The sequence below is a fragment of the Microtetraspora glauca genome (genome assembly GCF_040656155.1).
In the GTDB taxonomy this organism is placed as follows: domain Bacteria; phylum Actinomycetota; class Actinomycetes; order Streptosporangiales; family Streptosporangiaceae; genus Microtetraspora; species Microtetraspora glauca.
Genome location: NZ_JBFALK010000022.1, coordinates 1 through 56,237, shown reverse-complemented (window position 1 = coordinate 56,237; position 56,237 = coordinate 1). Strand labels below are relative to the sequence as shown.

Here is a 56,237-nt window from a genome sequence, read left to right as displayed (position 1 = left end):
TGGAGCAGCACCTGGAGAAGTATCCCGGGACCGTTCTCGCCGTCACCCACGACCGTTACTTCCTGGACAACGTGGCGGGCTGGATCCTGGAGCTGGACCGCGGTCGCTGCTACGCCTACGAGGGCAACTACTCCACCTACCTGGAGGCCAAGGCCGCCCGTCTCAAGGTCGAGGGCCAGAAGGACGTCAAGCGCAAGAAGCGCCTGGAGGAGGAGCTCCAGTGGGTCCGCTCCAACGCCAAGGCCCGCCAGACGAAGAGCCGCGCCCGTCTCCAGCGCTATGAGGAGATGGCGGCCGAGGCGGACAAGTACCGCAAGCTCGACTTCGAGGAGATCCAGATCCCGCCGGGCCCGCGCCTGGGCACGACGGTGATCCGGGCGGAGAAGCTCTCCAAGGGCTTCGACGACCGCATCCTCATCGACAACCTCTCGTTCGACCTGCCGCGCAACGGCATCGTCGGTGTCATCGGTCCGAACGGCGTCGGCAAGACGACCCTCTTCCGGATGATCACCAACGGCGAGACGCCGGACGACGGCTCGATCGTGGTCGGCGACACGGTCAAGATCTCGTACGCCGACCAGAGCCGGGCCGGCATCGACCCGAAGAAGAACGTCTGGGAGGTCGTCTCCGACGGGCTCGACCACATCAAGGTCGGCAACGTCGAGATGCCGTCCCGGGCGTACGTCGCGGCGTTCGGCTTCAAGGGCCCCGACCAGCAGAAGCCCTCGGGCATCCTGTCCGGCGGCGAGCGCAACCGCCTCAACCTCGCCCTGACCCTCAAGCAGGGCGGCAACGTGCTGCTGCTCGACGAGCCCACCAACGACCTCGACACCGAGACCCTGTCCAGCCTGGAGAACGCGCTGCTCGACTTCCCGGGCTGCGCGGTGATCACCTCGCACGACCGGTGGTTCCTCGACCGCATCGCCACGCACATCCTCGCGTGGGAGGGCGGCTCGAACTGGTTCTGGTTCGAGGGCAACTACGCCGACTACGAGAAGAACAAGGTCGAGCGGCTCGGCGCGGAGGCGGCCCGTCCGCACCGCGTCACCTACCGCAAGCTGACCCGGGACTAGAAGCGTCCGGCCGGCGCCGCCGCGACCCCCGCCCGCGGGCGGAGTTCGCGGGTGGAATACGGTTTCCGGTGTGTCCGGACAACCTCTCTCCGACGGCGCCGGTCGTGCTGTCCCTCCTGCCGATCGTCGACATGTCTTCCACCGCCAGGTCCGCTTCGCGGACATCGACAGCCTCGGCCATGTCAACAACGTGCGGTTCTTCGACTACCTCGAAGACGCCCGGCTGGGCATGCTGTTCGTGGACCCCGTCCGTGAGGGCGGCCGTTCCCATCAGGGTCTGGTGGTCGCCCGGCACGAGATCGACTACCGCCGTCCGCTGACGTTCCGGCCGGACCCGGTCCGGGTGGAGACCTGGGTGACCGAGATCAGGCCGTCGCGGTTCACCCTCGCCTACGAGATCAAGGACGACGAGGAGGTCTTCGTCCGGGCGCGGTCGGTGATGGTCGCCTACGACGTCGCGGGCGCCCGTCCCCGCAGGCTCACCGAGGACGAACTCGCCTACCTGAAGCGCTTCTCCGTCGAGGACTGACGTCAGTCCCGCAGCAGCCACGCCCCCGTATCCGGCGGCAGCAGGGCGCCGTCCAGCGGGCCGCTGGAGATCAGGACCCGGTCGTGGGGCGGGAGCCGTACCGGCTCGGTGCCGCAGTTGAGGGCGGAGATCAGCCGCCCTCGGGACAGGAACAGGGCGTCCGCGGGGGAGTCCGGCCAGGTGACCGTGTCCGGCAAGGTGCCGCGAAGGGTACGGCGGGCGGCCAGGGCCCTGCGATAGAACCACAGAGTGGAGTCGGGGTCGGCCGTCTGCCGCTCGGCGGTCAGCCCGGCCCAGTGCGCGGGTTGCGGCAGCCATGTCCCGCCCGGCCCGAACCCGTACGGCGGGGCGGTGCCCGACCAGGGAAGCGGGACGCGGCAGCCGTCCCTGCCGGGCATCGCCCCTTGTGTCCGGAAGAAGACGGGGTCCTGGCGAACTTCGGGGGGAAGGTCCTTTATCTCAGTTAGCCCTAATTCCTCCCCTTGGTAGAGATATGCCGACCCGGGGAGGAAAAGCATCGTCAGGAGGGCGGCGCGTGCTCGGGCCAGTCCGGCCGACGGGGCCGCCCCCTCGGCGTAGCGCGTCGTGTGCCGTACGACGTCGTGGTTGGACAACACCCACGTCGGAGCCGGCATCGCGGTGAGCGTGGCGTCGATGACGGCGCGGAACGCGGTGGCCGACCAGGGCGCCTCCAGCCAGGCGAAGTTGAAGCTCTGGTGTAGTTCGTCCGGGCGTACGTAGAGGGCGAGGTCCTCGGCCGAATCCGTCCAGACCTCGCCCACGGCGGCGCGCTCGCCGGGATAGGAATCGAGGAGTTCGCGCCACTCGCGGTAGACCTGGTGCACCTCGGGACGGCTCCAGATCGGCGACCGGGCACCGAATCCGATCGTGGTGTCGGGCAGTCCCTCGGCCTTGTGCAGGCCCATCGCGACGTCGATACGGAAGCCGTCCACGCCGCGGTCCAGCCAGAACCGCAGGGTGGTGAGGAAGTCCTCCCGTACCTCGGGGTTGTTCCAGTTGAAATCGGGCTGTTGCGGTGCGAAGAGGTGGAGATACCACTGGCCGTCCGGCAGGCGGGTCCACGCGGGTCCGCCGAACACCGAGAGCCAGTTGTTCGGCTCCGTGCCGGGGCGTCCGGCGGGGGAGGACCGGAAGATGTACCGATCCCGCTCGGGTGACCCCTCCGGCGCGTTGAGGGCCTTCTGAAACCATGGGTGGGCCGCCGAGCTGTGGTTGGGGACGATGTCCACCATCAGCCGCAGTCCGTGGTCGTGCGCGTCGGCCACCAGGTCGTCGAAATCGTCCAGCGAGCCGAAGAGCGGGTCGACGTCACGATAGTCGGCGACGTCATAGCCGCCGTCGGCCATGGGGGAGCGGTAGAACGGCGTCAGCCAGATCGCGTCGACGCCCAGGTCGGCGAGGTAGGGCAGGCGGGCCCGGATGCCGGCCAGGTCGCCGATCCCGTCACCCGTGGAGTCGGCGAAGCTGCGGACGTAGATCTCGTAGACGACGGCGTCATGCCACCAGGGGGTTTCACGCATGCCTCATCGCTGCCCCGCGGCCGCGCGGGTTATGCGTTCATCATGCTGTGCGCGGCGTAGACGAGGTAGCGCAGCAGTTGCTCCTCGTGCTCGGGGGCGAGCTCCAGCGAGCGCACCGCGTCGTCCATGTGCTTCAGCCAGGCGTCCCGTTCCGCCTCGCCGATCACGAACGGCACGTGCCGCATGCGCAGCCGCGGATGGCCGCGTTCCTGACTGTAGGTGTTGGGGCCGCCCCAGTACTGGATGAGGAACATGCGCAGCCGGTCCTCGGCCCCCGCGAGGTCGTCTTCGGGGTACATCGGGCGCAGCACCGGATCCTCGGCGACGCCTTCGTAGAACCGGTGGACGAGCCGCCGGAACGTGTCCTCGCCTCCGACGGCCTCGTAGAAGGTTGTCACCGCTTCAGCCTAGGCCAGTTACCCGCCAGTAGGTTCAGCCGGCGAAGACCATGCTCTTCTCGTCGAACGCCCGCTTGATCCGGATGCGCAGCTCGCGCGCCACGTCGGACTGCTGAGCGGGAGCGGTCTTGACGCTGATCCGGAAGATGACGGCCTTGTCGGAGATCTGCTCCAGGCCGTAGACCTGGGGCTCCTCCACCAGCAGGACGTCGCGGTACTCCGGGTCCTCCCACAGAGTGGCGGCCACGTCCTTGAGCAGTTCGCGCACCACCGAGATGTCCGCCTCGTACGGCACGGGCACGTCGAGGACGGCCCGCGACCAGCCCTGGGACTCGTTGCCGACCCGGCTGATGGTGCCGTTGCGTACGTACCACACCTTGCCGTCGGCGTCGCGGATCCTGGTGATCCGCAGGGTTACGGCCTCCACGGTGCCGGTCGCGACGCCGGTGTCGATCACGTCGCCGACGCCGTACTGGTCCTCCAGCAGCATGAACATGCCGGCGATGAAGTCCTTGACCAGCTCCTGCGCGCCGAAGCCGACCGCGACGCCGATGATGCCGACGCTGGTGAGCAGAGGGGCGAGCTCGATGCCCAGATTGGACAGGATCATCAGGGCGGCCGTGCCGAGGATCACGACCGAGGACAGGCTCCGCAGCACCGAGCCCATCGTCTCGGCGCGCTGTCTGCGGCGCTCGGTGAGGATCGCGGTGCTCGCCTCGCTCGAGTTGAGCGACCTGTTCCTGAGTCGCTCCGGCAGGACGCCCTCACTGGCCCGCAGGGTCACCCGGGTGATGAGCCGGTGCGCGACGCTTCGTACCACGAGAGCGACGGCGAGGATCAGGCACAGGGTGAGCAGGGCATCGATGATCCCGGCGACGAGCGGAACCCAGGGGTACACCCCGTCGGGGAAGGACGCGTTGAGGATCGAGCAGGTCAGGCCCTTGCCGCTCTTGCATGCCTCCTTCAACGCGGTCGCCGAGTCCTCCATCGTGTCGAGAAAGTCGCCCGTCGGGGACGGTGTCGGAGTGGGCGCGTACGGGAACACGAGGTGGATCCCCCCGGATCGGTTCGGTCGGCAACGGGCAGGTAAACCTAACTCATTCTGCAGACCGAACCGGCCGCCGTCACATCGCCGGGGAAGGCGGATCGCCCCGCCCGATCGCGAAGGAACGGGCGGGGCTTTCACTGCGACGTACGGCAGGGCCGGCGCGCGCACCCGGACGCGCGCGCCGTGCCGTTCTCCGGGAGGGGATCCCCCTCGATGGCCGCCCGGTCCGGCCTGTGCGGCCGGACCGGGCGGCGGCATGTCGTGTACGGCCGCGCCTGCCGTACACGAGGATGTGGGGGCCGGGGGTGCACAGCGTCCCGGGCGAGCCGTGTCTCCACGGCCGGCCTCACGGGCCGCTCCGCACCGTGCACTCCGCCGGCCCCGCGCAGCCGCGGTGCGCTATTCACTCACCGCGGCGAGCACTCGGGCGACCTTGCGCGCCGCACCGGCCGGGTCGTCCGCCCGGTGCATCCGCTCTCCCCAGGACCACCAGTAGTCCGCGGCCCTGCACACGACGTTCTCGGCGAGGCTCGTGGCGTTCGGATTGATCACCCGTACGAAGGGGCGGCCGGACTGGGTGCGCACGACCCGGGCGAGAAGGCCGCGAGAGTCGAGTTCGGATACCAGGAGTTCCAGGCGCTGGAAATCGTCCTCCTCCACTTCGGTGTCCTCCTTGGGGTTCGACTGAGCCGATGCGCCGGGTGAGTGTCCCCGCACATTCGGTCCCGGTGGGTCAAGATGACTCACCAAGCATGAACGGGTCAACGAGGCCGGCCGTCTCAGCGGATAGGCAAACCCCCAAGCAGGTTGAAGAAAACCACCTGCTGAGGGACGATCCTTAGTCAGCACGTTCAAGCGCTTGTCCTGGCCGCGCAAATTCTGGTCCATCATTCATGTGTAGTCGCAGCGCGACAGACACGTTACGCTGCGTCAGCAGATGAGGACCCTTCGGGACACGCGATCGGCAATGCGCGGCCGACCGCGAGAGAGGGGCCGGGATGTCCGGCAGGCAGCACAGGGAGACAGAGATCGCACGGCAGGTCCGGGCCCGAGGCCTGGCCGCCGGGCGAGGCTTGGCTCTGATCGCCGACGAGATCCACATCGCGTGTGGACCGAAGTTCGGCACGACCAAGATCAAAGCGCACCGCCTGTCGAACGGCATCGCACTCGCGGATGTGATCGAACAGGTACGGGCGCTCTTCGAGCGGGACGGCAAGTCCGTCCCCGGGATCGGCGAGACACTTCTGTCCGCCTACGAGTCGGGGCTGAAGAAGCCCGGCCCGGAGTACCTCCACTACCTGTGTTCCGTCTACCGGGTGGAACCGGCCGCTCTCGGCTACGAGGGCCCGTGCATCTGTGGCCACGGCCACGGCATGCCCGGCACGGTCCGCGGCTGCGACTTCGAAGAGGGAATACCTGACACTTCCCCCAATGTGCGTGAGCTGTGGATACAGCCGGACGGCGGCAGCCCTTCCGCGGACGGGGGCGAGGAGGACGAGAACGTGCTACGGAGGACGCTGCTGAAGCTCCTTGCCGGCACCGGCGGTGTGACGCTGAACGACCAGGTGCTCGGTGCGGTGGAGAACATTCGACGGCACATGGACGAGACGATGGCCTCGGCCTCCGTCTCGCCCGCCATGCTGGACCAGTGGGAGCAAACGACCACCGGCTTCGGCAGGCAGTACATGAACACGCCACCCTTACGCCTGCTCTGCGACGTGCTGCTGGAGTACTCCACAGTGCGCAAGGCGATGGAGCGGCGCCAGCCGGTGGACGTGCAGGAACGGCTGTGCCGCATGACGGCGCAGCTCTCCGGGCTCTGCGGCATGATCATGATCGACCTGGGCGACCACCGCATGGCCCGGTCCTTCTTCCGCACCGGCCGCACCGCCGCGGACGAGACGGGCGACCGCGCGCTGCGCGCCTGGGTGACCGCTCGCGAGGCGCTGGTCCCGCTCTACTACGGCGACCCGCGTGAGGCCCTCACGCTGGCCAAGAAGAGCCGGGACATGGCCGGGCAGACCCCCTGCGCGGCAAGGACGATGGCGCCGGTCGTCGAGGCCAGGGCACTGGCCATGATGGCCGGCAGCACCGGCGCGAAGAAGGACGTCGTCGACCAGGCCAAACGGGCGCTCACCCGGGCCAGGTCGGCGTTCGCGCAGATGAGCAGCAACGACCAGGAGGACCCGGCCTTCGGTTACACCGAGCGCCAGCTCTACTTCTACCAGGGCGACGTCCTGGTCAAGCTGGGGCAGACGCTGGAGGCCGACCTCATCCTGGAGCAGGCGCTCGGCAAATACTCCGGTGAGGACCTGCTCGACCAGACCCTGATCCGGTTCGACCGCGCCCAGTGCCGCCTGATCGAGGGCGAGGTCGAGGAGGCGCTCGACATGGGCCGCAGTGCCATCGAGGCGATCGAGCGGGACTATCGCACCGAGCTGGTGATGCGCCCGGCGTACGACCTGCTCAAGGCGGTCCAGGCGAAGTACGGCGAGAGCCCCGCACTGGCCTCGTACCGCGAATGCCTCATTCCCGCCCAGCTGGACATGAGCGAGGTCGCCACGATCGCCGAGCAGGACAGGCAGCAGACGTGACGGGGAAGCTCCGGATCCGGCGATATCGCTGGTCCGACCTGGACGAGGTCTGGGCGTTGCACCAGATCAGCCTCGCCCAGGTCGGCCTGGCGCCGGGTGACGGCGTCTACTACGACGACGACTTCCCACGGATCCACGCGGTGTACATCGTCGACCGGGGCGAGTTCCTGGTCGGCGAGGAGCCCGGCGGGCGGATCGTCGCGATGGGCGGCCTGCGCCGCATCGACGACGAGACCGTGGAGATGTGCCGGCTCCGGGTCCATCCGGAGTTCCAGCGCCGCGGATTCGGCGCGATGATCCTGGAACGGCTGGAGGAACGCGCCCGCGAGCTGGGCTACTCCCTTCTGCGCGGGGATACCACCCTGCAACAGGGCGCCGCCATCGAGCTCTACCGGAAGTACGGTTGGCGCGAGGTCCGGCGTGAGGATCGCGGCGGCAGCGTGGTGCTTTATGGAGAGAAATACCTTACTCCTGTTGTTTCGCCGCAACTAATCAGATAAACCACCCTGCCGGGCCTTGCGGATTACCGTTTTGTGCCAATACTTGTGCCTTGTCACGGAAAAGAGGCACGATGAAAAAGATCATTGTCCGCAAGCCCGGCACGGTGCGGCTCACCGGAACGTCGAGTGTGATTCACAAGGGGTGACGGGGAACTCCCGGCGGAATTCCCGCCATATCTGGGTTCGGGGGACACTTTCCCGCGATCGCCTGGCCGCCCTCCAGGCCCTGGAACTGCCTTCGCCCGTGGCGCCCGTGATCAACGGGCATCGACGGCTGCGCGGGCCGTACACCATCGGTGGCGTGGTGCTGCGCGCACTCGTCCCGGCCGCGCTGGAGCGTTCCCCGGACCTGGTGGCCGCGCACAGCGTCGAGATCCGGGCCGTCGCTCCCGATCTGCGGCGACTCGTGCGGGCCCGCGAGGAGTCCATCGGCGCGCGCCTGCACGAGGACGAGCGGATCCTGGTGCCCGCCCCCCGCCGGACCCTGCGCCTCGCCAACGGCATCGCCGAGTTCGTGAGGGACTGTCTGCAGGGGCCTGGCGCGCTGCGCGTCGACAACATGCATGAGGCCGACCCCACCGACCGTGAACTGCTGGCCGTCCTCATGCGCAGGGTCCCCGACCTCGTCGTGGCGCTCGGCGCTCCGGAGCCGCCCGTCAGGTGGAGCGAGGAACTCGTCCTGAGGGCCGCGCCTCCGGTGGACGGGCCGCCCGAGGACTACATCGCCTCGGACGGCACCACGGACGATCCGGAGGCGTACGCGGCCTATCTGGCGCTGCCACCCGGCGACCGGGCCAGGGCACACGATCGGAGGGCGGCCGAACTCTCCGACGACCACCTGCTGGGTGCGGTGCCGTACCACCGTGAACGGGGAAGCGATCAGGACGCCGCGGTGTCCGCGCTGTGGGCGGCGGTTGACCACTGCGTCGGCGAGGGGTTCCTGCATGCCGTGGCCGAGCTCGGCCCGCGCGGGCTCCGACTGGCCGCGCCGGGTTCCGACCTCTGGTGGCGTTTCACCCACCGTACGGCCACCGCGCTGGCCGGGCTCGGCCGCCGCGACGAGGCGTTCGAGCTCTACGAGTCCGCCCGGCGGACCAGCGTGGACCCCGCCGTCCACGCCGCGGCCGCGTACGGCACGGCCATGCTCGACGCGCGCGACCCCGACCCGGCACGGCGTGACCTCGGCAGGGCCACGGGGTGGATCAACGAGGCGATCGCGGTGTCGGCGCTGCTGCCCGATCGCCGGGAGAGGGCGTTCAAGCTCGGCTTCGACCGCAACGGCCGCGCGCTGATCGAGCTGCGGCAGGGCCGGATCGAGGAGGCCATGCGCCTGGTGGAGTCGGCGATCGAACTCGCCGAGCGGGATCTGCCGCCGGAGGCGCATCCCCTGCACCGGATGGTCCTCTTCGCCAACCGGGCCCAGCTCCTGGCGCGGTCCGGCCGGAACGCCGACGCTCTACGGGACTTCGATCGGGCCATCGCGATCGATCCCGGCTTCCCCGACCACTACCTGGACCGCGGCAACCTGCTGCTCGCCATGGGCCGGCCGGACGACGCGCTCGCCGACTACGAGACCGCGATCAGGGTGAGCCCGCCCCTTCCGGAGGCGTACTACAACCGGGCCGAGCTGCACCTGTCCTGCGGCGACCTGGATCGTGCCCGCGCCGATCTGGACCACGTGCTGGAGCTGGACCCCGTCTTCCTGGACGCCTACGTGAACCGCGCGGGTGTCCTGGCGATGCTCGACGAGCACGAGGCGGCTCGGCGGGACGTCGAAGCCGGCCTGGAGATCGATCCCGGCAACCCGCATCTGCACGGCGTGCTCGGCCAGATCGAGACCGCCGCCGGGAGGTACGCCGAGGCGCGCGCGGCGTTCGACGCGGCGGTGGCGCGGGATCCGGCGATCGGCGGCGCCTGGGCGAACCGGGGGATCCTGCGCTACCAGACCGGTGACCTCGAAGGCGCCGTGGCGGACCTGACGCGGGCCATCGAGCTGGAGGAGGACGCCGCGCTGTACGCCAACCGGGCCATCGCCCTGCGTGACCTGGGCCGGTTCGACGAGGCGAAGGCCGACCTGGCGCGGGCACATGAGCTCGACCCGACCACGGAACCCGCCGCCGAGGTGGAGAACTGAGCCGCCGCCCGACGAGCGGTATCATGCTCAGTTCGAGGCGAGAGCGCCAAAGAACCCAAGGATCAAGGCATGACTGCTGACTATGTGCTGACCCTCTCCTGCCCGGACCGCCCCGGAGTGGTCGCCGCCGTCTCCGGGTTGCTCGCCCGGCACGGCTGCAACATCACGGAGAGCCAGCAGTTCGGCGACCCTGTCGCCAACCGCTTCTTCATGCGCGTCCAGTTCACCGGTGGTCTTCCCCTCGACGACCTGCGTACGGCCTTCGCCGCGCTGACCCCGGAGTTCGGCATGGATCTCCAGCTGTTCGACCAGGCGGTCAAGCCGCGGGTGCTGGTGCTGGTCAGCAAGTTCGACCACTGCCTCAACGACCTGCTCTACCGGGCGCGCTCGGGGCTGCTGGACATCGAGATCGTCGCCGTCGCCTCCAACCATCCCGACCTGCGGCCGCTCACCCAGTCGTACGGGATCGACTATCACCACCTGCCGGTCACGCCGGAGACCAAGCCGCGGCAGGAGGCGGAGATCCTCGCCCTGGTCGATCACTATCAGGCCGACCTGGTGGTGCTCGCCCGCTACATGCAGGTGCTCTCGGAGGACCTGTGCGCCAAGCTGGCCGGACGAGTGATCAACATTCACCACTCGTTCCTGCCGTCCTTCAAGGGCGCGAAGCCGTACCACCAGGCCTACGCGCGCGGCGTCAAGCTGATCGGCGCGACCGCGCACTATGTGACGCACGACCTGGACGAGGGGCCGATCATCGAGCAGGAGGTCGCGCGGGTCAACCACACCCACTCACCCGACGACCTCGCCGCGATCGGCCGGGACCTCGAACGCCAGGCCCTGGCCCGGGCGGTCCGGTGGCACGCCGAGCATCGGGTGCTGCTCGACGGCCACAAGACCGTCATCTTCCCCAGGTAGCCCCGGCCCTCCCGGTCAGACCAGCCCGGTGTGCCGGGCCAGGAAGGCGAGCTGGTCCGCCACCAGCTCGACGGACCGGCTCACCGCACGCGCGCCGTGCCCGACCTCGGTCTCGTTGCGGAGCAGGACCGGCCGATCGGCGGCCTGGGCGTGCTGCATCGCCGCCGCCATCTTCCAGGCGTGCAGCGGGTGGACCCGGGTGTCGGAGCCGAAGACCGTGAACAGCGTCGCGGGGTAGGCGACCCCCTCACGGACGTGGTGGTACGGCGAGTAGCCCCAGAGCCAGCCGAACTCCTCCGGCACGTCCGCGGAGCCGTACTCGACGTTCCAGGTCGCGCCGAGCCCGAACTTCTCGTAGCGGATCATGTCCAGCAGCGGTGCGGAGCAGACCACGGCGGCGTACAGCTCGGGCCGCTGGGTGAGCGCGGCCCCGACCAGGAGACCACCGTTGGAACCCCCGGAGATCCCGAGCCGGTCGGCTGTGGTCACGCCGGTGGCGATCAGGTGCTCTGCCGCCGCGTGCAGGTCGTCGAAGACGTTCTGCTTGTCGCCGAGCATGCCGTCACGATGCCACTGCTCGCCCTGTTCCCCGCCGCCGCGCAGCTGGGCGATGGCGTAGACCCCGCCAGCCTCGACCCAGGCCAGGATCGCCGCGGAGTAGCCCGGGGTCATGGTGATCCCGAAGCCGCCGTAGCCGTACAGGATGGTGGGCCGGGGGCCGGAACCGTCACGGGAGATCACCAGCATGTGGACCTCGGTGCCGTCCTTGGACCGGTAGACCACCTGCTCGGTGGTGACCGAGGGCACCTCCACCGCCCCCGGCGAGGCGGCCCAGAGCGTCGTCTCGCCCGTACGCGCGTCGAACCGGCGGATGCTCGGGGGCGTGGTGTTGTCCGTGTAGGAGAACCATGCCTCGTGGCCGCCCTCGGGCCGCTCGGTGATGCCGCCGATGGAGCCGAGCCCCGGGGTCGGCACCTCGCCGATCCGGACGCCCGTCTCCAGCGAGTGGATCGAGATCTCGGAGATGGCGTGCCGGGTCCAGCCGACGAGCATGACCGGCTCGTCCAGGTCGTCGAGGATCGCGAAGTCGGAGAGCACGGCCTCGGGGTCCTCGGGGATGAGGTCCCGCCAGTTCTCGAACGCGGGGGTCTCCGGGGACGTCACGCAGATCCGGGCACGCGGCGCGTCACGGTCGGTGAAGACGTACAGCCGGCCGTCGCGGCCGAAGTACAGGCCCGTCTGCGCGTCGACGTCCTCCTGGACGGTGACCAGTTCGGGCGCGTCGTACGGCGTGGTGGACAGGTCGGCCACCCACAGGTCGTTGCGCGGGGCCGTGCCGCGGGACGCGGAGACGGTCAGCCAGCGTCCGTCACGGGAGACCGAGACGTTGTAGTAGTTCGTCTTCTCCAGCCCGTCACCGAAGATCAGCACGTCGTCGTCGGGTGAGGTGCCCACCCGGTGCAGGTAGACGCGCCGGTGGAACTGCTCCTCGCCCTCGGGGACCTCGGACGGAGCCAGCTTGCGCACGTAGTAGAACGCCTCACCGCCGGGCAGCCACGCGACGGGGGAGTAGCGGCACCGGTCGATCGGGCCCTCGATGACCTCGCCGGTCGAGACGTCCATCACGTAGAGCCGCGACTCCTCGTCGCCGCCGACCGAGATCTGGTACGCGAGGCGCCGGCCCTCCTTGTCGGGCTGGTAGGAGTCCAGCGTTGTCAGCCCCGACGCGTCGAGCGCCATCGGATCGAGCAGCGCCCGCTCGCCCCGCTCGTCCGCGACGTACAGGACGGCGTGCTCCTGCTCCGGGGTGCGGCGCATGAAGAACCGCAGGTCGCCGCGCCACGTGGGCGGCCCGACCGAGCCGGACTTCAGCAGCGCGGCGACACGCTCGCGGAAGGCCTCGCGGCCCGGAAGCTCTGTGCTCTTGAAGAGGACGTCCTGCGCGTCCAGCCACTCCTTGGTGGCCGGATCGTCCGCGTCCTCCAGCCAGCGGTACGGGTCGGGGACGGAGGTTCCGTGCAGGTCATCGACGATGTCGTCACGCTGGGCGGGTGGGTAGGGCTGTCGGGTCATGCCTCGCACTTTAAGGCAGGTCGCCGACAGGAGCGTGCGGCTCGGCGGGAGTAAAAAGAGCCCCGAAAGGGGATAAACAGCAACAGGCGTCCCAATCGTGAACCTCGCTCGCGCTTTATGGGGTGGCGGATGGGCCGCAGCAAAGGCCACACTTTGGTGGAGGGCGGTGCCGTGGTGACCATCCGCTGGACCGTCCGGCGGAGGTCCCTGTGACGGAAGCACCCGGGTCCCAACCGACGGGACCACAACCAGGGCGCACAGCTGTGCTCCCGCGCCATCTCATCCCGGCTCCCGAGATGGCGACGGAGGTCGGCTGATGCGCCAAGTACTCCTTCTCAACGCCACCTACGAGCCGCTCACCACGCTGTCCCTGCACCGGGCGGTCATCCTGGTCCTGCGGGACAAGGCGGAGGTCGTGCACCGGGACGGCCGGGGCGCCGTGCTCCGCTCGGCGTCCCGCACGCTCGACGTCCCGTCCGTGATCCGGCTGAGACGCTATGTCCGCATCCCCTACCGGTCCCGTATCCCGCTCACGCGGGCCGCGCTCATGCGGCGGGACGACTTCCGCTGCGCGTACTGCGGCCAACGCGCGGAGACCATCGACCACGTCATCCCGCGCTCCAAGGGAGGCCCCCACACGTGGGAGAACTGCGTCGCCTCGTGTATGCCGTGTAACCACCGCAAGGCGGACAGGTTGCTGGAGGACCTGGGGTGGACGCTGCGCGTCGCCCCGGTGGTGCCACGCGGCGCCCATTGGCGGCTCATCGGAGCACAGCTCGACGGTGATCCGCAGTGGGCGCCCTACCTCGCCGAATCCGCCGCCTGACGCCGGATCCGGATGATCGACGGCCCGACCTGGACGTTCACCGCCGACGCGGAGGTGTACGCGGCGGCAGCCGAGCCCTGGCTGCTCCGTGACCCGGTGCGCAACACGGTCCTGCTGACCGTGCTCCGGGGTGTGCGGAGCGGCCAGTTCTCGGAGGATCCGCTCATGGCGTGGCGCACCGAGGGCGGCTCCGTGGAGGGGGCGGTCATCCATACCGCCCCCTATCCGCTGCTGCTCGGCGTCGTGCCCCTGGACGCCCTTCCGTCGCTGGCGACCGAGCTGATCGCCCTCGGCAGATCGCTGCCGGGCGTCACCGGTCCCCTCGACCAGGCGGAGGCGTTCGCCCGAGCCTGGTGGGAGCCGGAGCGGGGCCGCCGGTCCGAGCGCCTCTACCGGCTCGGTTCCCTCGTCCCGCCCTCCGTTCCCGGAGTCGCCCGTACGGCAGTCGCCGCCGACGCGCCGCTGGCGGCTCAATGGTTCCGGGAGTTCCAGGAGGAGGCCGACGTGAACGTGGCGGCCGATCCTACTCCCGTCGTCTCCGCCAGGATCAACAGGAACGAGCTCATGTTCTGGGAGGACGGCGGCCGTCCCGTCTCGCTCGCCGGAGTCTCGGCGCCCATCGCCGGAATGTCACGCGTGGGACCGGTCTACACCCCGCCGGCGCTGCGCCGCAGGGGATACGGCGCGGCCGTGACGCACGCCGTCACCCGTAAGGCGTTGGACGAGGGGGCCACCGAGGTTCTGCTGTTCGCGGACCTGGCCAACCCACCGTCCAATTCCGTCTACCAGGCGCTGGGCTACAAGCGGGTGGCCGACTACGCCAGTCTCCGCTTCCGCTGACGGCCCGGGGCTCAGACGGGCTGGGCCTCGCGCCGTCGGATGCCGGTCACCGCCGTGGCGCGGCGGTCGAGCAGCCCGGAGATCACGGCCACGCCGAGCGCGGTCGCGGCGAGCAGGGCGCCGACCCAGTTGGGTGCCGTGTAGCCGAGCCCGGCGGCGATGACCAGCCCGCCGAGCCAGGTGGCCAGCGCGTTACCCACGTTGAAGGCGGCGATGTTCACCGCGGAGGCGAGCGTGGGCGCGCTCCTCGCGTTGTCGAGCATGCGCGTCTGGAGTGGCGCGACCGTGGCGAAGCCGAATCCGCCGAGCAGGAAGATCGTGATCATGGCGGGAATCCGTGCCTGCGACGTGAAGGTGAAGATCCCGAGGACCACGGCGAGACCCGCGAGGGTGCCGTAGAGGCTCGGCATCAGCGCCCGGTCCGCGAGCCGCCCGCCCAGCAGGTTGCCGATCACCAGTCCGGCCCCGAAGAGCACGAGCAACCAGCTCACCGCGCCCTCGGAGAACCCCGCGACCTCCGTCATCATCGGCGCGATGTAGGTGAACGAGGCGAAGACGCCACCGAAGCCGAGTACGGTGGCCGCGACCGCCAGCCACACCTGGGGATTGCGGAACGCGGCGAGCTCCGCGCCGACGCGGGCCGTCTCCGGCCGCCGGCCGCTGGGAACGAGCACCGAGATGCCGATCAGGCCGAGGACGCCGAGCGCGGTCACGACCCAGAAGGTGGCACGCCAGCCGAAGCTCTGCCCGATGAAGGTCCCCATGGGGACGCCGATGACGTTGGCCAGGGTGAGGCCGGTGAACATCAGCGCGATGGCGCTGGCGCGCCGGTCCGGCCGGATCAGGTCGGCCGCGACGACGGAGCCGACTCCGAAGAAGGCCCCGTGGGTGAGAGCCGCCACGATCCGGCCGGCCAGCATGATCCCGTACGTCGGCGCGAGCGCGGAGAGCGCGTTGCCCACGATGAAGATCGCCATCAGGGCGAGGAGCAGGTGCTTGCGCCGCATCCGGGTGCCCAGGACCGTCATCGGCAGGGCGCCCGCGGCGACGGCCAGCGCGTACCCGGAGATGAGATACCCGGCCACGGGGATCGTGACGTGGAAGTCCGCCGCGACGTCGGGCAGCACGCCCGCGATGACGAATTCCGTGGTGCCGATGCCGAACGCGCCGATGGCCAGCGCGATCAGGGCGAGTGGCATGAGGCCCTCCAGTGCCGTGCGACAAGTACAGGCGCCGACAATAATTGCATGCGCCTGATATTTGCAAACGCGGGCTATTGTCGTTGTGGGCTATATTCGGGACGGCGGCAACGGGAAGGGAGGCGCAGGATGGCGATCTCGGATGACGCCGTGGAGGCCCGCGCGCAGGGCTGGCGCGTTCTGGCGGCGCTGCACGCCCGGCTGGAAAGCCGCATCGAGCGGGCTCTGCAGGCAGGACACGGGCTGGGGGTCAGCGAGTACACCGTGCTGGACGTGCTCGCCCGGCAGGACGGCTGGCACATGCGCATGCAGCAGCTCGCGAACGCGGTGGTCCTGAGCCAGAGCGCGACGACGCGTCTGGTGTCCCGGCTCGAGGGCCAGGGGTATCTCACCCGCTATCTCTGCGACACGGATCGGCGCGGCATCTACACCGAGGTCAGCGAGGCCGGCCGGAGGCTGCTCGCCGACGCGCGCTCGACCCATGACAGGGCGCTGCGCGAGGCGCTCGACGAGGCGTCCGATCTGCCCGAGTTGCGGCCGCTGGTCCAGGCGCTGACCCGGCTCGACACCACCGCCTGATCGAGGCCGTACGCTACGGGCATGCCTCGTTATGACTATCGCTGCCGTGCCTGCGGATCGACCTTCGAACTGAACCGGCCCATGGCCGAGGCGAACGCCCCGGCGTCCTGCCCCTCCGGGCACGAGGACACGGTGAAGCTGCTCTCCACCGTCGCCGTCACCGGCGGTGCCGCCGCCCCGCGTCCCAGCGGTGGCGGCGGCGGTTGCTGCGGTGGCGGTTGCTGCGGCTGACCGGCCCTACGCCGCCTTGCGGCGCTGGAACGGGAGGTACCGCTCGGGAAGGTGCGGGCGGGAGGGGAGGTCGGTGGGCTCGACCGCGACGATGCGGTCGAACCGGAACGCCCGGATCCCACCGCGCATGCGGCACCAGCCCACGAGGTACCAGTAGTCGCGGTGCGCCAGGCAGGTGACCGGCTCGATGTCGCGCGTGGTCATCCGTCCGGCGGAGTCGTGGTACTGGATCCGGATCACCAGTCGGGCGGTGATCGCATTGGCGATCACCCGCGCGCGCCTGGCGACGTCGGTGGCGAGCGGGGTGGTCAGGGTGGTCAGGGTGGTGGCGATGACGTCGTCGTCCAGGTCGAGGTGCTGGAACGCGTGGCGCAGCCCGCGGCGGGCGGTGACGGACTGCGGGCCGGCCCCGAGGTGGGCCAGGGACAGGGCCAGTGCGGCGAGCTCTGCGGTCGTCAGGGATCCGGTGTTCCTAATGACGTTGGCCATACCAGAATTTTAGATCTCAGGACCGACATTTTTCGAACGCGTTGTCGGCAGCGACGGGAATGTACCTCCCAAGAGACCCCGTACAGCCGGTCACTGAACGCCGAAGGGGATCGAGGTGGTCGCCTCGATCCCCTTCGGATGAACGTGAGCGGTGATGACCTGACGCGGCCCTAGCGCGAGAGCTGCGAGAGATCGCGCGAGGCGCCGGTGGAGGCCGAGGTCGTCAGCGCGGCATAAGCCTGGAGCGCGGCGGACACCGGGCGCTGGCGGTCACGCGGACGGTAGCCGCCGAGATCGGCGAGCAGCTTCTCGCGACGGGCGGCGAGGTCGCTCTCGGCCACCTTCAGCTCGATGGACCGGCCGGGGATGTCGATCTCGATGAGATCGCCGTTCTCGACGAGGGCGATGACGCCGCCCTCGGCCGCCTCCGGAGAGGCGTGGCCGATGGACAGACCGGACGTGCCGCCGGAGAAACGGCCGTCGGTGATCAGCGCGCACGCCTTGCCGAGGCCCTTGCCCTTGAGGAAGCTCGTGGGGTAGAGCATCTCCTGCATGCCCGGGCCGCCCTTGGGGCCTTCGTACCGGATGACGACCACGTCACCGGCGGTGACCTTGCCGGTGAGGATGCCGTCGACGGCGTCCTCCTGCGACTCGAACACGACGGCGGGGCCGGAGAACCTCCAGATCGACTCGTCCACGCCGGCCGTCTTCACGATGCAGCCGTCCGGGGCGACGTTGCCGTACAGGACGGCGAGGCCGCCGTCCTTGGTGTAGGCGTGCTCGGCGTCGCGGATGCAGCCCTCGGACCGGTCGAGGTCGAGCGAGTCCCACCGGGCGTCCTGCGAGTACGCCTTGACGGTGCGGACGTTGCCGGGTGCGGCGTGCCAGAGCTCGATCGCGTCCTCGCGGACGTCGGGAGACGTGGGATCCCAGGCGGAGAGGTAGTCGGTGAGCGAGGAGGCGTGGATGCTGTGCACGTCGCGGTGCAGCAGCCCGGCCCGGTCGAGCTCGCCGAGGATGCCGGGGATGCCTCCGGCGCGGTGCACGTCCTCGACGTGGTACTTGGCGGTCGCGGGAGCGACCTTGCACAGGCAGGGCACCCGCAGCGAGAGCTCGTTGATCTCCTTGAGGCCGAAGTCCACACCGGCCTCGCGGGCCGCGGCGAGCAGGTGGAGGATCGTGTTGGTCGAGCCGCCCATGGCGACGTCGAGGGCCATGGCGTTCTCGAACGCGTCGCGAGTGGCGATGCTCCTCGGCAGCACCGACTCGTCGTCCTGCTCGTAGTAGCGCCGGGCGATCTCGACGACCGTTCGGCCGGCCTCCTCGAACAGGGCCTTGCGCGCCTTGTGCGTGGCCAGGGTCGTGCCGTTGCCCGGCAGGGCCAGGCCCATCGCCTCGGTGAGGCAGTTCATCGAGTTGGCGGTGAACATGCCGCTGCAGGAGCCGCAGGTCGGGCAGGCGTTCTCCTCCATCTCGAGGAGGGTCTCGTCGCTCACGCTGTCGTCGGCCGCGGCGATCATCGGGTCGATCAGGTCGAGCTTGCGGCCGGGAGTCTTGCCGGCCTCCATCGGGCCGCCGGAGACGAACACCGTCGGGATGTTGAGCCGGAAGGCGGCCAGCAACATGCCCGGGGTGATCTTGTCGCAGTTGGAGACGCAGATCAGCGCGTCCGCGCAGTGGGCGTTGACCATGTACTCGACCGCGTCGGCGATGAGCTCGCGCGAGGGCAGGGAGTACAGCATGCCGCCGTGGCCCATCGCGATGCCGTCGTCGACCGCGATCGTGTTGAACTCGCGGGGGATGGCCCCGGCCTCGCGCACCGCGGCGGCGACGACGTCGCCGACCTCGCGCAGATGGACATGGCCGGGGACGAACTGCGTGAAGCTGTTGGCCACCGCGACGATGGGCTTCCCGAAGTCACTCCCGGCTACACCGGTCGCCCGGAGCAGGGCCCGGGCACCGACCATGTTTCTGCCGTGTGTGACCGTACGAGACCTGAGGGCTGGCATGACGTCGCTCCCATCGAAGACAGTGAGTCCTCAAATGGTACGGCCGCCGCCGGGGAAACCTGACCCTCAGCTCTCCGGATAACGGGCGGGCAGGACGCGCTCCGCGGCCCGGTAGATGGATTCGATCTCCGCCGTCGTGAGGGACTTCTCCCGCTTGGTGATCCACTTGCGGACCAGGCTGCCGGAGAAGACGTCCACCTCGCGCACGTTGAGGATCCGCCACGGGATGGCCGGCCCGTAGATCGCCAGTGAGGGGACCACTTGGATCTCGCGGCCGAGGGCCTTGCCGATCAGCTCGCTGGCCTGGGACGCCTCCCAGCGCGCCTCGTCGAGACGCGGTTTCTGGTTGAACGGCCCATGGAACAGCTTGCGGTGCGACTGCACCCGAACCGGCAGCCGCTTGTCCCACTTCTCGGAGTCGACGGCGTACACACCGGTCGGGCCGATCACGAGATGGTCGATCTGCGCGTCGCTGCCGGGGACGGCGCGGGCGTGGAGCGTGCGGTAACCGCCGCGTTCCAGCCGTTTGAGCTGGGCCTCGGTGCGCCGCTCCGCCGCCGAGGGACGCCGCCACGCCGGCACGGAGGAAACGCTCCTCGCGCGGTACGCGGTGTCGGCGATGGCTGCGACGATGGCGGCGGTGAGCCCGATGCGCCAGCCGCCGAGCAGGAACCCGACGACCACACCGGCGGCGAGGGCGATCAGAGCGCGCCGCCGAAGGTGGTGGTATTGGGGCTGCCGGACGAGACTCTTCAGCGAGGCCCGCTCCACCGGGGCGTATGTGGACGCAGGAGCTTCAGGCTGCGTCGAGGGTCGCTCTGACGACTGGTCACTCACCCAGATCGGTGACGTATCGTGACCGTCTTCTGGCGCTAGGCCGGTATCCACATCACTCACGGTAGTTGAGCTCTCGGCGGGTTGCCTAGTGTTGGGTGGTTCATACTTTTGTGGCTGGCTTCATCGGATTGGCGGGCCCGACAGATGGGTATCGTCTCTAGATATCTTCGCGCCGCGGGCCTACCGTTCGGTAGTGGCCCACATTCACGATCTTACTGCGCTGGAGCAGGCGGCAGCCGTACGAACCCGGGAACTGTCGCCGGTCGAGATCACCGAGCACTATCTGGAGCGAGCCGATCGGCTGGACGGCGAGGTGGGCGCCTTCGTCACCCTCACCGCGGACCGTGCTCTGGACGAGGCGCGCAAGCAGGAGGCGCGGGTCCTGGAGTCCACCGACCCGCCCCCGTTCCTCGGCGTGCCGATCCCCATCAAGGACCTCAACCTGGTGAAGGACGTGCCGATCTTCTTCGGCTCCGCCGCCTATGAGGGCTTCACCGCGCCCGTGGACGACAGCGTCGTCGAGCGGCTGCGCGAGGCCGGCACGATCATGCTGGGCAAGACGAGCACGCCCGAGTTCGGGCTGCCGTGCTACACCGAGACCGCCGTGAGCCCGCCGGCGCGTACACCCTGGGACCTGTCGCGGTCGGCCGGCGGGTCGAGCGGGGGCGCGGCCGCCGCGGTCGCGGCGGGTCTCGCCCCGGCGGCGCAGGGCAGTGACGGCGCGGGTTCCATCCGCATCCCCGCCTCGGTGTGCGGCCTGTACGGCATCAAGCCGACCCGGGGCCGCATATCGTTCGCGCCGATCATCCCCGACCTCGCGGGCCTCTCCACCAATGGCCCCATTTCTCGAAATGTCGCCGACGCGGCGGCGTTGCTGGACGTGATGGCCCACAACAATCCCGGCGACCTGTACTGGGCTCCGCCGCCGCAGCGCGGTTCCTTCGCGGCCTACGTCGGCGCCGACCCGGGCCGCCTGAGGATCGCGAGATACGCCACCCCGGTCGTGCCCGACGCGGACGTGCACCCGGAGGTGTTGGCCGCGTACGAGAGCGCGTCGGCGGTTCTCGAGTCGCTGGGACACGAGGTGGTCGACATCGCGCCGCCGTTCGGCCCCGACGTGGTGCCCGAGTTCGTGAAGATGTGGTTCACGTTCGCCTGCATGCACCCGGTGGCCGAGGGCATGGAGTCCCGGCTGCGCCCACTCACCGCGTGGTTGCGGGAGCGCGGGTTCGCGACCCCGGCGCCGGACTTCCTCAAGGCGCAGTCCGCCCTGCAACTCGCCACCCGTTTCGCGTTGCTCGTCACCGATGAGTACGACGCCGTGCTGACGCCCACCGTCACCCGGCCGCCGGCCCCGGTGGGCTGGTTCGAGGACGTGGACACGCCGGAGGAGACCTTCGAGCGGATGAAGCGCTTCGCGCCGTTCGCCGCCCCGTACAACATCAGCGGGCAGCCGGCGGTCAACCTGCCGCTGTACTGGACGCCGGATGGCCTGCCGATCGGCGTGATGCTGGCCGGCAGGTTCGGCGACGAGGGGACGCTCATCTCGCTCTCGGCCCAGATCGAGGCGTCCGTAGGAGGTTTCTGGGGCGAGCGCCGCCCGCCGATCTGGTAACACGCCGAGGGCGGCTCGACCCGCTCTCACGTGCGGAGTTACGTTGATGAGGTGCACAGTGCGCTTCAGATCGCCGGATTCCTCATCGGGGTGTCGATGGGACTGTTCCTGCTGATCACCGTGCTGGTCCTCGCGCTCGGGCGCCCGGCCAGGAGCCGGAGCGCCTCGGACGGGGTGGTCTGGTTCGGTGGCCCCGGGAAGACCGAGCACGGCGCCGACACCTCCATCCTCGTGCTCACCGGTCGGCCGCCGCACTGGCTGCCGTCCACCGACGTCCACTGGAGGGCACTGGCCAGGGCCGCGGAGCCGCGCGCCCATACCGGTGGCGCCTCCGCGGGGTGGTGATGGCCGTGCGGGCGCTGACCTCATTGCAGAACGACGACATCCGAGCCGCGCTGAAGGCCGCCGAAGCCCGCACCGGGCTGCGCTTCGCCGTCTACATCGGGCCGGCGGAAGGTCCGAGGCGGGAGCACGCCGAACGGCTCCACGCAGCGCTGGGCGAGGTCGCCGAGCGGGCCGTGCTCATCATGGTGGACGTGAACGACCATGGCCTGGAGATCGTGACGGGAGAGCGGGCCAGGAGGTTCATCCCGGACGGCGAGTGCCGCCTCGTGGCCGTCTCCATGGTGGGCGCCTTCGGCGCGGGCGACCTCGCCGGCGGTCTCGTCACCGGCATCGCCGGCCTCGCGGAATGCGCCGCGCGGGTCTAGCGCTCTTCGAGCAGCTTCACCAGGTGGGCCGACACGTCCGCCAGCAGCGTGGCCGGCCGTACGGGCGAGGCCGCGACGGCGGAGAACAGAGCCGGCAGGCCGGGCAGGGCGAAACCGTCCTCCTCGGTGGCCCGGTGACCGACGTCGTTCTTGTCCAGCGCCGAGCGGCTGCGCTGCCACGCGTCCAGGACCTCCTCGGGGGACGGCACGCCGAACCCGTGGCCGACCGGTGCCGCATGGCGCAGCCGTACGAGCGGGGTGTCGGCGAAGGCCAGCGCCACGCGGGCACGGAGCGCGAGATCGTCCGGGTCGGGCACCCAGTCCATGGCCGTGCAGGGTGTGCGGCATCGGGCGACGCAGGTGGCGAGGGCGCCGGCGACCTGGCTGTGCTGCCGGTCGAAGTAGGCGCGCCAGCCCTGGCCGGGTTCGAGCGCCACGCGGAGCGAGCGCTCGACCGCCGACTGCTCGGATCGGGTGTGGTCGCAGTCCCGGTCACCGATCGACCCGAACCTGCTGCCCGGCGCGCGCAGCCCCTCGGGCCAGCGCACGGGGTCGCCCGCGTGACCGAGGGCGGGCTCGAAGGCGAGCAGGGGGAGGTACTCGCTGGCGATGTGGACCGCCGAGATCATGGCGCTGAGGTCACGCCGCCTCCAGCGGATCTCGATCACTTCGAGGAGCAGCGCGTACGAGGGGCGCAGCGACTCCAGGGCGCCGCGCGGCTGCTCGCGGGGCGTCTGTGGCATGTGGCAGGCCCGGGCGCGGCGGCGCAGGTCGCCGGGGACGCTGCGGGCGTCGTTCTCGTCGGCGAAGTCCTCCGCGTCCAGGGTGAGCAACCGCTGGCCGAACTCGCAGACGGAGGCCACCGCGTCGGTGACCTCACCCGGACCGAGCACCTCGGGGACCAGCGCTCCCACATCACCGAACGAATACCGCTGCGCGAGCGCGATCAACAGGTCCCTGGCCGACTTCACCGAATCACCTTCTCATGGGCCGCCGTCACTCCTGTCCGGTGTCGAAGATCCGGACCTCTCCGAGGTTCTCCGGCGCGTCGATCCGGTGCTCTCCGGTGTCGTCGTACCTGGCCGTCCCTTGCAGCCGGGAACGCTCGACGACCTCGATCGCGTCGATCCAGCCGAGCTTCCTGCCGACGCGGGCGCGCACCTTCTCTCCCTCCGAGAGGGGATGCCACATGGCGGCGCTGATCCCGTACGCCTTGACCTCGCGAGCCCGGCCGTCGTCGATCGCGCACCAGTAGGCGTACTTGGGGTCGTTGTTGCCCTTGGTGCCGGCCTGGAACCGGCGGAGCCGGACGATCTGGCCCTGGATCTCGGCCTTCCCGGTAAGGTCCATGATCGCGTAGACCAGGGGTACACCCGCCACGACGGCGCCGACGGCGAGGAACCCGGGCTGGACGAGCGCGTCCGGCCACAGGTCGAGGGCGGACAGGACCAGCAGCACGATCCAGGTCCAGAACCCGGCGAAGAAGCCCGCGACCAGAGCGTAGAACAACATCGGCAGCGGCTCCCTCGCCCACAGCAGGCGCCGGGGGTAGCGGACGTCCACCACGTGCCACATGCCCCCGTAGTCGGACCAGGCGCGCCTGTCGTCCGCAGGAACGCTGACCGGGAGACTGGTCACGGCACGCGGCGCGAGGCCGAGCGCCGCGGCGTAGGCGAGGTGCCTGCCCCAGATCGTGACCGATGCGGCGGGCTGCTCGGAGAACCTTCCGGTGCCGGCCAGATGCTCGCGCACGCCCAGCCACTGTCCCGCGGCCTCGGCGCCGCGCCGCGTCCCGCGCTCGCCGTTGAGCCGGCCCATCAGCGCCACGAGCGCGCCGAAGGCCAGGATGCCCGCGCCCAGCCCGCCGTCGTGCTCCTTGTCGCTCACCGTCACGGCGACGGCGATCGCCACAGCGGGTACGGCCGCCGCCGCGGTCAGCAGCACGGCCTGCGCCCTGCTCCACCGGGATCGGGACAGGCCCTCGGCCCTGGCCTCCGCGATGACCTTCTTGCGGAAGCTCTTCCGCCACCGGCCGAGGTTCCGCGAGCCCTCGGCGAGCGCGCCGGTCGCCACCACGCCGTCGACGGCGAGTGATCGGACGTGGTCGTAGACGAGCTTCTCGTACGGCCTCAGGTCGCCGGGGTCGCGGCGGAGCCGTACGAGGGAGAGTTCGGGGCCGATCTCCTCGATCCGTACGGCGCCCCTGGCGGCGAGGTCGAGCAGCGTGGCCGAGGTGGCCTCGTCGCACAACCGCCAGTCGCCCGTGATCAGGTCGACGACGGCGGGGGAGTGCGCGGCGAGCTCGGCGGTCGGCGGGACCGGCACGACGTCGGGGTTGCGGGTGGCGACGGCCAGCGCCGCCAGGAGCAGCAGCCAGAGCGCGACGGCCGCCGCTGCGGCCAGCCAGGGGAGCATGGCTAGAACCGCACCTGGACGGAGCCGCGCTCATCGCCGGGGGCCTGGAAGTACTCGCGGGCGGCGAATCCGGTCATGCCCGCGACGATGTTGGCCGGGACCGTCTGGATCGCGTTGTTGTAGGTGAGGACCGCGTCGTTGTAGTACTGCCGGGAGTAGGCGATGCGGTTCTCGGTGTCCGACAGCTCCTCCTGGAGCTCGGAGAAGTTCCGGCTGGCCTTGAGGTCGGGGTAGGCCTCGGCGAGCGCGAACAGGCTCTTCAACGCGCCGGAGAGCGCGTTCTCGGCCGCCGCCTGCTCACGGGGTGTCTGGGCGCCGACCGCCTGCGAACGCGCCGCGACCACGGCTTCGAGCGCCTGCCGCTCGTGCGAGGCGTATCCCTTGACGGTCTCGACGAGGTTGGGGATCAGGTCGTGGCGGCGCTTGAGCTGCACGTCGACCTGAGCCCACGCGTTGTCGACCGCGCCGCGTTTCCTGACCAGGCCGTTGTAGAGGGAGATCGCGGCGAGCACGAGCAGCACGGCCACGACGGCGACGACGATGAGCGTGATCACGGAGGGCCTCCTGGGGGGTCGGGCACACGGTAGACGCGGCTCGCCGCGCTGTAAACGGCTCGACTTCGCAATGTCACCCCCGGCGGCTTGCACCGCGCTTGCGCCGGGCTTTCACCCACCCGCCCGCGGCACGCACGCGAAAGGCCCCGGCGGTGAGGCCGGGGCCTTTCTACGTCGAACCGGCAGGCGGATCCGCGATCAGGCGGAGGCGTCCTTCGCGCGGGCGCGCAGCGCCCGGCTGATGCCGTCCGCACCTTCGAGGACCAGCCGGCGCAGGGCGTGCGGCGGCTGGTCCGCGGAGATGTAGTCCTGGGTCCGCGCCACGGTCTCCGGTCGGATCAGCATGGCCGGGTAGCAGCCGATCACGAAGTTCTGGGCGCTGTCGGACGTCCAGGACTTCCAGATGCGGCCGACCTCGTCGAAGTACTTCTCGCCGTACGGCTCGAGCAGTTCGACGTGGGCCGGGTCCATGAAGCCCGCGATCGTGGACCGCAGCACGGCGCCGCTCAGGGTGCCGCCGGTGATGGCCGACCAGGTCTCGGCCTTGGCCTCCGGCGTCGGGATCGCCGCCCGGCACATCGCGGCCGAGCGCTCGCCCTTGGCCGTGGCGTCCCGCTGGAGCTCGGCGTCGATGTCCGCGGCGTCGAGCACGCCGCCCGAGACCAGGGAGTGCGTCAGGGTCCAGCGCAGGTCGGCGTCGACCGCGAGCCCCTCGGGGGTGGCGGTGCCGTCCAGGATGCCCTTGACGAACGCCAGGTCCTCGGTGGAGGTGGCCACCGAGGTGAACGCGGTGACGTAGGCGAGCTGGTGGTCCGAACCGGGTGCCGCCGAGGCGATCAGGCCGCGCAGGGCCGTGGCCAGCTCGGTGAGGCCCTCCTCGATCCACGCGGGGTCGGCGTACTGCTGCACGGCGAGGCGGGCCTGGCGCAGCACGGCCTGCACGACCGTGATGTCCTTCACCGAGTCGATCCCGGAGACGACCAGCTTGACGTAGTCGCGGGTGGCCATCTCGGCGTCGCGGGTCATGTCCCACGCGGCCGACCAGCACAGCGCGCGGGGCAGCGAGTCGGTGAACGCGGTGATGCCGCCGTTGATGAGGGTCTCGAGCGACCGCTCGTCGAGCCGGATCTTGGCGTAGGTCAGGTCGTCGTCGTTGACGAGGACCAGGTCGGGACGGACCTCGCCGACCAGCTCGGGGACGGCCGTGCGGGCGCCGACCACGTCGAGCTCGACCCGGTTGGTGCGGGTGAGCACGCCGTCGGCCATCGAGAAGAGGCCGATCGCGACCCGGTGCGAGCGGAGCGTGGGGTGCTCCTGCGGAGCCTCCTGCAGCACGTCGAAAGTGAGGAACCGGCCCTCGTCGTCGGTCGTGAAGGACGGGCGCAGCGTGTTGACCCAGGAGGTCTCCAGCCACTCCTTCGACCAGGAGGACAGGTCGCGGCCGGAGGTGCGCTCCAGGGCCGAGAGCAGGTCCTGCAGGGAGGTGTTGCGCCAGGCGTGCTCGTTGAAGTAGTCGCGGACCCCGGAGAGGAAGTTGTCCAGGCCGACGTAGGCGACGAGCTGCTTGAGCACCGAGGCGCCCTTGGCGTACGTGATGCCGTCGAAGTTGACCTCGACGGCCTGCATGTCCGGGATGTCGGCGGCGATCGGGTGCGTCGAGGGGAGCTGGTCCTGCCGGTAGGCCCAGGCCTTCTCGACGTTGGCGAAGGTGGTCCACGCGCCCTGGCCCCAGCGGGTGGCCTCGGCCTGGCACAGGACCGACATGTAGGTGGCGAACGACTCGTTCAGCCAGAGGTCGTCCCACCAGCGCATGGTGACCAGGTCGCCGAACCACATGTGGGCCATCTCGTGCAGGATCGTCTCGGCACGGCGCTCCACCATGGCGTCGGTCACCCGCGAGCGGAAGACGTAGTCCTCGAGGAAGGTCACGGCGCCCGCGTTCTCCATCGCGCCCGCGTTGAACTCCGGCACGAAGAGCTGGTCGTACTTCCCGAAGGGGTAGCGGACGTCGAAGACCCGGTGGAAGAAGTCGAAGCCCTGCTTGGTGACCTCGAAGATGTTGTCGGCGTCGAGGTACTGGGCCAGGGACTGGCGTACGTAGATGCCGAGCGGGATGCCGTCGTGGTCGTCACGGACCACGGCGTACGGGCCGGCGATCAGAGCCGTGATGTAGGTGGACATGACCGGCGTGGGCGGGAAGTGCCACCGCCGGGACGCCTGCAGCACGCCGTGACGGCCCTCGTGCGCCTCCAGTTCCTCGACGGAGTCGGGCGCGCCGTTGGACACGACCTCCCAGTCCGCGGGGGCGAGCACGGTCAGCTCGAAGGTGGCCTTCAGGTCGGGCTGGTCGAAGCAGGCGTACATCCGGTGGGCGTCCGCCGTCTCGAACTGGCTGTGCAGGTAGACCTTCTGGTCCACCGGGTCGACGAACCGGTGGAGGCCCTCGCCGGTGCGCATGTAGGACGCGTCGGCGTCGACGCGCAGCTCGTTGTGCTCCGCCAGTCCCGGCAGCGGGAGACGGCCCTTCTCCTCGTCGTAGGTGCTCACGTCGAGTGCCACGCCGTTCAGCTTGGCCGACCTGACGTGCGCGCCGTGCAGGTCGATGAACGTGTCCGCCCCGGGCCGGTTCGAGGTGAAGTGGACCGTCGTGATGCTCTCGAACCGGTCCTCGCCCTCTGTCAGGTCGAGCTCGACCGCGTAGGACTGGACGGTCAGCAGCCGGGCGCGCTCCCGGGCCTCGTCACGGGTCAGATTGCCTGCCACATCCGCTCCTCATCACACGTCCCGCCGCGCCTTCGCGGGGGGATGACCTGATCCTGCCATGCCATGACGACGAAAATCGCCTTCAATTCGCCCGCTGGAATAGCCAGATCCGGTTTCCGGTTACGGACCGATGCAACCACATTGCCCAGTGAGAGGCTCGTTCATGTCTGACAGGAAGATCGTCGACTTCTGGTTCGATCCCTTCTGCCCGTGGGCCTGGATGACGTCTCGCTGGATGATCGAGGTGGAGAAGCTGCGCCCGGTGGAGACGCGCTGGCGCATCATGAGCCTTGCCGTGCTCAACGAGGACAAGGACATCCCGCAGGAGTACCGGGAGAAGCTCAGCAGGGCGATGGAGCCGGTGCGGGTGCTCGCCGCGGCCGCGGAGAAGTACGGTGACGAGGTTCTCGGCGCCCTGTACACCGAGCTCGGGACCCGGTTCCACAACGAGGGCAGGCGCAAGCGGCCGGAGACGTGGACGGACACCTTCGCGGAGTCGCTCACGGCCGCGGGGCTGGACCCCGAGCTCGCCGGGGCCACGGAGTCCGGGGAGTTCGACGACGCGATCCGCGCCTCCCACAACGAGGGCATCGAGCTGGTCGGCCAGGAGGTCGGCACGCCGATCATCGCCGTCGACGGTGTGGCGTTCTTCGGTCCGGTCGTCTCGCCCATCCCGCGGGGAGAGGACGCGGCCCGGCTGTGGGACGGCGTCCTGCTCGTGGCGGGCACGGACGGCTTCTTCGAGCTCAAGCGGTCCCGTACGCGCGACCCGATCTTCACCTGACCTCATATTTCGGGGTAATGCGGATTCTGATGTCCTTGTCAGGCTCTGTTGTGCTTTCGCGTTAGCCTGGACGCCGCGCCGGGGGCGCACCCTCACTACCTGACTGTTCTCGCGCAAGGATGAGGTTCATGCGTCAGCTGTACGTGAACGGAGCCTGGGTTTCGTCCACCTCGGGTGAGGGGGTCGATGTGATCAACCCCGCCACCGAGGAGATCGTCGACCGCGTCCCCGCCGGTTCACCGGCCGACGTCGAACCGGCGGTGGCCGCGGCCCGTGCCGCCTTCCCCGCCTGGTCCCGTACGCCCCCCGCCGAACGGGGCAAGATCCTCGCGGCGGCCGCCGGGCTGCTGAGGGAACGGGCCGACCAGGTGGCCACGACGATCGCCACCGACATGGGCGCGCCGTACCCGATCGCGTTGCGTGTGCAGACGCTGATGCCCGCCGGCGTGCTCGCGACCTACGCCCAGCTTGCCGAGGAGTACGACTTCGATCGGTCGAGGATCGGCAACTCTCTGATCGTCAAGGAGCCCGCCGGGGTCGTGGGCGCGATCACGCCCTGGAACTATCCGCTGCACCAGGTGATCTGCAAGGTCGCCCCGGCGCTGGCGGCCGGATGCACGGTCGTGCTGAAGCCGAGCGAGGTGGCCCCGCTCGCGGCGTACGCGCTGGCCGACGTCTTCCACGAGGTCGGCCTGCCGCCTGGCGTCTTCAACATGGTGAGCGGGCACGGACCTGTCGTCGGCGAGGCGCTCGTCACCCACCCGGACGTCGACATGGTCTCCTTCACGGGCTCGACCAGGGCCGGCCGGCACGTCGCGGCGCTGGCCGCCGAGACGGTCAAGCGGGTCGCGCTCGAACTCGGCGGCAAGTCGGCGAACATCATCCTCCCCGACGCCGACCTGGAGGCCGCGGTCAAGGTCGGCGTGGCCAACGCCTTCCTCAACTCGGGCCAGACCTGCTCGGCCTGGACCCGGATGCTCGTCCACTGGGACCAGTACGACGAGGCGGTGCGGCTCGCGGTCGAGGCCGCGCGCACGTACACGGTGGGCGACCCCTTCGCGGAGGAGACCCGCCTCGGGCCGCTCGTGTCCGCCGCCCAGCGCGACCGGGTGATCCGCTACATCAACAGAGGCCAGGAAGAGGGGGCCCGCCTCGTGCTCGGCGGCACCGACGCGCCCCTCGAACGCGGTTACTACGTCGAGCCCACGATCTTCGCGGGGGTGGCGCCCGGCATGACCATCGAGCAGGAGGAGATCTTCGGGCCTGTCCTGGCGATCGTTCCCTTCGACTCGGAGGACGAGGCCGTCCAGATCGCCAACGGCACGCCGTACGGGCTGGCCGGGGCCGTGTGGGCGGGCACCGAGGAACGCGCGCTCGGTGTGGCGCGCAGGCTGAGGACCGGCCAGGTGGCCGTCAACGGGGGCAGGTTCAACCCGCTCGCGCCGTTCGGCGGGTACAAGCAGTCGGGGATCGGGCGCGAGATGGGCGAACTCGGCCTCGAGGAGTACCTGGAGACGAAGGCGATCCAGCTCTAGGGGGTCTGCAGGAGGATCTTCCTGCGGTCGTCCTTGGGCAGCCTGTCCACGTAGAGCAGGCCGTTGAGGTGGTCGAACTCGTGCTGGAAGCAGCGGGCCAGCATGCCGCGGGCCTTGACGGTCACGGGCCGGCCGAGCCGGTCGAGTCCGCGCAGGGTGACACCGGCGGCCCTGGCGGTCGGCGCGTACAGCGGCTTGCCGGTCTCCCTGCCGGGAACGGACAGGCACCCCTCCTCCTCGACGACCTCCTCGGGGTCGTCGATCGTGAGCTCGGGGTTCACCACATGGCCCTTGCGGTTGCTGATGTCGTAGACGAAGAGCCGCTTGCCGACGCCGATCTGGGGGCCGGCGAGGCCCACGCCGTCGGCCATGTACATCACCGAGAACATCTCGTCGATGAGGCGGCGCAGCTCTCGGTCGAAGTCGGTGACCGGCTCGGCCGGGGTGCGCAGGACGGGGTCGCCCACATAACGGATCTCGCGCATGACTCTCCTGGTCTGTCGGCCTCCGCGTCGTCCCGGTAAGGAGTCACGGGGGTGATCGGTTGTTACTTTAGTGGAGGCCCCTGAGTCATGTCTCCGGCGAGCACCTGCGAGACTGAGGGGGTGCGTGTCTACATCGGTGCCGACCATGCCGGCTACGAGCTCAAGAACCACCTTGTCTCCTGGTTGAAGGAGCAGAACCACGAGGTGGTCGACTGCGGTCCGTTCGTCTACGACGCCGAGGACGACTATCCGGCGTTCGTGCTGCGCGCCGCCCAGGGGGTGGCGGGCGATCCGGGCAGCCTCGGCGTGGTGCTCGGCGGCTCGGGCAACGGCGAGCAGATCGCGGCCAACAAGGTCCGCGGCATCCGCGCGGCCCTCGCCTGGAACGACGACACCGCGAAGCTGGCCCGCGAGCACAACGACGCCAATGTGATCAGCCTGGGCGGCCGGATGCACCCCGTGGAGGACGCGGTGCGCTTCGTCGAGATCTTCCTCTCCACGCCCTTCACGGGCGCGGAGCGGCACGCCCGCAGGATCGCCCAGCTGTCCGACTATGAGACGACGGGCGAGTTGCCGCCGCTGCCGTAGCCGGCGTTACTCTCCCGGCCGTTCCTTGCCGCGACGCACCTCGCGCCGCGGCATCTCGTCGCGCAGGAGGCGCCGCTCGGCGGCCTCCTGCTGTTCATCCGTGGGACGGGACACGTCCCGTGCCCGCATCGCGATGACCGCCGTGATCTGCAAGCTCTGCAGCGCCATGCGGCAAGCCTAGAAGATGAGACTGCCCCATGGGCGAGGCTCCCACGACATGGCGGTGGACAGCTCGCGCAGCGCGCCCTCGCTGTGCTCGGTGACCAGCCCCGCGGCCCCCACGGCGAGAAGCGGCCGTCCGCCCAGGTAGGCGGCGCCGAGCGCGGCGACGGGCACGGTCAGGTCGGCGGGGTCGCCGGTCCGTTCGCAGGACGCCTTGCCGGTGACCGGCCCCGGGCTCGCGACCAGCCGGTAACGACCCGCGTTCCACGGGCACAGCCGGTCCTCGACCTCGATCACGACGTCCACGGGCGCGGCGTAGGCGCGCCCGGCGAGCGCCCGGCCGACGTCCACGAGCCGGATCCAGAGGTCGTCCAGCCAGCCCGCGTTCAACTGCCGGGGCTCGGCCAGGAGATGCATGAGCGGATCGTCCACCGGACGGCCCCACGCGTGCAGCCGGACGCACAGGTCCCGGTCCAGCACACTGCGCCACACCAGCGCGTACGCCGCCGGATCGGTGGCGAACAGATCGTTCACCAGGACCTCGCCGTCGGGGACGTTGTGGTCGGTCCATCCGCCCTTGACGCGGAAGAGGGCGTAGCCGCGCGGCCCGGAGTCGTCCTCGACGATCAGGCAGCGCAGCGGGCCCGCGCCCCTGCGCTGGAACTCCTCGTCGCCGAGGACGTCGAGACGCCAGCGCGCGTCGGACCTCGCGTAGAGGCCCGGCCGGGTCGTCCGTACCGCCTCGAAGACCCGCTCCACGTCGGCGCGGGCGGCCTCGGCGGGTACGGCGAGGCGCACACGGAGGGAGGGGTCCACCGGCGCGTCGCGTACGAACGCCGAGCGGTGCGTCGGGATGTGGAAGAAGAGGTTGTCGGCGGCCCTGCCGTACCCGAAGCGGCCGTAGATGGCCGCCTCGGAGGCGTAGAGGGCGGCGACGGACTCGCCGCGCTCGTGCACGTCGTTCAGCTGGCGGGTCATCAGCGAGGTCAGGATCCCCCTGCGGCGGTGCGAGGGCAGCACCGCGACCGCCGTGACCCCGGCGACCGGCACGGGACCGCCGGGCACCGTCATCGTGAGGCTGGCCACGGCGGTGGCGCCGACGATCAGGTCTCCGTCGAAGGCGGCCAGCGAGCGCTCCAGCTCGAGGAACTCCCGAAACCGATCATGCTGGTCGGGAGACAGGGGGGAGTTGAAGGACTCCCGATCGACTGTGGCGAATGCCGGCCATTCGGACTCTGTGATGGGACGAATCTGGACAGTCACCCGCTCACAGTAGGAGCGTGTAAAGGGTGAGGGCCAGCGAATATCCCTCCGTGCTTAGTGATCTAGGCATTGGTCAAGTGGCTGCCCTCATCGCCGACGGGCGGATACAGTCGAGGTCATCATGAGTTCCCGTCGGGCGCCGCTCATCCCTCCACGGCTCCGTGCGTTGCTGGTGCGTGTGCCGCTTCTGGTGCCGCTTGTCCGCGTTCTAAGGAAGAGTTCGTCGAAGGATCGCCACCGCCTGATCATCCTCGTCGTCGCCACGCTGCTCATAGGCGTTCTCGACGTCGAGGTCTCCGCGCACTGGTTCTCGCCCGCCCTGCTGGTGCCCGTGATGCTCGTCGGCGGTCTCCAGCTCCGGCTGCGTAGCCTGGGCGTCCTGCTCTGCGCGGTCGTCGCCTCCCTCGCCTACATGGCGGTGGCCGGGGGCGTCATGCAGCTCGGGCCGGGGACGCTCATCACCGCCGGCTTCACCGCGGTGCTCGCCTGGATCATGGCACGTACCCGCGGCAAGCTCGGCGTCCAGGGCCTGCGCGGCGACGCGATGCTGCTGGAACTCCGTGACCGGCTCAAGCGGCAGAGCGAGTTGCCCCACCTCCCCAAGCACTGGGGCGGCAAGGTCGTGCTCAAGCAGGCCGGGGGCTCGTCCTTCGGCGGTGACTTCGTGGTGTCCGTACGGCAGGGCGACCGGGTGGAGGTGGCGGTCGTCGACGTCTCGGGCAAAGGCGTGGACGCCGGGACCCGCGCGCTGATGCTCTCCGGCACCTTCGGAGGGCTGCTCGGCTCCGTCGACGACTTCCTGCACGCGTGCAACACCTACCTGCACCGGCAGCGCGGCGACGAGGGGTTCGTCACCGCCGCCCACCTGAGCCTCGACTTGTCCACGGGGGAGTACGTCATCACCTCCGCGGGCCACCCGCCCGTGGTCAAGTTCGACGCGGGAACGGGCACCTGGCACGTCGCCACGGCCAAGGGTGTGGTGCTCGGCGTGGTGCCCGACCTCCATTGCGAGCCTGACAGCGGGGTGCTGCGCAAGGGCGACGCGCTCATGCTCTACACCGACGGGCTGATCGAGCAGCCGGGTCGCGACATCGACGCCGGCCTCGACCGCCTGCTCGGCGAGGCCGAACGGCTGCTGCCCACCGGATACCGCGAAGGCGCCCGGCAACTCGTCAACTCCATGTCGGCTGGGCATAACGACGACTGTGCCCTCGTCCTGATCTGGCGCCCCTGACGGCGGGGACGGTGGGCTACCCTCAAAAAGGCAACGCAGGGAAAGAAACCTTCTCCTCCACGGGGGTACGCGCTGATGAACTGGCTATTCTTAGCCGGATTCCTTGTCCTCTTCGGAGGGCTTCTCCTCTCCATCGCGTTGCACGAGATCGGGCATCTCGTTCCCGCCAAGATCTTCGGCGTCCGCGTCACGCAGTACATGGTCGGCTTCGGCCCCACGATGTGGTCCCGCAGGCGCGGCGAGACCGAATACGGCGTGAAGTGGCTCCCCTTCGGCGGATACATCCGCATGATCGGCATGTTGCCGCCCCGGCCGAACGACGACCCGACCAAGCTGCGCAGCGTCTCGACCGGGCCGTGGCAGGGTCTCATCGAGAACGCCAGGGCCGTCGCCTCGGAGGAGATCCGCCCCGGCGACGAGTACCGCGTCTTCTACCGCAAGCCCTGGTGGCAGAAGGTCATCATCATGTTCGGCGGCCCGGCGATGAACTTCGTCCTGGCCTTCGCGCTCTTCGCGATCGTCTTCATGGGCTTCGGCGTCCAGGTGTCCAAGCCGGTCGTGTCCACGGTGTCCCAGTGCGTGGTCCCGGCCACCCAGACCGAGCAGCGCGAATGCCGTCCCAGCGACCCGGTGACCCCGGCGGCCAAGGCCGGGCTGCTTCCCGGTGACCGCATCACGTCCGTCAGCGGCACGCGGGTGAGCACCTGGGAGGCGGCCACCGCGCTGATCCGCGCGCACGGCGCCGGCCGTACCGACCTGGGCGTGGTCCGGGGCGGGAAGGAGATCACGGTCGGCGTCGACCTGATCGCGCAGGACCGCCCGTCTGTCGACGACCCGAGCAAGATCGAGAAGAACGTCGGCTTCCTCGGCGTCGCTCCGACCATGGTGATCGAGAAGCAGGGGCCGGGCTTCGTCGTCACCCAGATGTGGGACTTCACCCAGCGCACCGCCGTCGCCATGGTCAACATCCCGAAGAAGATGGTGGGTGTCTGGCAGGCGGCATTCTCCGGGGAGAAGCGCGACCCGAACGGGCCGGTCGGCATCGTCGGCGCGGGCCGGTTCGGCGGCGAGATCGCCGCGTCGTCGGCGCCGCTGGAAAACAAGATCATCATTTTCATCAACCTGCTCGCCGGGCTGAACCTCGCGGTCGGCATGTTCAACCTCATCCCGCTGCTCCCGCTCGACGGCGGCCACATCGCCGGCGGTCTCTGGGAGGGGATCAAGCGCGGCTTCGCGCGGATCAGCCGCCGGCCCATGCCGGGGTACGTGGACGTCGCCAAGGCACTGCCGCTCACGTACGCCATGGCCGCCCTGCTGCTGGTCATGGGCGGGCTGCTGGTCTACGCCGACCTGGTCAACCCCATCCGCCTGTCCGGCTGACCGGTCGACTCGCCGCCCTCACGCCCGGCCCGGCGTGAGGCGCGGTCGAGCGGCGTTATGACGCGACCACCCGGCCACCCGTCACTCACTCCCGCTCGGGACGCACCGCCGTTACCTATAAGGTCGATCACAGTTCGTTAGGGGACAGGCCCAGACCCACCGCGTGAGGGAATTCGCATGGCCAGCATCCACCACACCACCATGACGCCCACCAAGCTGGAGCTGCTCACCGAGTGGTTGCCGAAGCAGAGCTGGTATGCGGGCGACGCGGGAACGCCCGAGCTGGCCAAGGCCGGTGGGTTCCGGTTGGACGATCCGGAGGGTGAGGTCGGGATCGAGCTCATGGTCGTGGTGGACACCACCGGGCAGGAGCCGGTGGCGTACCTGGTGCCGATGAGCTATCGCGGTGCGGCTCTGGAGGGCGTCCCCGGCGAGGCGCTGATCGGCACCTCTGAGCATGGGGTGCTCGGCCTTCGGTGGATCTATGACGGTGTCCACGACCCGGTGGTGATGGCGCAGTTGCGCGCGCTCCTGCGCGGCGAGGCGATGCCGCAGCACCAGAGCAAGAGCGACACCCCGGACTTGACCGTCACCGTGCACGGAATCGGCCCTGCCGACGGGATCGAGGTGCGGGTCAACCGCGTCCTGCGGCCGGTCGAGGACGCGGACGGGTCGTCCGGACACCTCGTCGCCGGGTGGACCTGGCCAGACGGAACGGCTGCGCGCGGCGTGTTCGCGGCCGTTCCGCGGTGGTAAGTCCTCGACGCAGGCCAGAAGCCGGCCCCAGCGGACCTGGGAGGCGTTTGCCGCTTTTCATCGTTTCGCGCTCATGTGCCCTAGATGTGCCCTGACACCTCAGCGGTTCATCGGGCGGTATTGGGCTAGGTCGTCGCGGAACTCCCGCTCGGCGATCTCATACGGCGCGAACTCGTCAAGATGCAGCGTGGCATATGTCAGGAAGCCGAATCTGTCCTCATCATGCTCATGGTCGTACGCAATAGCGTTTCCGTTGGCGTACACCTCGATCTGCTCGTGCACGTCGCCTTGGTCATCAGCGGCGAGGTAGTAGAGACAGGCGCCCCAACTGTCGTACTCATCCCCGCGCGACTCCATCCAGGGTCGGCGAAAGTACCGCATGCGGCCCATCATCAAACTTCCTGACGGTTCTCGGCGAACCCGCGCACTCGTCCCTGTCCTGATCTCTCGTCTGCCTTCGCCCCATCCGAAGGACAGCGGGCCGGCCGAAGAGCCGCACGCCCGCCGTGGCGAGGCGCGCGGCCCAGAGGGCTCACCCGAGCCGCCACGCATTTGCCCTGACGTCAGGGTCAAGGTTTTACGATCCGCTGTGCCGCTCCGGAAGCCGCGGTGTCAACGATGCGAAGGAACCACACGATGAAGTTCGGAGTCAGCTACAGCACGCCCTATTTCGGGGTCGACCCCGACAAGATCGTGGCCTTTGCCCAGCTCGTGGAGGAGTGCGGCTTCGAGTCGCTCTATCTGCCCGAGCACATCGTGCTGTATCCCGGCGCTGCTGTGGGGCCGTACGAGCTGTCGCCCACGCTGCCCTACGTCGATCCACTCGACTGCCTGAGCTTCGTCGCCGCGGCCACGGAACGGATCCTGTTCGGCACCGGCGTGCTGTTGTTGCCCTACCACCATCCGGTGATTCTCGCCAAGCGCCTGGCCACCATAGACGTGCTGTCCAGGGGCAGGATGCGGCTACTGACCGTAGGGCTGGGAGGCCTTCCTGGCGAGGCACAGGCGGTGGGCGTCGACTTCGCCACCCGCGGCCGCCGCGCCGACGAGGCGATCGACGTGCTGCGCCTACTGTGGGCCGGCGGAGAGGACGGCGTCAGCTTCGCCGGCGAGTTCTTTTCCTTCGAGAAGCTGGTCAGCTTCCCCAAGCCGCACCAGGTGACACGGCTGCCTATCCACATCGGGGGATCGAGCCGGGCGGCCGCGCGCCGGGCCGGGCACCGGGGCGACGGGTACTTCCCCGGTGGCGCGTTGGACGCGGAGGAGCGCGCCCTTCAGTGGGAGCTCGTTCGCTCCAGCGCCGCGGAGGCCGGCCGGGACCCGGACGCGCTGGAATACACCCGCTTCGCCTCCATCGACGTACCCGTCGAGCGGGTCGAGGAACTCGCCGCCCAAGGGGTCACCCGCATCGTCGTGAACACCGCCGTCACCGAACCGGACGAGCAACGTGAGGAACTGTCCGCATTCGCTGAGAAATTCGGCCTGCCCCGGTAGCGTGACCATGATCCTTTGTGCGTTCGCTTTGGAGATCTCATGTCGCAAGCAGCATCTGACGTGGAGCTGGCGCGTTCGCTGGAGGGCGGGTTCGTCAGCAGCCATGCCGACGTCAACGGGATCCGCCTGCACTATGTGATCGGTGGCCGGGGTGAGCCGCTGGTCCTGCTGGGCGGGTGGCCGCAGACCTGGTGGGAGTTCCGCAAGATCATGCCGCCCTTGGCGGAGCGCTATCGAGTGATCGCCGTTGACTTGCGGGGGATGGGCGGCTCGGACAAGCCCGCCTCCGGCTATGACAAGAAGACGATGGCGGGCGACATCCACGCGCTGATGCGCCATCTCGGCCACGATGCCGTCAACATCGCCGGGCACGACATCGGCGGGATGGTCGCCTACGCCTTCGCGGCCAATCATCCCGCGAGCACGCGGCGGATCGCGCTGCTGGACATCGCTCACCCTGACGACCGGTTCTACGACTATTCCCTGCTGCCGCGCCCCGGGCGTCAGCAGATCGACGGCGACATCCATGCGGGTCCCGGACGTTTCCTGTGGTGGTTCGCGTTCAACCAGGTTCCCGGCCTGCCTGAACGCCTGCTCGCCGGCCGGTCACGCCACCTGATCGACTGGATGTGCGACTACTTGATCGACGATCCCGGCGCCATCAGCGACCGCGACCGCGACGTCTACGCCCACGCCTACTCCACCGTGGACGCGATCCGGGCCGGCAATGCCTGGTACCGGGCCTTCGGGCAGGACATCGCGGATGAGAAGACGTATGGTCCGGTGACCGTGCCGATCTTGGCCATGGGAGGCGGGGAGGGAGGCTATCAGCTGCTGCGGCAGGTGCTCGCGAACAAGGGGACCGACGTCGAGGTGGTCGAAGTTCCGGGCAGTGGCCACTACATCCCCGAAGAACAACCGGAAACGGTCGTCAAGCATCTGACGCGATTCTTCGCCTGAGGCGGCGCGGGCCGCTCAGCGGCACTCCCGGTGCGGTGGCGCGGAGCCGAGGGGGCCGTCGGCAGCGTCTAGTACATCGAGATGTGGACGTGGTCGTAGTGGTTCGCGGTGATGCCGCCGCGATCGGACATGGTGCGCCACCCGGGGCTGCCGAGGTTGTAGATCCGTTGCTGCCAGATCACGTAATTCACACCCAGCTTGGAGCCGTTCTTGATGGCCCAGACGGCGAGGCTGTCGCCGAGGGCCTTCATGCCCGGGCTCGGCATGGAGCCGCCCGAGCTCATCATGAAGTCACAGGCCCGGCCGAGCGGGTGCTCGCCCGAGGTGTCCACGCGGTAGCAGCCGACGGTGTAGCGCAGATCGAAGTGTTTACCGACCTCCGCCTTCATCAGGCGGGTCCGGGGCGTGATGTTGTCGCCGCCGGAGGGGAGTTCCGGGGCCCAGCCGCCGCCGGCGAGCTTCCCGGGCGCGATCGGGATGAGCTGGTCGAGCTTCTTCTTGATGTCGTCGATCAGGTTCTCGGCGGCCTTGCGCTGCCCGGCGACCTCCTGCGACCGCGTCTTGATCTGCTCGATCAGGGCCGCCGCCGCGTCGGCCGCGGCCTTGCGCTCCTTCGTGAGCGCGGCGACCTGCGAGACCAGTACGGCCTGCTCGTCCTGGATCTGGGTCAGTACGGCGGAGTTCCGCAGGTCAGTGCCCAGCAGGCCCAGGTCATGCGTCTGGTAACGCACGCCGGCGATGCTGATCATCTGCTGCCTGGCCGCCTCGAAGTCGGATTCCGCCTTGGCCAGCCGCTCCTTGGCCGCTTTCTCGGACTCCTGCGCCTTGGCGAGCTCGACCCGCTTGGCGTTGTAGTCGGCGATCAGCTTGTCGACCTTCGTGCGCAGCTCGGCGAGTTGCTTCCTGAGCTGGCTCTCGCTCGGCTTGGGAGCGGCGTGAGCCCCTGAGGCCGTACCGAAGACGAGGGCAGCCGCGGCCAGAGCCGCGGCGGCCGCCGGAAACGCGCGGGGCAGAGCCCACTCCTCTCCATCTGCCGACCGGGTTAGCTGACGGGTTCGGGCTGGAGGAGCCCTGGCACTGGCGTGCCTTCACCCCAGGTGCACGGCGACCGTTCCCGGAAACGGGGGATGGATCGCCACAACGTCGTGGGTCCCCGGCTCCCGGGCGAGGCGCCCGGGATTAGGCGCACCGGCTGTGGCAGCCGGTGCGATGGATAGTAGTGGTAAAGCCCGGATCATTGCTACTCAAAGTTGCAATCCAGTAGTGATCAACTCGTTATCGGATATTCACGCAACATCCGGGCGGCGTCCTCGGGGGCCACGTCGTTGACGAACGCCCCCATCGCGGACTCCGATCCGGCCAGGTACTTGAGCTTGTCCGGCGCCCTCCGGATGCTGAACAGCTGGAGGTGGAGGTAGGCGAGATCGCGCCGATAGGTCACCGGAGCCTGATGCCAGGCCGCGACGTACGGCATGGCCACGCCGAACAGCGCGTCGAGCCGGCGCAGCACCCCGGTGTAGAGCGGCCCGAACGCGGCGCGCTGGTCCGGGTCCAGCGCGGGCAGGTCAGGCACCCGCCGGTGCGGGTAGACGTGGATTTCGAACGGATAGCGGGCGGCGGCCGGGACGAACGCCGTCCAGTGCTCATTGGACGCCACGACGCGGGGACCCGTCCGCTCGGCGGCCAGCACGTCGGCGAAGAGGTTCCCGCCCCTGTGCCGCGAGGCGACGCCGAGCATGTGGCGGGTACGCGGGGTGACGTACGGATAGGCGTAGATCTGGCCGTGAGGATGGGGGAGGGTGATGCCGATCTCCGCGCCCCTGTTCTCGAAGCAGAAGACCTGCTCGACGCCCGGAAGGGCGGACAGCTCGGCGGTGCGGTCGGCCCATGCCTCCATGACGAGTTCGACCTGCGCCGCGCTCAGCGAGCCGAAGGACGCGTCGTGGTCGGACGTGAAGCAGACCACCTCGCACCGCCCGACGCCCGGCCGCGCCGCGCTCAACCCGCCGGGATCGGCGAAGCCGCCTCCCAAGGGGTAGCCCCCCGTGGAACCGTCCCCTGAGAAGCTGAACGAGGGGAAGCGGTTCTCGAAGACCGCGACGTCGTAGTCGGAGGGGATCTCCGAACCGGGATGGGCCGGACACAGCGGGCACTCGTCGGGGGAGGGCAGGTGCGTCCGGGTCTGGCGGTGCCCCGCGATGGTGATCCATTCGTCCATCAGCGGGTCGTAGCGCATCTGCGAGGCGCGTGGACGCGGGGGTAGTTCGCGCGGATCGACAGCGCCGCGGTCCGCGTCGTCCCGCCGGTCGTAGTAGAACAGCTCCCGACCGTCGGCGAGGTGGGTGATCGTGCGCTTCACGGGGCCGGTGCCTCCCGCTCGTCGGCGCCGGGATCCGCCAGCACCAGCTCGCCCACGTGCTCCGACAGCGCCGCGCGGGCCTCGCCGGACAGGCCGGTGTCGCTGACCACGACGTCGGCCTGCTCCAGGCGGGCGATCGTGCTGATGCCGATCGTGCCCCACTTGGTGTGGTCGGCCAGGACGACGAGGCGCTGGGCGGCCCCGACCAGCTCGCGGTCGGTCTCGGCCTCCAGCAGGTTGGGCGTGGTGAACCCGGCCTTCACGCTCATCCCGTGGACGCCGAGGATCAGCATGTCGACGTTCATCGAGCGGATCGCCGCGACCGCGACCGGCCCGACCAGCGCGTCGGAAGGGGTGCGTACGCCGCCGACCAGCACCACGGTCTGGTCGGGCCGCCCGGCGCGGTGGAACACGTCCGCGACCTTGAGCGAGTTGGTGATGACGGTCAGTTCGGGCACGTCGGCCAGATGGTGCGCGAAGGTCCACGTGGTGGTTCCGGCCGACAGGGCCACCGAGCTGCCCGGCCGGACGAGACGCGCGGCGTGGCGGGCGATGGCCTCCTTCTCGGCCTGCTGACGGGCCGACTTGGCGGTGAACCCGGGTTCCTCCGTCGATCCCGCGCCGACGATCGTCGCGCCTCCGTGGACCTTCTCGACCAGTCCGCGGTCCGCGAGGGCCTCCAGATCTCGGCGTATGGTCATGTCGGAGACGCCGAGATCCCGCACCAGCTCGGCGACGCGTACGCCGCCGGTCCTGCGGACCCGCTCAAGAATCGCCTGCTGCCGTAGCTGGGCAAGCATCACCGCTCCAATCAACAGATTCCAACAAATTATGCCACATGGAGCGGGCGGCAATGTTGAATCATGGTGATATGAGTGGCGCGCTATACGGCACCTGGCGTGGTGATGAAGAGTGGGGGCGCTAGCCGTACGACGAAAGGCGGTTCCGCATGGGCAAGAGAGCGCGCAAGTCGAAGGCACGGAAGAAGAAGCAGGCGAACCACGGCAAGCGGCCCACCGGGCGTTAGCCGACCGGCGCCGCCCACAGGTGGGCGGCGAGGAGCAGCGTCTGCTGGTCGGCTCCGGCGGGCACGTGCCGGTGACCTCCTGTCACTCCGGCCTGCCGGTAGCCCTCCTCCTGCCGGTCACGCCGCGCGGCGACGACACGGGCGGAAGTCGGCGGCGGCGGCCGTCAGCAGGCCCAGGACCATGAGGCCGCGCAGCCCGATGTCGGGGAACCGCGTCATGGTGTCGAAGTACTGCTCGGCGGCGACCAGATCGAGCCCGTGCGACGCGACAGTGCTCATGTAGAGGCTCCTGGCCACGGAGAAGACCGCCGCGAGCGCGAGGGTGCAGACGGCGACGCCCAGCCCCGCGCCCAGCGCGGCCCGGCGGCGGCTGCGCGCAAGGAGGAACCCCGCGGCGAGCGACGCCCCCGAGGCCACGGGGATGATCCAGCCGACCGAGGTGTAGGCGAACCGGCCGGAAGTGATCGCCCGCAGCCCCTTGCGCGCCACCCTGCCGGCATCGATCCACAGGCCCTGATAGACAGCGCTGCGAGACAGCCGCGGCATCTTCTCATCGACCAGGCTCCGGACGTGGGCCAGCTTCACGTCGACCTCCATCGGAAGCCCCCGCTGTTCGAGCGCGGCGGCCGCCTCGTCGACGCTCCACACCTCGCTCGCCGTCCACACGGCCACCAGGGCGACCGGCGCGAGCCCGCAGCCCAGCGCGATGAGGATGATCGCGACCGCGGACGCGAAATGACGGCACGGCCGGTGCGAGGCCGCGGCCTGCCCGCGCGGACGGAGCTGCTCGGTGTGCTCGCCCGCGTCGCTCACCCCACTGCTCCCCGTCCCGTACGGCAGGTGTCTTCCGGGGAAAATACCCCCGGGATCGCGCCGAACCGGGAAAGGGCGGGTCAAGAAAGCGGCTCAGGGGAGGTGCTGCTCGACCCAGACGATCTTTCCCTGCGGCGTCGGGCGGGTTCCCCACCGGTAGGCGAACCGCTTGATCAGCAGCAGGCCGCGCCCGGTGTCGTCGTCCGGTGAGGGGGAGCGCGGCGCGGGGGCCGTGGAAGAGCCGTCCGAGACCTCGCACACCAGCGTCCGGCCGCGCAGCAGACGCAGCTCGATCGGGGGCCAGCCGTGCTTGAGCGCGTTGGTCACCATCTCGCTGACGATCAGTTCGGTGGTGTCCGCGAGGCTCGCGAGCCCCCACGCCGCGAGCGTGCTCCGTACGAACCTGCGGGCGGTGCGGACGAACCGGGGATCGTCGGACAGCGGGAAGGACGCCATCTCGTCGGGGTCGAGATCGCGTACCCGGGCCAGCAGCAGGGCGATGTCGTCACGCTCGTGCCCGGGACGCTGGCTGTTGATCGTCACGTCGCACATGTCCTCGAGATCCTGGAGCGGCCCCGCGAGCAGGTGGCGCAACGCCATGATCCCCGCGTCGATGTCCCTGCGCCTGCTCTCCACCAGTCCGTCGGTGTAGAGAGCGAGGACGCTGCCGGCCGGGAGCGTCAGCTCACGCGTCTCCAGCGGCTCGCTGCCGATGCCGAGCGGCAGGCCCGGGGACATCTCGATGATCTCGGTGGAACGGTCCGGATGGATCAGGACGGGAGGCACGTGCCCGGCCCTGGCGATCGAGCAGTTCCGCGTGATCGGGTCGTACACCGCGTACACACAGGTGGCGATCTGCGTCGGGTCGAGGTCCTGGCTCATCAGGTTGAGCCGGAAGAGGACCTCGTCGGGAGAGAGGTCGAGGCTGGCCAGCGTGCGAGCGGCCGTGCGGAGCTGGCCCATGGTCGCGGCGGCCCTGGTGCCGTGCCCCATGACGTCGCCCACGACCAGGGCGGAACGGCATCCGGGCAGCTGGATCACGTCGTACCAGTCGCCGCCCACCCCCATGAGGTCGCTGGCGGGGAGGTACCTGGAGGCGATCTCCATGCCGAGCGGCTGGGGCAGGTCGGCGGGCAGGAGGCTGCTCTGCAGCGTCAGCGCGGTGCGGCGCTCGCGCGTGTACAGGCGGGCGTTGTCGATGCAGACGGCCGTACGCGCGGCGAGTTCCTCGGCCACGGCGACGTCCTGCTCCTCGAACGCGGGGCCGCCCGGCCGCCGGGTGAAGACCGCGCATCCCAGCACCCGGCCGCGCGCGCTCAGCGGGACGGCGAGGAAGGAGGCACCGATGAGGAGCTTCGCGATGAGCGTCTCGCGGCCGAAGCCGAGCCCGATCAGCCGCGCCGTGTCGGGATCCAGCTGGGGGTACATGAGCGGCTTGCCGGTCGCCATGCACTGGGCCTGGGGAAGTGTCGGGTGATAGACCGTCACCTCGTCGAGCGGGATCGCCCGTACCCACTCGTGCGGATCGTCGTCGGCCACGCCGAGGGCCACCCGCCGTACCAGCGCCGTGTCGTCAAGCGGCCGGGACGGGAACTCACCGTCGACGACCAGCCGGTCCTGGATCAGGATCTCCGCGGTGTCGGCGAAGCGCGGAACGGTGACGTCCATGAGCTCGCGGCTCGTCTCCGCGAGATCCAGCGTGGTGCCGATCCGGCGGCTGGCCTCGTTCAGGAAGGTCAGCCGCTCGTTCGCCGAGACCGCACTGCTCCGGCGCCACGCGGACTGGTTCTCCTGGGAGGGGTCCTTGATTAGGCAGTTGCGGTTCAATCCGTTCTCCGGGGAGGCAGAAGATGTCCCCGAATCGTAAAGAGAAGATCCGCCGCATTTCAGCCGTTTGCCAGATGACGGTGAAGCCGCGTGATCACTCGCCGCGTTCGAGCGCGACCCGCTCCCGTACGGCGGGCACCACCTCCTCGGCGAACCTTCTGAGCTGGATCTCCTGATCACCCTCACCCCAGAAGACGAAGGTGTCCATGCCGTAGGCGACGGCGAGGTCGGTCAGCTCGTCCGCCCACTGGTCGGCCGGACCGTGAAGGAACCCCTCCGAGGAGCCGTCCGTGATCGTGCCGTTGACGTTGTAGAGCCTGCGGATCTCCTGAGGCCGGCGTCCCGCCGCGACGGCCGCCTCGTCGATGCGGGCGTTGAGCTCAGGCAGCCGTTCCGGCGAAGCCCAGCTCGACGAGGGCAGCCAGCCGTCCGCCAACCTCCCGGTGAGCGCGAGGGCACGGGGTCCGCCGACGCCCAGCCAGATCTCCATCGGATGAGCGGGGGCGGGCCCGCCCTTCGCGCCCTTGAGCCGGTAATGGACGCCGTCGACCCGCAGGTTGGAGCCCGCGCTCCACACCGCCCTGATGACGGAGACGGCCTCCTCCAGGGCGCCGATGGCGTCCTTCGGGGCGCGCCGGGGCCCGCCGTACGCCTCGATGGCGTCCCAGAACGCCCCGGCGCCGAGACCGAGCTCGACCCGCCCGCCGCTCAGGAGGTCGAGGCTGGCCGCGGCCTTGGCGAGGACGGCGGGCTGCCGCAGCGGAAGGCTGGCCACGTCGGGGAACACCCTGATCCGCTCGGTCCCGGCGGCGATGACGCTGAGCAGCGTCCAAGTGTCCACATACCGCTTCTGGTACGGATGGTCCTGCACGCCGAGCAGGTCGAGCCCGAGCCGGTCGGCGGTCTTCGCTGTCTCGATCAGGGGGTCGTCGACGTTCGGAACGAGGAAGTAGCCGAACTCGACTTCCCTGCCATAGTCACCCATGCCCGCCAGAACCGGGCCGGGGCCACCGTTGTTCCCGGCCGACCGGTGATCCAAGTGCCCTTGTTCCCGGCTGGCCGATGATCCAAGTGCCCCTTTGGTCGTTTCCAAGCGGCTGCTCCCAGACTGTGCGCCTTCGATACAAGGAGGATGGACTGTGAAGATCGCACTGGTAACCGGGGCGGGACGCGGTATCGGCAGGGAGATCGCCCGGCAGCTGGCAGAGCAGGGGATGACCGTGTTCGCCGGGGTACGCGACGAGAGCCATGCCCCCGAAGGCACCCGTCCCGTTTTGCTCGACGTCACCGACGCGGCGGTGGCCGCGAACGCGGCCAAGACGATCGGTGAGGAGTTCGGGCGGCTGGACGTGCTGGTCAACAACGCCGCGGTGTGCGGCGACTTCGGCGTGTCCCCGGCGGACGCGACGGGCGAGCACATGCGGACCACTTACGAGGTGAGCGTGTTCGGCGTCGTCACGGTCACCCATGCGATGATCCCGCTGCTTCGGGCGTCCGGCGAGGGCAGGATCGTCAACATGACGACCCGCCTTGCCTCGGTCGCCCTCACCTCAGCGAGGGAGGGCCTCAACGCCGAGTGGCGGATGCTGGCCTACAACTCGGCGAAAAGCGCGCTCAACGCGTTGACGGTCCTCTACGCGAACGAGCTGAGCGAGTCCGGCATCCTGGTCAACGCCGTCGACCCCGGCCACTGCGCCACCGACCTGACCGGCCACACCGGCACCCGTATGGCGGCCGAAGGCGCGGCGGTGGCGGTGCGGATGGCGACCCTCACCGGAGACGGCCCGACCGGCACGTTCAGCTCGGAGGAGGGTCAGCTTCCCTGGTAACCGAGGCTTCCTCGGTGGCGTCGATCGCTGCTCGCGAACGTTAGGAGGGGAAGGGTAGAGGGAGCTCGAAGGCCCGATTTCGGAGATCGACCTTCTGGCTGGTCAGAGAGTCGGGGCGACAGGATTTGAACCTGCGACTTCTTGCTCCCAAAGCAAGCGCGCTACCAAGCTGCGCCACGCCCCGCGGCGTCGGTTGCGCGAGCGCTCCGGAACTCCGGTACGCTTACGCCCTGACGACCGGATGAAGTCTAGACCAGATGGAGACCGGCGCGCGCGGACGTAGCTCAATGGTAGAGCCCCAGTCTTCCAAACTGGCTACGCGGGTTCGATTCCCGTCGTCCGCTCTCATGATGAAGGCCCAGGTCATCCCGCTCGCGGGAGCCTGGGCCTCTCTTTATGTCCCGGCCTGTCCGCTCTGATGAGATTCCATGGGATTTCACCATCCGGCCCCGAGTCCGTCCGGGATGTGACCGGACTCAGGAGGGGCGAAGGCATGTGGACGGCGATCGCCGGTTCGCGGACTTCGTCGCTGACCGCGCCGTCGCGCCGCACGTCCCGCGCGGCGGTTCCGGATCAGTGGGCTGTGCGGAAGAGGGCCCAGACGGCCTTGCCGCCGTTGTCCAGCGCGTCCCAGCCCCACGCCTGGCTGTACGTCTCCACGATGTAGAGGCCCCGGCCGTGCTCGGAGATGAAGTCGGGTTCCTTGGGGGTGGGAACCTCATCGCTGGGATCGGCCACCGCCAGGAGGATGTCCGCCGAAAGGCGGACCAGCGTCAAGGTGATCGGCCGCTCGTCGGCGCCCTTGCCCGGATACAGGGCGTAGCGCACGGCGTTGGTCACCAGCTCGGACACGACGAGAGCGGCGTCGTCGCACAGTTCCGAGAGGCCCCACTCGTCGAGAGTCGAGCGGGTGACGTCTCTGGCGGTCTTCACCGAGTCGGCCTGCGGGCCGAGGGGGCAGATGGCGGTGTCGGCCTCGCCCGCGGACCGCAGCAGCTCTCCGACGCTCCGGCGGGGTAACTGGGCGGAGGGCATGGGCTTCTCCAACATCCTGCCCGTACCTCCCGCTTGCCGCTTTTGACGTCAGTGCACCATTAGCCCAATATGCACTACGCCATGATGGGACACCTGACCGGCCCCTGCAAGACCCAAATGCACGTGCAACTGCCTCGTGCAGCAGCACACGACGCTTTCCGGGGCGACACACGGGTCAGACCTTGTCATCGTGGCTGGAAGTGGTGACACTGTGTGGGCTGAGGTGTCGTCCAGATCTTGCCCTCGGCGCATGTCACGCTTCGAGTGAGAGGGAGGCGCCGTGACACAGACCCAGCCGGGCTCCGGGCCTACGGCGCTTCGAATCCTCCTCGGTTCCCAGCTTCGCAAACTGCGGGAGAACAAGGGCATCACGCGTGACGAGGCGGGCGACCTCATCCGCGGCTCCGAATCCAAGATCAGCCGGATGGAGCTCGGCCGGGTCGGGTTCAAGGAGCGCGACGTCGCCGACCTGCTCAGCTTCTACGGCGTGGAGGAGCCCGAGGCGCGGGCCGCGGTCATGGACCTGCTGGAGCGGGCCAACGAGCCCGGCTGGTGGCACCGCTTCAACGACGTGCTGCCGACCTGGTTCCAGGCGTACGTCGGGCTGGAGGAGGCGGCGACGCGGATCCGCACCTATGAGGTGCAGTTCGTGCCCGGCCTGCTCCAGACCAAGGAATACGCGCGAGCCGTGATCACCGCGGGCGCGGTCGGAGCCGCTCCCGAGGAGATCGCCCGTCGGGTGGATCTCCGGCTGGGGCGTCAGCGCGTCCTGGACGGCGACAGGGGTCCGATGTTCTGGGCGGTGATCGACGAGGCGGCCCTGCGCCGTCCGATCGGCGGCATCGAGGTCATGAGGGGCCAACTCCAGCACCTGATCGACCTGATGAACCAGACCAACATCACGATCCAGATAATGCCGTTCAGCTTCGGGGGACACGCCGCGGAGGGCGGCGCGTTCAGCATCCTGCGGTTCTATGACGCGGACCTGCCCGACATCGTCTATGTCGAGCAACTCGCCAGCGCGCTCTACCTGGACAAACGGGATGAAGTCGATCGATACGGCGAGGTCATGGAGCGACTCTGCGCCGTCAGTACGACTCCCGACGAGACCACCGGCATGCTGCGACAGATCATGCTCGACCTGTGATCAGTCGCTCCTAGGTGTGTCTCTGCTCTAGACTGCACCTTGGCGCTGGACACCCGCCACAGTGGAGCCTGCCCAGAGGGTCGTGCCAAGGCGGCGGTGCTTCGTGCCGCTCACGTGGGCGCGGCGCGCGTAACGTGCCGCGGTAGCCGTGCTTGGCGCGCCCGCGATCACCAAATGCTTGATCAAGGAGACCACCCCGTGAAGACCGCTGTCGAGGAGCTCAGCCCGACCCGGGTGAAGCTCACCGTCGAGGTGCCGTTCGAGGAGCTCGAGCCGAGCCTGCAAGCCGCCTACAAGAAGGTCGCCCAGCAGGTGCGTGTCCCCGGCTTCCGCCCCGGCAAGGTGCCCGCCCGGATCATCGAGCAGCGCTTCGGCCGCGCGGTGGTTCTCGAGGAGACGCTGAACGACGCCCTGCCCAAGCTGTACGGCCAGGCCGTGGACGAGACCGACGTGTTCCCGGTCAGCCAGCCGGAGATCGAGGTCACGAAGATCGAGGACGGCTCGCAGGTCGAGTTCACCGCCGAGGTGGACATCCGTCCGGCCTTCGACGTCCCGGCGTACGACGGGACCGAGGTCGTCGTCGACGTCGCCGAGGTGTCCGACGAGGACATCCAGACCCAGCTCGACGCCCTGCGCCAGCGTTTCGCCACGCTGACCGGCGTGGAGCGTGCCGCCGCGCGCGGCGACTACGTCGTCATGGACCTGCGTGCCGAGATCGACGGCAAGAACCTCGACGAGCAGCAGGCGTCGGACGTGTCGTACGAGGTCGGCGCCGGTTCGGTGCTCCAGGGCCTCGACGACGCCCTTGAGGGGCTGTCCGCAGGCGAGGAGAAGACCTTCCGCACCACCCTGGTCGGCGGCGAGAACGCCGGCGACGAGGCCGACGTGATCATCAACGTGAAGTCGGTCAAGGAGAAGGTGCTGCCCGAGCTGGACGACGAGTTCGCCCAGCTGGCCAGCGAGTTCGACACGCTGGACGAGCTGAAGGACAGCATCCGCGAGCAGGCCCGCCGCAACAAGCTGATCGAGCAGGTCATGCAGAGCCGTGAGAAGGCTCTCGACGCCCTGCTGGACCAGATCGACATCCCGCTGCCGGAGAGCGCGCTCAAGGCCGAGATCGACTCGCGCAAGCACAACCTCGAGCACCAGATCGCCGAGAGCGGCCTGAGCCGCGAGGCGTACTTCCGTCTCTACCAGACGACCGAGGACGAGCGCTTCGCCGAGTTCGAGGCCAACTCCGCCAAGGCGCTGAAGGCGGGCTTCGTCCTCGACAAGATCGTCAAGGCCGAGGACATCGGTGTCAGCGAGCAGGAGCTCACCAACTTCGTGGTGCGCCGCGCCATGCAGCTCGGTGTCGCCCCGAACACCCTGGCCCAGCACCTCGCCGACAACGACCAGCTCACGCTGGCCATGATGGAGATCGTCCGCGAGAAGGCCAAGACGGTCGTCGGCGACGCCGCCAAGGTGACCGACGAGGCCGGCAACGAGGTGGACATCAAGGCCATCTACGCCGAGCTCAACCCCGAGCAGGAGGGTGGCCCGGAGGACGAGGAGTCCGCCGAGTAGGCACCTGCCCGCAAAGCTCGACCCGACCCCCGTCACGCTCCGGCGCGGCGGGGGTCTGGCGTCCCCGCAGTACGGCTCCGTCGGCCCTCCCGCCCATGCGCCGTCAGCGAACAGCAGCGCGAGGGGGCATGAGCTGTCGACGCCGCGCGTTAAGGTCACAAGCAAAGCCAATCGACTTCGACGCATCGGAAGGTGACGCTGTGACCAGCCCGCCGACCTTCTTTCAGCCCACGAGCTTCGGCCCTGAGTCGCGCGGCCGTGAGAACGGTTCGTTCCGCCTCGAGGACCAGCTCTACCAGCGGCTGCTCCGTGAGCGCATCGTGGTGCTCGGCACCCAGGTCAACGACGAGGTCGCCAACCGGCTGTGCGCCGAGCTGCTGCTCCTTGCCGCGGACGACTCGGACCGGGACATCTGGCTGTACATCAACTCCCCTGGCGGCTCGGTGACGGCCGGCATGGCGATTTACGACATGATGGAATACGTGCCGAACAACGTGTGCACGGTCGCGATGGGTCTGGCCGCTTCCATGGGCCAGTTCCTGCTCTGCGCCGGGGCGCCGGGCAAGCGGTACGCGCTGCCCAACGCCCGCATCATGATGCACCAGCCGTCCGGCGGCATCGGCGGCACCGCGGCCGACATCGCGATTCAGGCCGAGCAGATGCTCTACGTGAAGAAGACCCTGGCCGAGCGGATCGCGTTCCACACCGGCCAGCCGCTCGACCAGATCGAGCGCGACTCCGACCGTGACCGCTGGTTCACGGCCGAGGAGGCCAAGGACTACGGCTTCATCGACCACGTCGTGCGTAGCGCACGGCAGGTGCCCTCTGAGGGCGCCGTCTCATGAGTGGAGCTACCGAAGTGAATGAGCTGATCCGGCCGGGAGACATCAACGGCCGTTACATCATCCCTTCGTTCGTCGAGCGTACGACGTACGGCGTGAAGGAGATGAACCCGTACAACAAGCTGTTCGAGGACCGCATCATCTTCCTCGGCGTGCAGATCGACGACGCCTCGGCGAACGACGTCATGGCGCAGTTGCTCACCCTGGAGTCGCTCGATCCCGACAGGGACATCAGCATCTACATCAACTCGCCGGGCGGGTCGTTCACCGCGATGACGGCGATCTACGACACGATGCAGTTCGTCCGTCCGGAGATCCAGACGGTGTGCCTCGGGCAGGCCGCGTCCGCCGCGGCGGTGCTGCTCGCCGGTGGCACGCCCGGCAAGCGATTCGCGCTGCCGAACGCCCGTGTCCTGATCCACCAGCCGTCCACCGAGGGCGGCGGCCAGGGCAGTGACATCGAGATCCAGGCCCGCGAGATCCTGCGCATGCGTGAGCTGCTCGAGGACATTCTCGCGAGGCACTCGGGCAAGGCGCCGGACGACGTCCGCAGGGACATCGAGCGCGACAAGATTCTCAGCGCCGAAGAGGCGAAGGCGTACGGGCTGGTCGACGACATCATCCCGACGCGGAAGAAGCGCGCCGCGGCGATCGCTTCCTGAGGAAGTCGAACGCACCGGAACGGTGCCCATTTGGGCACGTTCCGGTGCGACTCACCGCCAGGGGGCTCACTGAGGGTCCAGGAGACGGTAACGTCGATACCTGAGCGGGATGACGTTTTCGCACCGAGTCAGAGCGGGTGGCGGACGGAACTGACCGCGTCAGCAGGGCGGTCCCACGCAAAGGAGTATCTGGGGTGGCACGCATCGGCGACGGGGGAGACCTGCTGAAGTGTTCGTTCTGCGGCAAGAGCCAGAAGCAGGTCAAGAAGCTCATCGCCGGACCCGGCGTCTACATCTGCGATGAGTGCATCGATCTCTGCAACGAGATCATCGAGGAGGAACTCTCCGAGTCCTCCGAGCTGAAGTGGGACAACCTTCCCAAGCCGCGCGAGATCTACGAGTTCCTCGACGCCTACGTCATCGGTCAGGACAAGGCGAAGAAGGCGCTCTCTGTGGCGGTCTACAACCACTACAAGCGCGTCCAGTCCGGTGAGCGCGGCCGGGACGACGGCATCGAGCTGTCCAAGTCCAACATCCTGCTTCTCGGCCCGACCGGGTCCGGCAAGACGCTGCTGGCGCAGACGCTGGCCAAGATGCTCAACGTGCCGTTCGCCATCGCCGACGCCACCGCCCTGACCGAGGCCGGCTACGTCGGAGAGGATGTCGAGAACATCCTCCTCAAGTTGATCCAGGCGGCGGACTACGACGTCAAGAAGGCCGAGACCGGCATCATCTACATCGATGAGGTCGACAAGATCGCCCGCAAGAGCGAGAACCCGTCGATCACGCGGGACGTCTCCGGCGAGGGAGTCCAGCAGGCTCTGCTGAAGATTCTCGAGGGGACCACCGCGAGCGTGCCTCCCCAGGGCGGCCGTAAGCATCCGCACCAGGAGTTCATCCAGATCGACACCACCAACGTGCTGTTCATCTGCGGTGGCGCCTTCGCCGGGCTCGAAAAGATCATCGAATCGAGGGTCGGCAAGAAGGGGATCGGCTTCAACGCCATCATCCGCTCCAAGGAGGAGATCGACTCCTCGGACGTCTTCTCCGACGTCATGCCGGAGGACCTGCTGAAGTTCGGCATGATCCCCGAGTTCGTCGGCCGGCTCCCCGTGATCACCTCGGTGCACAACCTCGACCGGGACGCGCTGATCCAGATCCTCACCGAGCCGCGGAACGCGCTGGTCAAGCAGTACCGCCGCCTCTTCGAGCTGGACAACGTCGAGCTGGAGTTCTCCGACGACGCGCTCGAGGCGATCGCCGACCAGGCGATCCTGCGGGGCACCGGTGCCCGGGGCCTGCGGGCCATCCTCGAGGAGGTCCTCCTCTCGGTGATGTACGAGGTGCCGTCCCGCCAGGACGTCGCCCGTGTCGTCATCACGCGCGAGGCCGTCTTGGAGCACGTCAATCCGACGCTCGTGCCGCGGGACCAGCTCCAGGCGAAGCAGCAGCGCACCCCTCGGGAGAAGTCGGCCTGATCCGGCCTCCGGAGGCTGAACGGCCTCGGACTGCACGTAGTGGCGTGGGCACGGATACGGACGGCCATAGAATTGGTCACCGTGACAACGCCTGAACTGCCGACCCAGTACGCACCCGCCGACGTCGAGACCCGCAGCTACGAACGCTGGGTATCGGAAGGCTTCTTCACCGCGGACCCGGGCAGCGGGCGTGAGCCGTACAGCATCGTGCTTCCGCCGCCGAACGTGACCGGCTCGCTGCACGTGGGGCACGCCCTCGACCACTCGATCCAGGACGCGCTGACCCGGCGGGCCCGGATGCGCGGCCTGGAGACCTTGTGGGTCCCCGGAATGGACCACGCCGGCATCGCCACGCAGAACGTCGTGGAGCGCGAGATCGCCAAGGAGGGCCTGTCCCGCCACGACCTGGGTCGCGAGGCGTTCGTCGACCGGGTGTGGCGGTGGAAGGAAGAGTCCGGCGGGCGCATCCTCGGCCAGATGACGAAGCTCGGCGACGGCGTGGACTGGTCACGCGAGCGCTTCACCATGGATGAGGGCCTCTCCCGGGCCGTCCAGACCATCTTCAAGAAGCTCTTCGACGACGGGCTCATCTACCGCGCCGAACGCATCATCAACTGGTGCCCGCGGTGCCTCACCGCTCTCTCCGACATCGAGGTCGAGCACAGCGACGACGAGGGAGAGCTCGTCTCGATCCGGTACGGCTCGGACGAAACGGAGATCGTGGTCGCCACGACCCGGGCCGAGACGATGCTGGGCGACACCGCGGTGGCGGTCAACCCGTCGGACGAACGTTACGCCCACCTCGTCGGGCGGCTGGTGGAGCTTCCTCTCACGGGACGCCAGATCCCGATCGTGGCGGACGAGCACGTCGACCCGTTCTTCGGGACGGGCGCGGTCAAGGTGACTCCGGCCCATGACCCCAACGACTTCGAGATCGGCCGCCGCCACTCGCTGCCCTCGATCTCAATCATGGACGAGCGCGGTGTGATCACCACCCACGGTCCCTTCCAGGGACTGGACCGGTTCGAGGCCCGGCCGGCGGTGGTCGCCGCGCTGCGCCAGCAGGGCAGGATCGTCGCGGAGAAGCGGCCCTACCTGCATTCCGTCGGCCACTGCTCACGCTGCAAGACCGTGGTGGAACCGCGGCTGTCGCTGCAGTGGTTCGTCAACGTCTCGCCGCTGGCCAAGGCCGCCGGAGACGCCGTGCGGGACGGCCGGACCCGGATCCACCCGCCGGAGCTGGCCAAGCGCTACTTCGACTGGGTCGACGACATGCACGACTGGTGCATCTCACGCCAGCTGTGGTGGGGGCACCGCATCCCCGTCTGGTACGGCCCCGAGGGCGAGGTCGTGTGTGTGGGGCCGGACGACGAGCCTCCCGCCGGTTACGTCCAGGACCCTGACGTGCTCGACACCTGGTTCTCCTCCGGCCTCTGGCCGTTCTCCACGCTGGGATGGCCGGAGGCCACACCGGAGCTGAAGCGGTTCTATCCGACGTCCGTCCTGGTCACCGGATACGACATCCTCTTCTTCTGGGTCGCCAGGATGATGATGTTCGGTCTGTACGCGATGGACGGGCAGCCGCCGTTCCGTACGGTGGCGCTGCACGGCATGGTGCGCGACCAGTTCGGCAAGAAGATGTCCAAGTCGTTCGGAAACGTGGTCGATCCGCTCGACTGGATCTCCCGATACGGCGCCGACGCCACCAGGTTCACCCTGCTGCGCGGTGCCAACCCGGGATCCGATGTCGCCATCAGCGAGGACTGGGCGGGCGGGTCGCGCAACTTCTGCAACAAGATCTGGAACGCGACCAGGTTCGCGCTCATAAACGGCGCGGTCGTGGACGGCCTGCCGTCCGACCTCACCGCCGCGGACCGCTGGGTGCTGTCCCGGCTGCAAGCCGTGATCGCGTCCGTGGACGCCGCCTTCGAGGATTTCGAGTTCGCCAAGATCTCCGATGTCCTGTACCACTTCGCATGGGACGAGGTCTGCGACTGGTACGTCGAGCTCGCGAAGATCCAGATATCCCAGGGCGGGGAGGTCGCGGAGAACACCAAGCGTGTTCTCGGCCACGTCTTCGACGCTCTGCTTCGGCTGCTGCATCCGCTGGTTCCGTTCGTGACAGAGGAACTGTGGCGTGCGCTGGCGGGAGGGGAGTCGCTGGTCGTCGCCGACTGGCCGGTCGCGGTGCCCGACCTGGCCGATCCGGGGGCCGAGCAAGAAATCGCCGCTCTCCAGGAGCTGGTCACCGAAGTGCGGAGATTCCGCTCGGACCAGGGGCTCAAGCCCGGTCAGAGAGTGGCCGCCCGACTGGACCTTGCCGGTACGGCGCTCGCTCCGCATGAAGGGGCCATCCGGGCGCTGCTGCGCCTGGACGCGCCGGGCGAGACCTTCACCGCTACCGCGCGCATCGCCGTGGGACCCGTCGACGTCGAGATCGACACCGCCGGGGCCATCGATGTCGTCGCCGAGCGCAAGCGCCTGGAGAAGGACCTCGCCGCAGCGCGCAAGGAGCACGCCCAGGTGACCGGGAAGCTCGGCAATGAGCAGTTCATGGCCAAGGCGCCGGAGGACGTGGTGGCGAAGGTGCGCAGCCGGGCCGCCCAGGCCGAGGAGGACATCGCGCGCCTCCAGGCCCAGCTGGCCGCCCTCCCCAGCTAAGCTCCGCGACAGCTAGGTTCCGCAGCGGGCCGGCCCGCGCAGGTTTGAGTGACGCTGGAGTGGGAAAGACTCCAAAGTTGCCTCAGATGTGCGCGGCCGGTCCCGCGGGCTGGTAAAGTTCTCTCTCGCAGGGCTCACCGGCGCGTCTCACTCCCCTCGGGGAAATGAGTGCTACGGTTCCTGTATCTCCTCTCTCTGATCGGAATTCCGATTGTCCTGGCGTAATTCGACAGGATTGCGGAAGGCCAGTACGTTAGAGGGGTTGCCCCGGAGACGGGGCAGCTGCGATTCCTCTCGGGTTGCAGGGTTCGGGTCAAGTGTTCCGAAATGGGACGGTTTGACACGGATCGGGCGGCCTGAAAGAATAGCGAAAGTAAGAGCAAAACAAAACGAAGCGTAAACGCCCCGGAGCGGATGGCTCGGTTTCGAGTCTGAGGTGATGGTGGTCGCGTCCGTTTCTTGAGAACTCAACAGT

At 69.1% G+C, this 56,237-nt stretch carries 53 protein-coding genes, 2 tRNA genes and 1 riboswitch (1 of these 56 running past the window's edge); of the genes, 30 read left to right on the top strand and 25 right to left on the bottom strand.

What is annotated here, in order from left to right; translation table 11 throughout:
* Both ettA and AB0I59_RS32940 read left to right on the top strand, forming a co-directional pair.
* Positions 1-1,073, top strand: the 3' portion of a protein-coding gene (gene ettA, locus AB0I59_RS32945; RefSeq protein ID WP_061260540.1) for an energy-dependent translational throttle protein EttA. Its footprint begins 592 nt before the window's first position; 1,073 of the gene's 1,665 nt are visible here — the last part of the coding sequence; the start codon falls outside the window, past its left edge; it ends in the stop codon at positions 1,071-1,073.
* Positions 1,074-1,143: 70 nt separating this feature from the next.
* Positions 1,144-1,602, top strand: a complete 459-nt coding sequence (locus AB0I59_RS32940; RefSeq protein ID WP_061260537.1) for an acyl-CoA thioesterase — start codon at positions 1,144-1,146, stop codon at positions 1,600-1,602.
* Between the two features lie 2 nt (positions 1,603-1,604).
* Here the strand turns inward: AB0I59_RS32940 and AB0I59_RS32935 are convergent, their stop codons facing one another.
* The 4 genes from AB0I59_RS32935 to AB0I59_RS32920 form a co-directional block, all read right to left on the bottom strand.
* Positions 1,605-3,143, bottom strand: coding sequence for a glycoside hydrolase family 13 protein (locus AB0I59_RS32935; protein WP_358139088.1), 1,539 nt, complete (start codon positions 3,141-3,143; stop codon positions 1,605-1,607).
* Positions 3,144-3,172: 29 nt separating this feature from the next.
* Positions 3,173-3,541, bottom strand: coding sequence for a globin (locus AB0I59_RS32930; protein WP_061260533.1), 369 nt, complete (start codon positions 3,539-3,541; stop codon positions 3,173-3,175).
* 34 nt (positions 3,542-3,575) lie between these two features.
* Entirely contained in the window at positions 3,576-4,586 is a 1,011-nt protein-coding gene (locus AB0I59_RS32925) for a mechanosensitive ion channel family protein (RefSeq protein WP_061260532.1), read from the bottom strand.
* A 402-nt stretch (positions 4,587-4,988) separates the two neighbouring features.
* Positions 4,989-5,249, bottom strand: a complete 261-nt coding sequence (locus AB0I59_RS32920; protein ID WP_061260529.1) for a hypothetical protein — start codon at positions 5,247-5,249, stop codon at positions 4,989-4,991.
* A gap of 338 nt (positions 5,250-5,587) precedes the next feature.
* Between AB0I59_RS32920 and AB0I59_RS32915 the strand changes: the two genes are divergently transcribed.
* The 4 genes from AB0I59_RS32915 (at position 5,588) to purU (ending at position 10,735) form a co-directional block, all read left to right on the top strand.
* Positions 5,588-7,183 carry an NsdA family TPR-like regulatory protein gene (locus AB0I59_RS32915; protein WP_358139083.1) on the top strand — a complete coding sequence of 532 codons (1,596 nt, stop codon included), beginning with the start codon at positions 5,588-5,590 and terminating at the stop codon, positions 7,181-7,183.
* Positions 7,180-7,683 (top strand): GNAT family N-acetyltransferase, encoded by a 504-nt coding sequence (locus AB0I59_RS32910; protein WP_061260526.1) that lies wholly within the window; start codon positions 7,180-7,182, stop codon positions 7,681-7,683. Before AB0I59_RS32915 ends, AB0I59_RS32910 begins: the two co-directional genes overlap by 4 nt.
* 244 nt (positions 7,684-7,927) lie before the next feature.
* Positions 7,928-9,817, top strand: a complete 1,890-nt coding sequence (locus tag AB0I59_RS32905; protein WP_358139080.1) for a tetratricopeptide repeat protein — start codon at positions 7,928-7,930, stop codon at positions 9,815-9,817.
* A 69-nt stretch (positions 9,818-9,886) separates the two neighbouring features.
* Positions 9,887-10,735: a formyltetrahydrofolate deformylase gene (gene purU, locus AB0I59_RS32900; protein ID WP_061260523.1), complete on the top strand. Its 849-nt coding sequence runs from the start codon at positions 9,887-9,889 to the stop codon at positions 10,733-10,735.
* Positions 10,736-10,750: 15 nt separating this feature from the next.
* On the opposite strand, the gene AB0I59_RS32895 is transcribed toward purU, so the two are convergent.
* Complete coding sequence (locus AB0I59_RS32895) at positions 10,751-12,808, bottom strand: prolyl oligopeptidase family serine peptidase (protein WP_358139076.1); 2,058 nt, start codon at positions 12,806-12,808, stop codon at positions 10,751-10,753.
* Positions 12,809-13,124: 316 nt separating this feature from the next.
* Here AB0I59_RS32895 and AB0I59_RS32890 point away from each other — a divergent pair, with 316 nt between their 5' ends.
* Positions 13,125-13,634: an HNH endonuclease gene (locus AB0I59_RS32890; protein ID WP_061260520.1), complete on the top strand. Its 510-nt coding sequence runs from the start codon at positions 13,125-13,127 to the stop codon at positions 13,632-13,634.
* Positions 13,635-13,646: 12 nt separating this feature from the next.
* Positions 13,647-14,474 carry a GNAT family N-acetyltransferase gene (locus AB0I59_RS32885; protein ID WP_358139073.1) on the top strand — a complete coding sequence of 276 codons (828 nt, stop codon included), beginning with the start codon at positions 13,647-13,649 and terminating at the stop codon, positions 14,472-14,474.
* Between the two features lie 11 nt (positions 14,475-14,485).
* Here the strand turns inward: AB0I59_RS32885 and AB0I59_RS32880 are convergent, their stop codons facing one another.
* The gene (locus AB0I59_RS32880) at positions 14,486-15,673 is read right to left on the bottom strand and encodes an MFS transporter (protein ID WP_358139070.1); all 1,188 of its coding nucleotides are present in this window, start codon (positions 15,671-15,673) and stop codon (positions 14,486-14,488) included.
* A gap of 129 nt (positions 15,674-15,802) precedes the next feature.
* On the opposite strand from AB0I59_RS32880, the gene AB0I59_RS32875 reads away from it, so the two are divergent.
* Together AB0I59_RS32875 and AB0I59_RS32870 are read left to right on the top strand one after the other, a co-directional pair.
* The gene (locus tag AB0I59_RS32875; RefSeq protein WP_061260514.1) at positions 15,803-16,252 is read left to right on the top strand and encodes a MarR family winged helix-turn-helix transcriptional regulator; all 450 of its coding nucleotides are present in this window, start codon (positions 15,803-15,805) and stop codon (positions 16,250-16,252) included.
* Between the two features lie 21 nt (positions 16,253-16,273).
* The gene (locus tag AB0I59_RS32870; protein WP_082777529.1) at positions 16,274-16,483 is read left to right on the top strand and encodes an FmdB family zinc ribbon protein; all 210 of its coding nucleotides are present in this window, start codon (positions 16,274-16,276) and stop codon (positions 16,481-16,483) included.
* 6 nt (positions 16,484-16,489) lie between these two features.
* On the opposite strand, the gene AB0I59_RS32865 is transcribed toward AB0I59_RS32870, so the two are convergent.
* The 3 genes from AB0I59_RS32865 to AB0I59_RS32855 all read right to left on the bottom strand — a co-directional run bounded on the left by AB0I59_RS32865 (position 16,490) and on the right by AB0I59_RS32855 (position 19,752).
* Complete coding sequence (locus tag AB0I59_RS32865; protein WP_358139066.1) at positions 16,490-16,972, bottom strand: helix-turn-helix transcriptional regulator; 483 nt, start codon at positions 16,970-16,972, stop codon at positions 16,490-16,492.
* 170 nt (positions 16,973-17,142) lie between these two features.
* On the bottom strand, positions 17,143-18,981 hold the full coding sequence (gene ilvD, locus AB0I59_RS32860) for a dihydroxy-acid dehydratase (protein WP_061260510.1): 1,839 nt from the start codon (positions 18,979-18,981) through the stop codon (positions 17,143-17,145).
* 66 nt (positions 18,982-19,047) lie between these two features.
* A complete protein-coding gene (locus AB0I59_RS32855) occupies positions 19,048-19,752 on the bottom strand; it encodes a nuclease-related domain-containing protein (RefSeq protein ID WP_358139063.1) in 705 nt (234 codons plus the stop codon).
* Between the two features lie 259 nt (positions 19,753-20,011).
* Between AB0I59_RS32855 and AB0I59_RS32850 the strand changes: the two genes are divergently transcribed.
* From AB0I59_RS32850 to AB0I59_RS32840, 3 genes are read left to right on the top strand one after another with little or no spacing between them, the layout of a single operon-like run.
* Entirely contained in the window at positions 20,012-21,433 is a 1,422-nt protein-coding gene (locus AB0I59_RS32850; RefSeq protein WP_061260505.1) for an amidase, read from the top strand.
* 51 nt (positions 21,434-21,484) lie between these two features.
* Entirely contained in the window at positions 21,485-21,778 is a 294-nt protein-coding gene (locus AB0I59_RS32845; protein WP_061260503.1) for a hypothetical protein, read from the top strand.
* Positions 21,779-21,783: 5 nt separating this feature from the next.
* Complete coding sequence (locus AB0I59_RS32840; protein ID WP_358139059.1) at positions 21,784-22,143, top strand: TPM domain-containing protein; 360 nt, start codon at positions 21,784-21,786, stop codon at positions 22,141-22,143.
* Here the strand turns inward: AB0I59_RS32840 and AB0I59_RS32835 are convergent.
* The 4 genes from AB0I59_RS32835 to pepN form a co-directional block, all read right to left on the bottom strand.
* Complete coding sequence (locus AB0I59_RS32835; RefSeq protein ID WP_358139056.1) at positions 22,140-23,114, bottom strand: hypothetical protein; 975 nt, start codon at positions 23,112-23,114, stop codon at positions 22,140-22,142. The genes AB0I59_RS32840 and AB0I59_RS32835 overlap by 4 nt on opposite strands.
* Before the next feature lie 25 nt (positions 23,115-23,139).
* Entirely contained in the window at positions 23,140-24,558 is a 1,419-nt protein-coding gene (locus AB0I59_RS32830; protein WP_358139053.1) for a DUF2207 family protein, read from the bottom strand.
* 2 nt (positions 24,559-24,560) lie between these two features.
* Complete coding sequence (locus tag AB0I59_RS32825; protein ID WP_061260494.1) at positions 24,561-25,112, bottom strand: LemA family protein; 552 nt, start codon at positions 25,110-25,112, stop codon at positions 24,561-24,563.
* A gap of 198 nt (positions 25,113-25,310) precedes the next feature.
* On the bottom strand, positions 25,311-27,875 hold the full coding sequence (pepN, locus tag AB0I59_RS32820; protein ID WP_358139050.1) for an aminopeptidase N: 2,565 nt from the start codon (positions 27,873-27,875) through the stop codon (positions 25,311-25,313).
* A gap of 163 nt (positions 27,876-28,038) precedes the next feature.
* On the opposite strand from pepN, the gene AB0I59_RS32815 reads away from it, so the two are divergent.
* Both AB0I59_RS32815 and AB0I59_RS32810 read left to right on the top strand, forming a co-directional pair.
* Positions 28,039-28,659 carry a mycothiol-dependent nitroreductase Rv2466c family protein gene (locus AB0I59_RS32815; RefSeq protein WP_061260490.1) on the top strand — a complete coding sequence of 207 codons (621 nt, stop codon included), beginning with the start codon at positions 28,039-28,041 and terminating at the stop codon, positions 28,657-28,659.
* 128 nt (positions 28,660-28,787) lie between these two features.
* Entirely contained in the window at positions 28,788-30,194 is a 1,407-nt protein-coding gene (locus AB0I59_RS32810; protein ID WP_061260488.1) for an aldehyde dehydrogenase family protein, read from the top strand.
* On the opposite strand, the gene def is transcribed toward AB0I59_RS32810, so the two are convergent.
* On the bottom strand, positions 30,191-30,679 hold the full coding sequence (gene def / locus AB0I59_RS32805) for a peptide deformylase (protein WP_061260486.1): 489 nt from the start codon (positions 30,677-30,679) through the stop codon (positions 30,191-30,193). The two genes, AB0I59_RS32810 and def, sit on opposite strands and share 4 nt — an antisense overlap.
* Positions 30,680-30,799: 120 nt before the next feature.
* Between def and AB0I59_RS32800 the strand changes: the two genes are divergently transcribed.
* Positions 30,800-31,267 (top strand): ribose-5-phosphate isomerase, encoded by a 468-nt coding sequence (locus AB0I59_RS32800; protein ID WP_061260588.1) that lies wholly within the window; start codon positions 30,800-30,802, stop codon positions 31,265-31,267.
* A 6-nt stretch (positions 31,268-31,273) separates the two neighbouring features.
* On the opposite strand, the gene AB0I59_RS32795 is transcribed toward AB0I59_RS32800, so the two are convergent.
* Both AB0I59_RS32795 and AB0I59_RS32790 read right to left on the bottom strand, forming a co-directional pair.
* Positions 31,274-31,435 (bottom strand): hypothetical protein, encoded by a 162-nt coding sequence (locus tag AB0I59_RS32795; RefSeq protein ID WP_358139045.1) that lies wholly within the window; start codon positions 31,433-31,435, stop codon positions 31,274-31,276.
* Positions 31,436-31,444: 9 nt separating this feature from the next.
* Positions 31,445-32,692, bottom strand: a complete 1,248-nt coding sequence (locus AB0I59_RS32790) for a GNAT family N-acetyltransferase (protein ID WP_061260483.1) — start codon at positions 32,690-32,692, stop codon at positions 31,445-31,447.
* 121 nt (positions 32,693-32,813) lie between these two features.
* Here AB0I59_RS32790 and AB0I59_RS32785 point away from each other — a divergent pair, with 121 nt between their 5' ends.
* The 3 genes from AB0I59_RS32785 (at position 32,814) to AB0I59_RS32775 (ending at position 36,062) form a co-directional block, all read left to right on the top strand.
* A complete protein-coding gene (locus AB0I59_RS32785) occupies positions 32,814-33,926 on the top strand; it encodes a PP2C family protein-serine/threonine phosphatase (RefSeq protein WP_082777528.1) in 1,113 nt (370 codons plus the stop codon).
* A gap of 75 nt (positions 33,927-34,001) precedes the next feature.
* Entirely contained in the window at positions 34,002-35,306 is a 1,305-nt protein-coding gene (locus tag AB0I59_RS32780) for a M50 family metallopeptidase (RefSeq protein ID WP_358139042.1), read from the top strand.
* 177 nt (positions 35,307-35,483) lie between these two features.
* On the top strand, positions 35,484-36,062 hold the full coding sequence (locus tag AB0I59_RS32775; protein WP_061260479.1) for a maltokinase N-terminal cap-like domain-containing protein: 579 nt from the start codon (positions 35,484-35,486) through the stop codon (positions 36,060-36,062).
* 99 nt (positions 36,063-36,161) lie between these two features.
* Here the strand turns inward: AB0I59_RS32775 and AB0I59_RS32770 are convergent, their stop codons facing one another.
* Complete coding sequence (locus AB0I59_RS32770; RefSeq protein ID WP_358139039.1) at positions 36,162-36,443, bottom strand: hypothetical protein; 282 nt, start codon at positions 36,441-36,443, stop codon at positions 36,162-36,164.
* 255 nt (positions 36,444-36,698) lie between these two features.
* On the opposite strand from AB0I59_RS32770, the gene AB0I59_RS32765 reads away from it, so the two are divergent.
* Together AB0I59_RS32765 and AB0I59_RS32760 are read left to right on the top strand one after the other, a co-directional pair.
* Positions 36,699-37,556 carry a TIGR03619 family F420-dependent LLM class oxidoreductase gene (locus AB0I59_RS32765; protein WP_358139036.1) on the top strand — a complete coding sequence of 286 codons (858 nt, stop codon included), beginning with the start codon at positions 36,699-36,701 and terminating at the stop codon, positions 37,554-37,556.
* Between the two features lie 39 nt (positions 37,557-37,595).
* Positions 37,596-38,516, top strand: a complete 921-nt coding sequence (locus tag AB0I59_RS32760) for an alpha/beta fold hydrolase (RefSeq protein WP_358139033.1) — start codon at positions 37,596-37,598, stop codon at positions 38,514-38,516.
* Between the two features lie 68 nt (positions 38,517-38,584).
* On the opposite strand, the gene AB0I59_RS32755 is transcribed toward AB0I59_RS32760, so the two are convergent.
* The 3 genes from AB0I59_RS32755 to AB0I59_RS32745 all read right to left on the bottom strand — a co-directional run bounded on the left by AB0I59_RS32755 (position 38,585) and on the right by AB0I59_RS32745 (position 41,675).
* A complete protein-coding gene (locus tag AB0I59_RS32755) occupies positions 38,585-39,247 on the bottom strand; it encodes a VldE C-terminal domain-containing protein (protein ID WP_358139030.1) in 663 nt (220 codons plus the stop codon).
* 286 nt (positions 39,248-39,533) lie between these two features.
* Positions 39,534-39,712: riboswitch (cyclic di-AMP (ydaO/yuaA leader) on the bottom strand.
* A gap of 71 nt (positions 39,713-39,783) precedes the next feature.
* Entirely contained in the window at positions 39,784-40,875 is a 1,092-nt protein-coding gene (gene galT / locus AB0I59_RS32750) for a galactose-1-phosphate uridylyltransferase (RefSeq protein ID WP_358139026.1), read from the bottom strand.
* On the bottom strand, positions 40,872-41,675 hold the full coding sequence (locus tag AB0I59_RS32745; RefSeq protein WP_358139023.1) for a DeoR/GlpR family DNA-binding transcription regulator: 804 nt from the start codon (positions 41,673-41,675) through the stop codon (positions 40,872-40,874). Before AB0I59_RS32745 ends, galT begins: the two co-directional genes overlap by 4 nt.
* Positions 41,676-41,824: 149 nt before the next feature.
* Here AB0I59_RS32745 and AB0I59_RS42175 point away from each other — a divergent pair, with 149 nt between their 5' ends.
* Positions 41,825-41,902: a 50S ribosomal protein bL37 gene (locus AB0I59_RS42175; RefSeq protein ID WP_373282358.1), complete on the top strand. Its 78-nt coding sequence runs from the start codon at positions 41,825-41,827 to the stop codon at positions 41,900-41,902.
* 117 nt (positions 41,903-42,019) lie between these two features.
* Here the strand turns inward: AB0I59_RS42175 and AB0I59_RS32740 are convergent, their stop codons facing one another.
* From AB0I59_RS32740 to AB0I59_RS32730, 3 genes are all read right to left on the bottom strand, one after another.
* The gene (locus AB0I59_RS32740; RefSeq protein WP_358139020.1) at positions 42,020-42,715 is read right to left on the bottom strand and encodes a hypothetical protein; all 696 of its coding nucleotides are present in this window, start codon (positions 42,713-42,715) and stop codon (positions 42,020-42,022) included.
* A 93-nt stretch (positions 42,716-42,808) separates the two neighbouring features.
* On the bottom strand, positions 42,809-44,542 hold the full coding sequence (locus AB0I59_RS32735) for an ATP-binding SpoIIE family protein phosphatase (RefSeq protein WP_061260464.1): 1,734 nt from the start codon (positions 44,540-44,542) through the stop codon (positions 42,809-42,811).
* Positions 44,543-44,636: 94 nt separating this feature from the next.
* Positions 44,637-45,527: an LLM class flavin-dependent oxidoreductase gene (locus AB0I59_RS32730; RefSeq protein WP_061260584.1), complete on the bottom strand. Its 891-nt coding sequence runs from the start codon at positions 45,525-45,527 to the stop codon at positions 44,637-44,639.
* A 154-nt stretch (positions 45,528-45,681) separates the two neighbouring features.
* Between AB0I59_RS32730 and AB0I59_RS32725 the strand changes: the two genes are divergently transcribed.
* Positions 45,682-46,371 (top strand): SDR family NAD(P)-dependent oxidoreductase, encoded by a 690-nt coding sequence (locus tag AB0I59_RS32725; protein ID WP_358139017.1) that lies wholly within the window; start codon positions 45,682-45,684, stop codon positions 46,369-46,371.
* A gap of 110 nt (positions 46,372-46,481) precedes the next feature.
* Here AB0I59_RS32725 and AB0I59_RS32720 read toward each other — a convergent pair.
* A tRNA-Pro gene (locus AB0I59_RS32720) sits at positions 46,482-46,555 on the bottom strand.
* Between the two features lie 89 nt (positions 46,556-46,644).
* Between AB0I59_RS32720 and AB0I59_RS32715 the strand changes: the two genes are divergently transcribed.
* Positions 46,645-46,715 (top strand) — tRNA-Gly (locus AB0I59_RS32715).
* A 229-nt stretch (positions 46,716-46,944) separates the two neighbouring features.
* Here the strand turns inward: AB0I59_RS32715 and AB0I59_RS32710 are convergent.
* Entirely contained in the window at positions 46,945-47,421 is a 477-nt protein-coding gene (locus AB0I59_RS32710) for an ATP-binding protein (protein WP_061260459.1), read from the bottom strand.
* Positions 47,422-47,686: 265 nt separating this feature from the next.
* Here AB0I59_RS32710 and AB0I59_RS32705 point away from each other — a divergent pair, with 265 nt between their 5' ends.
* The 6 genes from AB0I59_RS32705 to AB0I59_RS32680 all read left to right on the top strand — a co-directional run bounded on the left by AB0I59_RS32705 (position 47,687) and on the right by AB0I59_RS32680 (position 55,762).
* The gene (locus tag AB0I59_RS32705) at positions 47,687-48,553 is read left to right on the top strand and encodes a Sco1979 family transcriptional regulator (protein ID WP_061260457.1); all 867 of its coding nucleotides are present in this window, start codon (positions 47,687-47,689) and stop codon (positions 48,551-48,553) included.
* 198 nt (positions 48,554-48,751) lie between these two features.
* Positions 48,752-50,119, top strand: a complete 1,368-nt coding sequence (tig, locus tag AB0I59_RS32700; protein ID WP_061260455.1) for a trigger factor — start codon at positions 48,752-48,754, stop codon at positions 50,117-50,119.
* A 200-nt stretch (positions 50,120-50,319) separates the two neighbouring features.
* Positions 50,320-50,964: a ClpP family protease gene (locus AB0I59_RS32695; protein WP_061260453.1), complete on the top strand. Its 645-nt coding sequence runs from the start codon at positions 50,320-50,322 to the stop codon at positions 50,962-50,964.
* Positions 50,961-51,623 (top strand): ATP-dependent Clp protease proteolytic subunit, encoded by a 663-nt coding sequence (locus AB0I59_RS32690; RefSeq protein WP_061260451.1) that lies wholly within the window; start codon positions 50,961-50,963, stop codon positions 51,621-51,623. The genes AB0I59_RS32695 and AB0I59_RS32690 overlap by 4 nt, the downstream gene beginning before the upstream one ends.
* A 194-nt stretch (positions 51,624-51,817) precedes the next feature.
* Positions 51,818-53,101 carry an ATP-dependent Clp protease ATP-binding subunit ClpX gene (gene clpX / locus AB0I59_RS32685; protein WP_061260449.1) on the top strand — a complete coding sequence of 428 codons (1,284 nt, stop codon included), beginning with the start codon at positions 51,818-51,820 and terminating at the stop codon, positions 53,099-53,101.
* A 72-nt stretch (positions 53,102-53,173) separates the two neighbouring features.
* Positions 53,174-55,762 (top strand): valine--tRNA ligase, encoded by a 2,589-nt coding sequence (locus tag AB0I59_RS32680; RefSeq protein WP_435831148.1) that lies wholly within the window; start codon positions 53,174-53,176, stop codon positions 55,760-55,762.
* Positions 55,763-56,237: the final 475 nt, after the last annotated feature.

What these genes read in the sequence shown, in the direction of transcription:
- AB0I59_RS32935 (WP_358139088.1), bottom strand. Translation starts at nt 3,143, where the DNA reads ATGCGTGAAACCCCCTGGTGGCATGACGCCGTCGTCTACGAGATCTAC.
- AB0I59_RS32915 (WP_358139083.1), top strand. Translation starts at nt 5,588, where the DNA reads ATGTCCGGCAGGCAGCACAGGGAGACAGAGATCGCACGGCAGGTCCGG.
- purU (WP_061260523.1), top strand. Translation starts at nt 9,887, where the DNA reads ATGACTGCTGACTATGTGCTGACCCTCTCCTGCCCGGACCGCCCCGGA.
- AB0I59_RS32895 (WP_358139076.1), bottom strand. Translation starts at nt 12,808, where the DNA reads ATGACCCGACAGCCCTACCCACCCGCCCAGCGTGACGACATCGTCGAT.
- AB0I59_RS32890 (WP_061260520.1), top strand. Translation starts at nt 13,125, where the DNA reads ATGCGCCAAGTACTCCTTCTCAACGCCACCTACGAGCCGCTCACCACG.
- AB0I59_RS32885 (WP_358139073.1), top strand. Translation starts at nt 13,647, where the DNA reads ATGATCGACGGCCCGACCTGGACGTTCACCGCCGACGCGGAGGTGTAC.
- AB0I59_RS32880 (WP_358139070.1), bottom strand. Translation starts at nt 15,673, where the DNA reads ATGCCACTCGCCCTGATCGCGCTGGCCATCGGCGCGTTCGGCATCGGC.
- AB0I59_RS32875 (WP_061260514.1), top strand. Translation starts at nt 15,803, where the DNA reads ATGGCGATCTCGGATGACGCCGTGGAGGCCCGCGCGCAGGGCTGGCGC.
- AB0I59_RS32870 (WP_082777529.1), top strand. Translation starts at nt 16,274, where the DNA reads ATGCCTCGTTATGACTATCGCTGCCGTGCCTGCGGATCGACCTTCGAA.
- AB0I59_RS32865 (WP_358139066.1), bottom strand. Translation starts at nt 16,972, where the DNA reads ATGGCCAACGTCATTAGGAACACCGGATCCCTGACGACCGCAGAGCTC.
- ilvD (WP_061260510.1), bottom strand. Translation starts at nt 18,981, where the DNA reads ATGCCAGCCCTCAGGTCTCGTACGGTCACACACGGCAGAAACATGGTC.
- AB0I59_RS32830 (WP_358139053.1), bottom strand. Translation starts at nt 24,558, where the DNA reads ATGCTCCCCTGGCTGGCCGCAGCGGCGGCCGTCGCGCTCTGGCTGCTG.
- AB0I59_RS32815 (WP_061260490.1), top strand. Translation starts at nt 28,039, where the DNA reads ATGTCTGACAGGAAGATCGTCGACTTCTGGTTCGATCCCTTCTGCCCG.
- AB0I59_RS32810 (WP_061260488.1), top strand. Translation starts at nt 28,788, where the DNA reads ATGCGTCAGCTGTACGTGAACGGAGCCTGGGTTTCGTCCACCTCGGGT.
- def (WP_061260486.1), bottom strand. Translation starts at nt 30,679, where the DNA reads ATGCGCGAGATCCGTTATGTGGGCGACCCCGTCCTGCGCACCCCGGCC.
- AB0I59_RS32795 (WP_358139045.1), bottom strand. Translation starts at nt 31,435, where the DNA reads ATGGCGCTGCAGAGCTTGCAGATCACGGCGGTCATCGCGATGCGGGCA.
- AB0I59_RS32785 (WP_082777528.1), top strand. Translation starts at nt 32,814, where the DNA reads ATGAGTTCCCGTCGGGCGCCGCTCATCCCTCCACGGCTCCGTGCGTTG.
- AB0I59_RS32780 (WP_358139042.1), top strand. Translation starts at nt 34,002, where the DNA reads ATGAACTGGCTATTCTTAGCCGGATTCCTTGTCCTCTTCGGAGGGCTT.
- AB0I59_RS32775 (WP_061260479.1), top strand. Translation starts at nt 35,484, where the DNA reads ATGGCCAGCATCCACCACACCACCATGACGCCCACCAAGCTGGAGCTG.
- AB0I59_RS32770 (WP_358139039.1), bottom strand. Translation starts at nt 36,443, where the DNA reads ATGCGGTACTTTCGCCGACCCTGGATGGAGTCGCGCGGGGATGAGTAC.
- AB0I59_RS32765 (WP_358139036.1), top strand. Translation starts at nt 36,699, where the DNA reads ATGAAGTTCGGAGTCAGCTACAGCACGCCCTATTTCGGGGTCGACCCC.
- AB0I59_RS32760 (WP_358139033.1), top strand. Translation starts at nt 37,596, where the DNA reads ATGTCGCAAGCAGCATCTGACGTGGAGCTGGCGCGTTCGCTGGAGGGC.
- AB0I59_RS32745 (WP_358139023.1), bottom strand. Translation starts at nt 41,675, where the DNA reads ATGCTTGCCCAGCTACGGCAGCAGGCGATTCTTGAGCGGGTCCGCAGG.
- AB0I59_RS42175 (WP_373282358.1), top strand. Translation starts at nt 41,825, where the DNA reads ATGGGCAAGAGAGCGCGCAAGTCGAAGGCACGGAAGAAGAAGCAGGCG.
- AB0I59_RS32730 (WP_061260584.1), bottom strand. Translation starts at nt 45,527, where the DNA reads ATGGGTGACTATGGCAGGGAAGTCGAGTTCGGCTACTTCCTCGTTCCG.
- AB0I59_RS32710 (WP_061260459.1), bottom strand. Translation starts at nt 47,421, where the DNA reads ATGTTGGAGAAGCCCATGCCCTCCGCCCAGTTACCCCGCCGGAGCGTC.
- AB0I59_RS32690 (WP_061260451.1), top strand. Translation starts at nt 50,961, where the DNA reads ATGAGTGGAGCTACCGAAGTGAATGAGCTGATCCGGCCGGGAGACATC.